At 72.6% G+C, this 47,481-nt stretch carries 42 protein-coding genes (1 of these 42 running past the window's edge); 16 read left to right on the forward strand and 26 right to left on the reverse strand.

Going from position 1 to position 47,481, the window contains the following annotated elements; genetic code table 11:
• The 5 genes from E1291_RS01255 to E1291_RS01275 form a co-directional block, all read right to left on the reverse strand.
• Window positions 1–583, reverse strand: the 5' portion of a protein-coding gene (locus E1291_RS01255; RefSeq protein WP_131735639.1) for an RDD family protein. It extends 173 nt beyond the left edge of the window; the window shows 583 of its 756 coding nt (coding positions 1–583); its start codon is at window positions 581–583; its stop codon lies off the left edge, out of view.
• A gap of 90 nt (window positions 584–673) precedes the next feature.
• Window positions 674–1,114, reverse strand: coding sequence for a DUF2752 domain-containing protein (locus E1291_RS01260; protein WP_131735640.1), 441 nt, complete (start codon window positions 1,112–1,114; stop codon window positions 674–676).
• A 553-nt stretch (window positions 1,115–1,667) separates the two neighbouring features.
• Window positions 1,668–2,453: a PP2C family protein-serine/threonine phosphatase gene (locus tag E1291_RS01265; RefSeq protein ID WP_131735641.1), complete on the reverse strand. Its 786-nt coding sequence runs from the start codon at window positions 2,451–2,453 to the stop codon at window positions 1,668–1,670.
• A 36-nt stretch (window positions 2,454–2,489) separates the two neighbouring features.
• Window positions 2,490–3,158 carry a response regulator gene (locus tag E1291_RS01270; protein WP_131735642.1) on the reverse strand — a complete coding sequence of 223 codons (669 nt, stop codon included), beginning with the start codon at window positions 3,156–3,158 and terminating at the stop codon, window positions 2,490–2,492.
• 10 nt (window positions 3,159–3,168) lie between these two features.
• Complete coding sequence (locus tag E1291_RS01275; protein ID WP_131735643.1) at window positions 3,169–4,305, reverse strand: GAF domain-containing sensor histidine kinase; 1,137 nt, start codon at window positions 4,303–4,305, stop codon at window positions 3,169–3,171.
• 248 nt (window positions 4,306–4,553) lie between these two features.
• On the opposite strand from E1291_RS01275, the gene E1291_RS01280 reads away from it, so the two are divergent.
• The 5 genes from E1291_RS01280 to E1291_RS01300 all read left to right on the forward strand — a co-directional run bounded on the left by E1291_RS01280 (window position 4,554) and on the right by E1291_RS01300 (window position 11,342).
• Entirely contained in the window at window positions 4,554–5,234 is a 681-nt protein-coding gene (locus tag E1291_RS01280) for an SDR family NAD(P)-dependent oxidoreductase (RefSeq protein WP_131735644.1), read from the forward strand.
• Window positions 5,231–6,622, forward strand: a complete 1,392-nt coding sequence (locus E1291_RS01285) for an MFS transporter (RefSeq protein ID WP_131735645.1) — start codon at window positions 5,231–5,233, stop codon at window positions 6,620–6,622. Before E1291_RS01280 ends, E1291_RS01285 begins: the two co-directional genes overlap by 4 nt.
• Window positions 6,619–7,644 (forward strand): S-adenosylmethionine:tRNA ribosyltransferase-isomerase, encoded by a 1,026-nt coding sequence (locus E1291_RS01290; RefSeq protein ID WP_131735646.1) that lies wholly within the window; start codon window positions 6,619–6,621, stop codon window positions 7,642–7,644. Before E1291_RS01285 ends, E1291_RS01290 begins: the two co-directional genes overlap by 4 nt.
• A 103-nt stretch (window positions 7,645–7,747) precedes the next feature.
• Window positions 7,748–8,950, forward strand: a complete 1,203-nt coding sequence (gene serB, locus E1291_RS01295) for a phosphoserine phosphatase SerB (RefSeq protein ID WP_131735647.1) — start codon at window positions 7,748–7,750, stop codon at window positions 8,948–8,950.
• A 112-nt stretch (window positions 8,951–9,062) separates the two neighbouring features.
• The gene (locus tag E1291_RS01300) at window positions 9,063–11,342 is read left to right on the forward strand and encodes an FUSC family protein (RefSeq protein ID WP_131735648.1); all 2,280 of its coding nucleotides are present in this window, start codon (window positions 9,063–9,065) and stop codon (window positions 11,340–11,342) included.
• A gap of 56 nt (window positions 11,343–11,398) precedes the next feature.
• Here E1291_RS01300 and E1291_RS01305 read toward each other — a convergent pair whose 3' ends face one another.
• The 9 genes from E1291_RS01305 to E1291_RS01345 all read right to left on the reverse strand — a co-directional run bounded on the left by E1291_RS01305 (window position 11,399) and on the right by E1291_RS01345 (window position 23,448).
• Complete coding sequence (locus E1291_RS01305) at window positions 11,399–11,866, reverse strand: SixA phosphatase family protein (RefSeq protein ID WP_207400491.1); 468 nt, start codon at window positions 11,864–11,866, stop codon at window positions 11,399–11,401.
• Between the two features lie 98 nt (window positions 11,867–11,964).
• Window positions 11,965–13,113, reverse strand: a complete 1,149-nt coding sequence (locus E1291_RS01310; RefSeq protein WP_131735649.1) for a hypothetical protein — start codon at window positions 13,111–13,113, stop codon at window positions 11,965–11,967.
• Window positions 13,114–13,302: 189 nt separating this feature from the next.
• Window positions 13,303–14,463: a hypothetical protein gene (locus E1291_RS01315; RefSeq protein ID WP_131735650.1), complete on the reverse strand. Its 1,161-nt coding sequence runs from the start codon at window positions 14,461–14,463 to the stop codon at window positions 13,303–13,305.
• A gap of 258 nt (window positions 14,464–14,721) precedes the next feature.
• Window positions 14,722–15,828 (reverse strand): hypothetical protein, encoded by a 1,107-nt coding sequence (locus E1291_RS01320; RefSeq protein WP_131735651.1) that lies wholly within the window; start codon window positions 15,826–15,828, stop codon window positions 14,722–14,724.
• Between the two features lie 193 nt (window positions 15,829–16,021).
• Window positions 16,022–17,191 (reverse strand): twin-arginine translocation signal domain-containing protein, encoded by a 1,170-nt coding sequence (locus E1291_RS01325; RefSeq protein ID WP_131735652.1) that lies wholly within the window; start codon window positions 17,189–17,191, stop codon window positions 16,022–16,024.
• A 478-nt stretch (window positions 17,192–17,669) separates the two neighbouring features.
• A complete protein-coding gene (locus E1291_RS01330) occupies window positions 17,670–20,102 on the reverse strand; it encodes a sodium-translocating pyrophosphatase (protein ID WP_242613870.1) in 2,433 nt (810 codons plus the stop codon).
• A 552-nt stretch (window positions 20,103–20,654) separates the two neighbouring features.
• Window positions 20,655–21,788, reverse strand: a complete 1,134-nt coding sequence (locus E1291_RS01335) for an aminotransferase class V-fold PLP-dependent enzyme (RefSeq protein ID WP_242613871.1) — start codon at window positions 21,786–21,788, stop codon at window positions 20,655–20,657.
• Window positions 21,779–22,189, reverse strand: coding sequence for a RidA family protein (locus E1291_RS01340; RefSeq protein WP_131735653.1), 411 nt, complete (start codon window positions 22,187–22,189; stop codon window positions 21,779–21,781). The genes E1291_RS01335 and E1291_RS01340 overlap by 10 nt, the downstream gene beginning before the upstream one ends.
• Window positions 22,186–23,448, reverse strand: a complete 1,263-nt coding sequence (locus E1291_RS01345; protein WP_207400495.1) for an aspartate aminotransferase family protein — start codon at window positions 23,446–23,448, stop codon at window positions 22,186–22,188. The genes E1291_RS01340 and E1291_RS01345 overlap by 4 nt, the downstream gene beginning before the upstream one ends.
• Window positions 23,449–23,680: 232 nt before the next feature.
• On the opposite strand from E1291_RS01345, the gene E1291_RS01350 reads away from it, so the two are divergent.
• From E1291_RS01350 to E1291_RS01390, 9 genes are all read left to right on the forward strand, one after another.
• Window positions 23,681–24,928: a M20 family metallopeptidase gene (locus E1291_RS01350; RefSeq protein WP_131735655.1), complete on the forward strand. Its 1,248-nt coding sequence runs from the start codon at window positions 23,681–23,683 to the stop codon at window positions 24,926–24,928.
• Complete coding sequence (locus E1291_RS01355; RefSeq protein WP_131735656.1) at window positions 24,925–25,755, forward strand: IclR family transcriptional regulator; 831 nt, start codon at window positions 24,925–24,927, stop codon at window positions 25,753–25,755. The genes E1291_RS01350 and E1291_RS01355 overlap by 4 nt, the downstream gene beginning before the upstream one ends.
• Window positions 25,756–25,942: 187 nt before the next feature.
• Entirely contained in the window at window positions 25,943–26,860 is a 918-nt protein-coding gene (locus E1291_RS01360) for a thiamine pyrophosphate-dependent dehydrogenase E1 component subunit alpha (protein WP_242613872.1), read from the forward strand.
• Entirely contained in the window at window positions 26,853–27,833 is a 981-nt protein-coding gene (locus tag E1291_RS01365) for an alpha-ketoacid dehydrogenase subunit beta (RefSeq protein ID WP_131735658.1), read from the forward strand. The genes E1291_RS01360 and E1291_RS01365 overlap by 8 nt, the downstream gene beginning before the upstream one ends.
• An 11-nt stretch (window positions 27,834–27,844) precedes the next feature.
• Window positions 27,845–28,666, forward strand: a complete 822-nt coding sequence (locus E1291_RS01370; protein ID WP_131735659.1) for an acetoacetate decarboxylase family protein — start codon at window positions 27,845–27,847, stop codon at window positions 28,664–28,666.
• Between the two features lie 18 nt (window positions 28,667–28,684).
• Complete coding sequence (locus tag E1291_RS01375; RefSeq protein WP_131735660.1) at window positions 28,685–30,034, forward strand: MFS transporter; 1,350 nt, start codon at window positions 28,685–28,687, stop codon at window positions 30,032–30,034.
• The gene (locus E1291_RS01380) at window positions 30,031–31,560 is read left to right on the forward strand and encodes a purine-cytosine permease family protein (RefSeq protein ID WP_131735661.1); all 1,530 of its coding nucleotides are present in this window, start codon (window positions 30,031–30,033) and stop codon (window positions 31,558–31,560) included. Before E1291_RS01375 ends, E1291_RS01380 begins: the two co-directional genes overlap by 4 nt.
• The gene (locus E1291_RS01385; protein WP_131735662.1) at window positions 31,557–32,084 is read left to right on the forward strand and encodes a nuclear transport factor 2 family protein; all 528 of its coding nucleotides are present in this window, start codon (window positions 31,557–31,559) and stop codon (window positions 32,082–32,084) included. The genes E1291_RS01380 and E1291_RS01385 overlap by 4 nt, the downstream gene beginning before the upstream one ends.
• Entirely contained in the window at window positions 32,081–33,601 is a 1,521-nt protein-coding gene (locus E1291_RS01390) for an amidase family protein (RefSeq protein ID WP_131735663.1), read from the forward strand. The genes E1291_RS01385 and E1291_RS01390 overlap by 4 nt, the downstream gene beginning before the upstream one ends.
• Window positions 33,602–33,748: 147 nt before the next feature.
• Here the strand turns inward: E1291_RS01390 and E1291_RS01395 are convergent, their stop codons facing one another.
• Window positions 33,749–34,189 carry an ATP-binding protein gene (locus E1291_RS01395; protein ID WP_131735664.1) on the reverse strand — a complete coding sequence of 147 codons (441 nt, stop codon included), beginning with the start codon at window positions 34,187–34,189 and terminating at the stop codon, window positions 33,749–33,751.
• A gap of 16 nt (window positions 34,190–34,205) precedes the next feature.
• Window positions 34,206–34,559 (reverse strand): STAS domain-containing protein, encoded by a 354-nt coding sequence (locus E1291_RS01400; RefSeq protein ID WP_021597910.1) that lies wholly within the window; start codon window positions 34,557–34,559, stop codon window positions 34,206–34,208.
• 295 nt (window positions 34,560–34,854) lie between these two features.
• Here E1291_RS01400 and E1291_RS01405 point away from each other — a divergent pair, with 295 nt between their 5' ends.
• Complete coding sequence (locus E1291_RS01405) at window positions 34,855–37,107, forward strand: DEAD/DEAH box helicase (protein ID WP_242613873.1); 2,253 nt, start codon at window positions 34,855–34,857, stop codon at window positions 37,105–37,107.
• Window positions 37,108–37,341: 234 nt separating this feature from the next.
• Here the strand turns inward: E1291_RS01405 and E1291_RS01410 are convergent, their stop codons facing one another.
• From E1291_RS01410 to E1291_RS01440, 6 genes are all read right to left on the reverse strand, one after another.
• On the reverse strand, window positions 37,342–37,710 hold the full coding sequence (locus E1291_RS01410; protein ID WP_131735666.1) for a hypothetical protein: 369 nt from the start codon (window positions 37,708–37,710) through the stop codon (window positions 37,342–37,344).
• Between the two features lie 130 nt (window positions 37,711–37,840).
• Window positions 37,841–39,073, reverse strand: coding sequence for a hypothetical protein (locus E1291_RS01415; protein ID WP_131735667.1), 1,233 nt, complete (start codon window positions 39,071–39,073; stop codon window positions 37,841–37,843).
• A gap of 145 nt (window positions 39,074–39,218) precedes the next feature.
• A complete protein-coding gene (locus E1291_RS44970; protein ID WP_165494909.1) occupies window positions 39,219–39,614 on the reverse strand; it encodes an Rv3654c family TadE-like protein in 396 nt (131 codons plus the stop codon).
• Between the two features lie 602 nt (window positions 39,615–40,216).
• Window positions 40,217–40,555 carry a TadE family type IV pilus minor pilin gene (locus E1291_RS01430; protein WP_131735668.1) on the reverse strand — a complete coding sequence of 113 codons (339 nt, stop codon included), beginning with the start codon at window positions 40,553–40,555 and terminating at the stop codon, window positions 40,217–40,219.
• 26 nt (window positions 40,556–40,581) lie between these two features.
• The gene (locus E1291_RS01435; RefSeq protein WP_131735669.1) at window positions 40,582–40,776 is read right to left on the reverse strand and encodes a DUF4244 domain-containing protein; all 195 of its coding nucleotides are present in this window, start codon (window positions 40,774–40,776) and stop codon (window positions 40,582–40,584) included.
• A 412-nt stretch (window positions 40,777–41,188) separates the two neighbouring features.
• The gene (locus E1291_RS01440) at window positions 41,189–42,064 is read right to left on the reverse strand and encodes an alpha/beta fold hydrolase (RefSeq protein WP_131735670.1); all 876 of its coding nucleotides are present in this window, start codon (window positions 42,062–42,064) and stop codon (window positions 41,189–41,191) included.
• Window positions 42,065–42,117: 53 nt separating this feature from the next.
• Between E1291_RS01440 and E1291_RS01445 the strand changes: the two genes are divergently transcribed.
• Window positions 42,118–42,570, forward strand: coding sequence for a MarR family winged helix-turn-helix transcriptional regulator (locus tag E1291_RS01445; RefSeq protein WP_165494910.1), 453 nt, complete (start codon window positions 42,118–42,120; stop codon window positions 42,568–42,570).
• Window positions 42,571–43,642: 1,072 nt separating this feature from the next.
• Here E1291_RS01445 and E1291_RS01450 read toward each other — a convergent pair.
• The 4 genes from E1291_RS01450 to ssd form a co-directional block, all read right to left on the reverse strand.
• Window positions 43,643–44,341: a type II secretion system F family protein gene (locus E1291_RS01450; protein ID WP_131735672.1), complete on the reverse strand. Its 699-nt coding sequence runs from the start codon at window positions 44,339–44,341 to the stop codon at window positions 43,643–43,645.
• 521 nt (window positions 44,342–44,862) lie between these two features.
• Window positions 44,863–45,591, reverse strand: coding sequence for a type II secretion system F family protein (locus E1291_RS01455; RefSeq protein WP_131735673.1), 729 nt, complete (start codon window positions 45,589–45,591; stop codon window positions 44,863–44,865).
• A complete protein-coding gene (locus E1291_RS01460) occupies window positions 45,588–46,736 on the reverse strand; it encodes a TadA family conjugal transfer-associated ATPase (RefSeq protein ID WP_131735674.1) in 1,149 nt (382 codons plus the stop codon). Before E1291_RS01460 ends, E1291_RS01455 begins: the two co-directional genes overlap by 4 nt.
• Window positions 46,733–47,481 (reverse strand): septum site-determining protein Ssd (gene ssd, locus E1291_RS01465; RefSeq protein ID WP_131735675.1); only part of this gene is annotated, 749 nt, incomplete at its 5' end. The genes ssd and E1291_RS01460, both read right to left, overlap by 4 nt.

The following is a 47,481-nucleotide window of genomic DNA, read 5'->3' on the forward strand; positions in this document are numbered from 1 at the left end:
CCCGGATCCCCATCTGGCGCTTGCCGATGGTCTGGCCCGTGGTGCCCTCCTGGTAGATAAGCCAGAGGAAACCACCGACGTAGAGCACGAGGGCGACCAGCAGGAACAGCAGCCCGAGGACGGCCGCGCCGCCGCCGCCGCTCATGAGCAGGGTGGCGATGAAGTAGAGCACGCCCGCCGGCACGCCGACGATCAGGCCGTCGATGATGGTGGCACCCGCACGCGACCCCCACTCGGCCAGCTGGCCGGTCGAGCCGTAGTGGTGGTGGTGCACTTCCTGGTAGCCGGGCTGCCCGGCGGGGGCGGGCTGCTGCCCGTAGCCCGGCTGCGCGGGGGGCTGCTGCCCGTACCCGGGCTGCGCCGGGGGCTGACCGTAACCCGGCTGCGCGGGAGGCTGCTGCCCGTACCCGGGCTGCGCCGGGGGCTGACCGTAACCCGGGTGCGCCGGGGGCTGCTGCCCGTAGCCTGGCTGCTGCGCAGGAGGCTGACCATAGCCGGGCTGAGCGGGGGGCTGCTGCCCGTACCCGGGTTGCTGCTGCCCGTAGCCCGGCTGCTGGTTGTACGGGTCGTAGGGGTTACCCACACTTGCTCCTTATTGGTTGACCCTTTGGTTATGTGACGCCCGCCGGACCCGGAGGGCTCCGCAGATCTGACCGACGCAGGGACTTGCGGCTCAGACCCGCAGAACACCGAACCGGAAGAGCTGCCACAGCTCCGACCCCACCAGGGCGGTACCGAGCACCCAGGCACGGGACTTCGGCTGGAGTGCCCACCACCGTCCTCCCGGCCCCAGTGGCGCGACGGCGAAGCCGATCACACCGGCGACGACCACCGGGTTCGCCAGCACCGCGCGGACCGGATGGCCCGAGCCGCACTCGATGAACACGGTGGTCCCCCCGCACAGGGGACACGGGACGCCGGTGAGCGTCCGGAAGGGGCAGAGCACGCCGGGGTCGCCGGCACGGTGGACGCATGCCACGCCGACGGCCGCCACGGCCATCGCCGCGGCCCGCAGCATCAGGCCCGCGGGGCCGTGCCGCGCCGCGGTGAGGGTCCGGCTGACGACCCGGCCCAGCGCACCTTCCGATGCGCCGGGGGCCGCCGCCCCGGGCATTCCCCCCAACGAATCCTCCGCCTCGATCCCATTTGATGCAGAGTGACCCGTATACGGGTGCACCCGGAGGTAGGTCAAGTCCGATCAACCGTTCGCGGCCGGACCGTTACCCAGAGCGTGAGCGAGACCACCTCGTGGGTAAGAGTAGGACAAACCACCACTACACGAGCACAGTTTCCTCTTCAATCACCACAGACCCCACACTCACTCGTGGTCCATCACGTACCTGGCGATCGGCCTGGAAGCGGGCGCGGTGAGCGGGAGAGGCGCTGGAGATGTGGGCTGGTCGCGCGGCACGGGCGCGGGAATTCACGCGCTGCGGCTGGGGCCTGGCGGGGGGCGCACAGCGGGGGGCGCGGCACAGCGGGGAGACGCGCAGCGGGGCACGGCGCGGGCACGACGGTGGGCGCTGCGCCCGGTGACCCGGTGCGGGAGGAACCGCGCGAACCGGGACTATGCGGGCCGGTTGCGTGCGCGCGGCAGTGCGGGCGGTCGTGCGACCTGACCCGGCGCCGGGGCGGGGTGGAAGCCGCCGGTGGGGTGGGCCGGGACGTCAGGACTGGCCGGCGGCGCCCACGGTGCGGGGCGGGTCGGACTCGGTGAGGTGCTCGGCCTCGACGACGTCGGCGACGACCGCGGTGATGTTGTCCGGGCCGCCGTTGTCGCGGGCCAGCTCGATCAGCCGGTCGACGGCGCGCTGCGGTTCGGCCTCCGCGGACAGCACCTCGTAGATCTTCTGGGCGTCGACCGGCCCACTGAGACCGTCCGAGCACAGGAGGTAACGGTCGCCGAGCCGGGCCTCGCGCAGGCGCAGGTCGGGTTCTCGGTCGTCCCGGCCGTCCAGGACCCGGTACAGGACGTGCGAGAGGCGCGACGTCTCGGCCGGGTCGGCGGTCTGGCCCGCCTGCTCGGCCTCCGCCTTGAGCAGCTCGTCCATGGTGTGGTCCTGGGTCATCTGGAAGAGCTCGCCGTCGCGCAGCAGATAACCGCGCGAGTCGCCGATGTGGGCGAGCGCGACGGACTGCCCGGACCACAGCATCGCGGTGAGCGTCGTGCCCATGCGGCTCAGGTCGGGGCGCTCCTCGCGGACGATGCGCAACTTCTCGTTGGCCTCGGCCACCGCGCGGCCCAGGATCTCGACAAGGTCGTCACTGGGGGCACCGGTGTCCAGCGAGCGCAGCGAGCCGATGACGGTCGAGCTCGCGACCTCGCCGCCGGCATAGCCGCCCATGCCGTCCGCGACCGCGATCAACCGCGCACCGGCGTAGCCCGAGTCCTCGTTGTTCTCTCGGTTGCACCCGATGTCACTGCCTGCTGCGTACCTGATTGCTACGTTCATACCAATTTCGATGACGATCCTGTCAGAGGAGCGGATTCAATCACGGACGGCCTCCCCGTTGGTCCCGACACCATGCCGGACCGCGTAGAGGGCCGCCTGTGTCCGATCCTGGACTCCCAGTTTCATGAGCAGATTACTGACGTGCGTCTTGACCGTCTTCTCGGAGACGACGAGCGCGCGGGCGATCTCCCGGTTCGACCGTCCCCGCGCGATGTGCACGAGCACCTCCCGTTCCCGTTCGGTCAGCGCGGCCAGGCCGCGGTCGTCGGCGGACGCCGGCTCCGCCCGCACCATCGCCTCGGCCGCGTCGGGCGCGAACAGGACGTGCCCGTCGTGGACGGCTCGGATCGCCTGGACGAGGGCCTGCGGGTCGACGTCCTTGTAGAGGTACCCGGCGGCACCCGCCTGTACTGCCGGGAGCACGTGCGCGCGTTCCGTGACGCTGGTGAGTATCAGGACGCGCGCCGCGACCCCGCGTGCCCGCAGCTCCGTCAGCGCGGCCAAGCCGTCGGCGCCCGGCATCTTGAGGTCCATCAGCACGATATCGGGCTTCAGGGATTCGGCCAGCGTCACGGCCGACGTGCCGTCGGCGGCCTCGCCGACGACGTCGATGTCGTCCTGGATGCCGAGGAACGTGCGCAGGCCCTGCCGCACGACGGGGTGGTCGTCGGCGATCAGGACCCGGATGGGGTCGCGGGTGGTCATCGGCGCCCCCTCACAGCGGTATCTCCAGCCGGACGGTCGTGCCGCGGCCGGGCGCGGCGTCGATGGCGAGGTTCCCGCCGATCGAGCGGGCCCGCTCGCGCATGGAGGCCAGGCCGAGGCCGCCCTGCGCGTCGGCGCCGGCGTCGAAGCCGGTGCCGTCGTCGGCCACCTCCAGGACGACCCGGCCGTCGTCGGCGGCCAGCCGGACGTCCACGGCGCGGGCCCCGGCGTGTCGCAGCGCGTTGTAGAGCGCCTCCTGGGCGATGCGGTAGGCGACGGCCTCGTGCTCCTCCGGCAGGACGTCCGCGCCCGCGGCGGTGAAGCGGACGGCGGTGTCGTGGGCCCGGTCGAGGACCTCGACGTGCTTGCGCAGCGAGGCGACCAGGCCGTCGGCGAGGTCGGCGGGCCGCAGCTCGAAGATCACGGCGCGGAGCTCGGCGAGGGCGTCGGCGGCCAGCCGCTCCACCTGCTCCAGCTCGGTGACGGTACGGACCGGGTCGCGCTCGGCCAGGGCGGAGGCGGTGCGGGCGGTCAGCCGCAGCGAGAACAGCTTCTGCGCGACCGCGTCGTGCAGCTCCCGGGCGAGCCGGTTGCGCTCGGCGATGACGGTCAGCTCGCGGTTGTGCTCGTACAGGCGCGCGTTGGTGAGGGCGAGCGCGGCGTGCGCGGCGAAGAGGGTCAGCAGCTCCTCGTCGTCGGCCGTGAACCCCCCGGGGGCGCCCTTGTTGGCGAGGAAGATGATGCCGAGGACCTCGTCGCCGTCGAGGATGCGGACGCCGAGGAAGTCCTTGAGGACGGGGTGGGCGACGGGCCAGCCCTCGAACTCCGGCGCGCGGCGGATGTCGCGCAGCCGCTTGGGCGTGTCGCCGTGGAGCATCGCGGCGAGCATGCCGTGCTGGCGGGGCAGCGGGCCGATCCGGTCCCACTCGTCGTCGGAGACGCCCTCGACGACGAACTCGGCGAAGGAGCCCTCGTCGTCGGGCAGGCCGAGCGCGGCGTACCGGGCGTCCAGGAGCTGCGCGGCGGCGCGCACGATCACCTGGAGCACCTCGTGGACCGACAGGTGGCGGGTCACGGCGAGCACGGCGGAGCTGACGGCGTGCAGGGTCGCGCCCTGGCCGCCGACGTGCCCGTCCTCGATGCCCATTTCCGATCCCTCGCGTCCGCCCCGGGCCCCTCCCGGTGCCCGCATGTGAAGACCGTACTCTCTGGCCAGGTCATCCCGAATCAGCCCGCGGGCTTATGTACGGGACGCGCCACGGCCGTCACCTACTCCCCGGGTGCCATGTCCGCCCGCGGGCGGTTCGCCGGACCCTGGTCCTACGACCATCGGACGACCGGTCCGGGGGCCGCCGCCCGATGCCGCGCGGCGTGCGCCTTCCTAGCCTCGGGAGCATGAAGACCGCACTGATCACCGGGGCGTCCCGGGGACTCGGCCGGGCCCTGGCCCGCGCGCTCGCCGGGGACGGCTGGACCCTCATCGTCGACGCGCGCGACGCCGCCGTCCTGCGGGCGGCCGCCGCGGAGATCGGCGGCGCCGTCACCGCGATCGCCGGGGACGTCGCCGACGCCGCGCACCGGGCGGCGCTGGCGCGCGCCGCGGCGGACGCCGGCGGGCTCGACCTGCTCGTCAACAACGCGAGCACGCTCGGCACGACCCCGCTGCCGCGGCTGGCCGACCAGCCCGTCGAGGACCTCGCGCGGACGTTCGCGACGAACGCGCTGGCACCGCTGGCGCTGGTCCAGGCCGTCCTGCCGGGGCTGCGCGAGCGCGGCGGCGCCGTGCTCAACATCAGCTCGGACGCGGCGGTCGAGGGCTACCCGGCGTGGGGCGGCTACGGGGCGAGCAAGGCGGCCCTGGAGCAGCTCTCCCGCGTCCTCGCCGAGGAGGAGCCGGACGTGGTGGTGTGGTGGGCCGACCCGGGGGAGATGCGCACCGACATGCTCCGCGCGGCGGGCGAGGACGCCGACGCCGCGCCGCCGCCGGAGGAGGCCGCCGCCGCGCTGCGCCGGCTGATCATCGAGCGGCCGCCGAGCGGCCGGTACCGGGCCGCCGACCTGGCGGCCCGGCGATGACCACCGCCCTCGAACCCGACGACCTCGTTCCGGCCGCGCCCCGGGTGGGCGTGCTCGGCGCCGGGTACCGGACCGCGACGCTCGGCATCGTCATGGTCGTGACGCTGCTGGCGTTCGAGGCCATGGCGGTCGGGACCGTCATGCCGGTCGTGGCCGACGACCTGGACGGCCTGTCCCTGTACGCGTGGGGTTTCAGCGCCACGCTGATCACGAGCGTGCTGTCGACCGTGCTGGCCGGCGGATGGGTGGACCGGTCGGGACCGTCCCGGCCGCTCATGGTCGGCCTGGTGACGTTCGTCGGCGGGCTCGCGGCCGCCGGGCTGGCGCCGACGATGTGGCTGTTCGTGCTCGGCCGGGCGGTGCAGGGCCTCGGGATGGGCGTGGCGATGGTCGCGACCTACGTGCTGATCGCGCGCGTCTACCCGGACGAGCTGCGGTCGCGAGTGTTCGCGGCGCTGTCGGCGGCGTGGGTGGTGCCGTCGCTGATCGGCCCCGCCGTCGGCGGCGCCGTCGCCGAGCACGCGGGCTGGCGATGGGTGTTCCTCGGGTTGATCCCCCTGGTCGTCCCGTCGGCGCTGCTGCTGGTCCCGGTGCTGCGCGGCCTCACGTCGGTCGACGCCGCTCCCGCGTCGGGCAAGGCCCGCCACGTCGCGGCGGTGACCGTCTCGGCGGGCGCCGGGGTGCTGCTGTACGGGCTCGGGGAACTGGGCTGGGTGCTCGTCCCGGCCGCGGCCATCGGGCTGGCGGGGCTGGCGTTCGGGCTGCCCCGGCTGCTGCCCGCCGGAGCGCTGCGGCTCCGCCGCGGCCTGCCGAGCGTCGTCGTCGCCCGGGGGCTGCTGGCCGGCGCCTTCTTCGGCACGGACGTCTTCATCCCGCTCGCGCTGACCTCCCTGCGCGGGTTCAGCGCCACCGAGGCGGGCGTCGTGCTGACCGTCGGGGGACTCGGCTGGTCCGCGGCGTCCCAGATCCAGGGCCGGTCTGAGCGCTCGCGTGAGTTCTTCGTGCTCCTCGGTGCCGTTCTGGTCACCACCGGGATCGTCGGCGCCATGGTCGCGCTCCAGGTGTCGGGCTGGGCGGCCGCGCCCGCCTGGATCATCGGCGGCGCGGGGATGGGCTTCGCGAACAGCAGCCTCAGCGTCCTGACGCTCGGCCTGTCCCCCGAGGGCGAGCAGGGCGTCAACTCCTCCGCGCTCCAGATCGCCGACACCCTCGGCTCGTCCGTGGTGGTGGGGCTGGCGGGCGCGTTCGTCACCGGGTCCGGCTCCGGCCGGCTCGGCACCGGGCTGGCCGTCGCGGGGGCGCTGCTCGCCGCGGTCGCCGCCCTCGGAGTCATCGCCGCCCTCCGGCTCCGGCCCGCGGGCGTCCCACGGCCGGAGGCCGCGCCATGACCGGAACGCTCGACTTCGTCCTGCCCTCCGCGCTGGAGGCCCACGAGCCGCCGGAGGCGCGCGGCCGTCCCCGCGACGGCGTCCGGCTGCTGGTCGGGCGGCGCGGGTCCGGCGAGGTCTCGCACCACGTGTTCGGCGAGCTGCCCGGCCTGCTGGCGGCCGGGGACCTGCTGGTCGTCAACACCTCCGCCACGCTGCCCGCCGCCGTCCGGCTGGACCGGATCGGCGTGCACTTCTCGACCCCCGTCCCCGGCGAGGACGGCCGGAGCTGGCTGGTCGAGCTGCGCAGCCTCGACGGGAAGACCAGCCGCCCGTACCGGGGAGGGTCGCCCGGCGAGTGGATCCCGATGCCCGGGGGAGCCACGCTCACGCTCGTCCAGCGGCGCACCGAGCGGCTCTGGCGCGCGCGCCTGAGCACCGACGTCGTCCCGTACCTGCGGCGGTACGGGACGCCCATCCGCTACGGGTACGTCCGCCGGGACTGGCCCACCTCCACCTACCAGACCGCGTTCGCCCACGACCGGACGACGGGCAGCGCGGAGATGCCGAGCGCCGCCCGTCCCTTCACCCCCGAGCTCGTGACCCGGCTCGTCTCGCGGGGCGTCCTCATCGCTCCGATCACCTTGCACACGGGTGTGGCGTCCCCAGAGGCGCACGAGCCCCCATACGCCGAGCGTTACGAGGTCCCCGCGGAGACCGCCGCACTCGTGGAACACGTCCGCGCGCGCTCTGGACGGGTGATCGCCGTGGGAACGACGGCCGTCCGCGCCCTGGAAACGGCCGTAGACGCCAGTGGACGCGTCCAGGCGGCCGAGGGGTGGACCGAGCACATTGTCACGCCCCAGGGCGGCGTAAGGGCCGTGGACGGCCTTCTGACGGGCCTCCATGAGCCCAAGTCGTCCCATTTGATGATGTTGACCGCTATCGCGGGACATGACCTTCTGGCGTCCACATATCGGGCCGCCCTGAAGGAGGGCTACTTGTGGCATGAGTTCGGGGACGCGAACCTCCTCCTTCCGTGACCTGCCCCGGGACAATGTTCACCCGCAGGTCAGATGACCGACGTCTTGCATGGTGGACGTCACAGGCGATCCTCGCGCCCCGGCCGGTACCGTGGTGAAAAGCATGGACGGCTCAGCAGAGCGAACGCTGCTCATCACCCTCACCGGCCGCGACCGCCCTGGCGTGACGTCGCGCCTGTTCGGCACGCTCGCCGAGTTCCCGCTCACCGTCGCCGACGTGGAGCAGGTCGTGATCCGCGGCCGGCTCGTGCTCGGGGTCCTGGTCGCCTACACCGAGGGCGCCGACATCGGGCGGGTCTGGAACGCGACCGAGAAGGTCGCGACGGACCTCGACATGGACATCGAGCTGTCGACCGGGCGCAACAAGCGGGTACCGAAGCGCAGCGGGCGGCTCCACGTCACCGTCACCGGCGCCCCGCTGATGCCCGCCGCGATGGCCGGCATCGCCGCCCGGATCGCGGCCAACGGCGCGAACATCGACCGCATCGAGCGGCTCGCGGGCAACCCCGTCACCTGCATCGAGATGGACGTCTCCGGCGCCGAGCCCGAGCGGCTGCGCGCCGGGCTGGCCGCCGAGGCCGCCGAGCAGCAGGTGGACGTCGCCGTCCAGCACGGCGGGCTGCACCGGCGCGCCAAGCGGCTGATCGTCATGGACGTCGACTCCACCCTGATCCAGGGCGAGGTCATCGAGCTGCTCGCCCGGCACGCGGGCTGCCTCGACGAGGTCGCCAAGGTCACCGAGGCGGCGATGCGCGGCGAGCTGGACTTCGAGGGCTCGCTGCGCGAACGCGTCGCGCTGCTCGCCGGGCTCGACGCCGCCGCCATCGACGAGGTCCGCGGCGAGCTGCGGCTGGCCGCCGGCGCCCGCACGCTGGTGCGCACCCTCAAGCGGCTCGACTACAAGTTCGCGATCGTCAGCGGCGGCTTCACGCAGGTCACCGAGGCCCTCGTGGACGACCTCGGCATCGACTACTCCGCCGCCAACACCCTGGAGATCCAGGACGGCAAGCTCACCGGCCGCGTCACCGGCCCGGTCATCGACCGCGCGGGCAAGGCCGCGGCGCTGGAGCGGTTCGCCCGCGAGGCGGGGATCCCGGTCAGCCAGACGGTCGCCATCGGCGACGGCGCCAACGACCTCGACATGCTCCAGGCCGCGGGCCTCGGCATCGCCTACAACGCCAAGCCCGTCGTCCGGCAGGCCGCCGACACCGCCGTCAACGTCCCCTACCTGGACACGATCCTCTTCCTGCTCGGCATCTCCCGTGAAGAGGTCGAGGCCGCCGACGCCGCCGACGCCTCCCTCTAGACCACCCGCGCGGGCCGCGCGGCCCGCCATGACGGGCGGGCTCGCGGGGTAGAGGTGATCATGACGGCCGTGCGGGACCCTCCCGGGCCGGCCGGGGAAGGGCGGAGGAGCGGTGCTCAAGCGTGCGCGCGAGGCGTACGCCCATACCAACGGGCAGACGGCGCCGTTCTACGGGCTCGCCGCCGCGCTCGCCATGACCGCGCCGCTGCTGGCCGGGGCCGTCGCCGGGCACCCCACCGCCGGCGCGATGATCGCCCTCGGCGCCTACCTGGTCGCCCTGCGCGCGCCCGAGGGCCCCTACGGCGCGCGGGCCCGCGACCTCGCCGCCGGCGTGCTGCTCGTCGCGGTCGGCTCCGCGGCCGGCGGGACGCTCAGCGGGCACGCCTGGCTCGCGGTCGCCGCCGTCCCGCCGCTGATCGCGCTCGGCGTCGCGGTGCCCCGGATCGGGGCGACCGCCGGGCTCGCGGTGCTGCTCAGCGCGGTCCGCCCGCCGTCCGGCGACGTCCTGCACACCGGTCTGCTGGAACTGGCCGGTGGGCTGCTCACCGCCGCGCTGCTCCTCGCGCCCTGGCCCGCCCGGCGGCTGCGTCCGCTGCGCGCGGCGCTGAGCGAGGCCGCCACCGCGGTCGCCGAGACGCTCGACGCCGTCGCGCAGGACGTCGGCGCCCCCGACGCCGCCCCCCTCGACGACGTCGAGCTGACCGACCCGGGCCTGCGCGCCGTCACCCGCAAACCCGACTGGGAGCGGTGCCGGCGCGCCGCGTCCGAGGCCCTCACCGCCGCCCGGACCACCTTCGGCCTGTACCGCACCGGACGGGGCCGCACCGACCCGACGCGGCCCGAACGGCTCATCGACGCCCTCTCGCGCGTCCTGCACGAGACGGTGACCTTGCAGGCCGTCCTGGAGGCCGCGCGCAACTACCCACCGGACCGCGAATGGGAGCTGGAGACCCGGACCGCGATCTCCGCGCTCGCCGCCCGGCTGCGGCTGCTCGCCGGCGCGGTCGCGACCTCCGGCGAGGCGCCGCTCGGCGGCGAGGAGTCCGCCGCGATCCGCCGGCTCGGCCGCGCCGCCGACCAGATCAGGCGCGCCGGGCTCGCCGGCGACGAGGACCTGGTGGCGGTCGCGCTGATCGCCCAGGTGCGGCGCTCGGCCGACCGCATCGCCGGGGAGGTCGCCTCCGCCCGGCGCATCGTCGCGGGCGGCGTCGGCGTCCGGATCGGCCCGCCCCGCATGCCGGACGCGCCGCACCCGGTGCCCGCCCTCGGCCGGCTCGGGCACGCCGTCCGGACCCGCTCGCCCCTGTTCCGGCAGGTGACCCGGGTCTACGTGACGGCCGCGGTGGCGATGGCGCTGTCCGCCGCGCTGCACCTGCACCACGGCCACTGGATGACGATCACGGCGATGCTCAGCCTCCGCGCCACCTACGGCGAGACCCTCGACCGCCTCGTCCAGCGCGTCGGCGGCACCGCGGCCGGATCGGTGATCGCCGCGCTGCTGCTGACCCTCGCCCCCGACCAGCCCACCACCGCGCTGATCGTGTTCTGCTTCGCGCTGGCCGGGTTCACCCTGCGATCGGTGAACTTCGCCTACTGGGCGCTGTTCGGAACCCCGCTCGCGATGATGCTGCTGGACTTCTCGACCCCGTCCGACTGGCGCGCGGCGGGCGAGCGGATCGCCCTGACCCTCGCCGGGACGCTCCTGTCCTTCCTCGCGATCCGGCTGCTGTGGCCCACGGGCCACCGCGAGCGGCTGCCCGTCCAGCTCGGGCGGCTCCTGCGCACGCACGCCGACCTCGTCCGGGCCACCGCCGACGTCGTCGGCGGCGAGCGCGCCCGGCTCCCGCAGGACACGGTCGTCGCCGCCGAGCGGGCCGCCGAGGCCGTCGCCGAGACCCGGCTGCGGCTGGAGCACGACCGGCTGCCCGACACCGCCCTCATCACCCGGCTGCAGACGGTCGTCCGCGCCGCGCACCGCGTCCGCGACCACCTGATCGCGGTCGCCCGGATGTCCCACGAGAAGGCCGTCGACACCGGCCCCGTCCCCGAGATCCTGGACCGGCTCGCCGACCGGCTGGAGGAGGGCGCCGCCGACATCGAGGACCCGCCCGGGGACCGCGCCCCGGACGTCCCGTCCGCGGCCGCCGAGCTGGACGAGGAGCTCGCCGACCTCGACGCGCACCTGTCCGCCCTCACCCGCCGCCGCCGCGCCGAGATCAAGTCGGGCGTCGACCGGGACGAGTTCACCCCGCTCCGGCACGCGCTCCTGCAGATCTCCGGTACCCGCTACGCCATCAGGTCGCTACGCCGCGACACCGGCCGCGTCATCGACGGAGCCGTACTCATTGCAAGCCCGGCCCAAGGGGGCTCGCCTGGCGGCTCGTCCCCTTGACCGTGCTTGTGCGAGCGCGAATCGCCTGACGGCTGAGGAGCGCTGGTGACAGGGTCCTAGCCCTTGGGGGTGTGAACTGTGGTCAGGGTGCCTGCGCCGGGTCTCGCGTCCGCCCATGCACCTGGGAGCTCGATGACGGCCAGTGCGCACGTCGGGAACGCCTCCGGCGCCTCCCCGGTCAGGTCGTGGACGAGCTGGTGCACCGCCGGGTTGTGGCCGACGAGCAGGACCCTGCCCGCCTCATCCGGCGCCTCGGCGACCAGGGCCAGCAGGTCCTCAGGGTCGTTGTCGTAGATGCGGGCCTCGAACCGCACCTCGGCGTCCAGGGCCAGCCCGTCGAGCGTCTCCCGCGTCCGCGCGGCGGTGGAGCACAGCACCAGGCCCGGGACGAGGTCGTTCGCGCGCAGCCACTCCCCCGTCGCCGCGGCGTCGCGCCGCCCCCGGTCGTTGAGCGTGCGGTCGATGTCGGGAATCCCCGCCCCGGCGACGGCCTTGGCATGACGGAGCACGATGAGCGTCGGCATGCGGCCCACCCTAGGGCCCTGACCACCTTCAGTCAGGCACCCACGACCTCCTGACCTCCCTGCACCTCTGAAGTCACGTCGTAGGACGGCGGGCCCGGCTAGTTGAGGCGCTCCATGAAGGGCTGGAGGTCGAACTGGTGGGGTGACTGGCTGCTCCTGGAGACGACCAAGCCGGTCGCCAGGATCGTCTGCGTCTCCGGGATCCGTACGAGTCCACTGACGTTCGGTTCCACGATGTCGTAGGGGCCTTTCCGAACAGGTCCCTGGTGGAACGTCCATGTGCCTTCGCGGAAATGCACGTACCGGGTGAAGTCGCGGCCGTACCCCCCGAGCCACACGCCGCCCTGACCGTCCTCGGCCAGAGCAGGGGTGGGGAAGTTGACCTGTGGGACGAAGAACTCCTCCCAGGTCTCACCGCCCGTCCAGCGCAACAGGGTGTGGTTCTGGACGACGTCCGGGTTGCTTCGGTAGGCCCACGCGAGCTTCTTCGACACGGGCAGGACCGTCGTGATGCCTTGGGGCGTGCCAGAGGCCACCGGGGGGATCTGCACCCTTCTCCAGCGGCGCCCGTCCCAGTGGAGGGTCAGCGGCGCTCCGGCGGGCGTGGACCCGTCGGCGACCCGCTGGGTACCGGCCACCCAGACATCCTGGTCCGAGCGGACACCGACTCGGGTGGCGACCGCTCCCTGAGGCAATGGCACCGCTACGGGGACCCAGGCGTCCTCCTCCCAGTCGAAGACGGCGGACTTGCTGGAGAGGCCATCCGCGATGACCAGCCAGGCCGTACCGTCCCGTCCCGCCGACAGTGAGCGGGGGAAGAGCTCCTTGGCGGAGCCCGGGTAAACCTCGGGCGGCTCGGCGGCCCGCCAATCAGAACCGTCATAGAAGAAGGTCGCCTGAGGGGCGCCATAGGTCGTCAGCCACATCTCCTCCAGGTCGGCGATCGTCAGAGAGGAGTCACGGGTGGCGTAGGCGGTGCTGGGCAATCCGTCGAGGGGCCAATTGCCGTCGCGCCAGCGCAGCAGGGCGCCCCAAGGGTGGCCGTTCGCCGTCGCCGGCGCCCACCCATCGTGCGGTCCGATGAAGGCCGGCGTGCCGACCCAGGTCACGCCCAGGCCAAAGGACGGGGTCACGTCCTGCCATTCAGGGACGGGATCAGCGTTCGCGGGGTTGGAGAGGAACGATGGCAGAGACGCGGCGACGCCTGCGGCGAGGACGGTACGGCGGCTGAGGGGCGAGCTCGTCATCCGGACTCCTGACATCGGACGGGGGACGGTCGTCGCCACCTTCCCCGTCGCCCCTCGGCCGCCTCAAGGGCCAGAGTCAGGACGGCCGGATGCGGAAACCCGGCCGTCGCCACCACCTCCACGAACACGACGAACCTGCACCGAACAGAGGAAAACGGGCGCACCTATACGGCCCGGTTTCCAGAGCTGCTAGTGGAGCCGCTCCAGGAACGACTTGTAGCTGTGGCCCGAGGGCGCCGAGGCGTCCTGGTAGGAACTCGACCCGACGGCCAGGACCGTCCGCGTGCCGGGGATGCGCGTCAACCCGGAGACGCTCACCTTCTCCGCACCCACCCGCGCCGGGCCCTGCACGAGCGTCCACGTACCGTCCAGGAAATGGAGGTACGTCGAGGCGGAGGGACCGTACGCCCCCACCCACGCACCTCCCCGGCCATCATCGGCCAAAGGCGGATCGGGGATGTTGATGGTGTCGCTCGGTGGGAGGCGGAAGTCCTCCCATGATGGGCCGCCCGTCCAGCGCAGCAACGTCTGGTGCTGGCCGACGGCCGCGTTGCTCCGAAAGGCCCAGGCGAGGTTCTTCGAGACCGATACGACCGACCTGATGACCTGCGCTGAGTTGCCTTCCACCGGAGGGATTGCCACGTCCGTCCACGAGTGCCCGTCCCAGTGGAGAGTGAACGGCCGGCTCCCCCCGGAAGAAGTTCTGCCGGCCACCCAGATGTCACGGCGCGAGCGTACGGCCAGGCGAGTGACGACGGACCATTGGTTGGGCAACGGCACCTTCGTGGACACCCAGGCGGTTCCGTCCCAGTGCAGGACGAGGGTCTTGTCGTTGTTGGTGTCCGCGAGGGCCACCCAGGCGGTCCCGTCCCGTCCGGCCGACAGTGACTCGGGATTGAGCGCCACCGGGATGTTCGCGAGGCCCCTGGCGTCCGCCGGGGGCGTCTCCGGGAACGCGGTCCGCCGCCACTCCTCCCCGTCGTAGACGTAGCCGCCGCCCAAGCCCAAGGCCCACATGTGGCGGCGGCTGGAGACCTCCGGCGTCGTCCAGAGCTGGACGAACTCCGGCAAGACCTCAGGGATCCATCTGCGCCCGTTGAAGCGCAGCAGGACTCGGTTCGGCCGCCCCTTGATCGCCCCAAGCGCCCAGCCCTCATGCGGGCCGAGGAAGAAGGGCTTACCGATTCCGGTGACGTCCGGCCCCAGGGACGCGGTCACGTCGCGCCAGGGAGAGGACGGGGCGGGCGCGGCGTTCGCGGGGACGGACAGAAGCGGCGGCAGGGACGCGGCGACACCGGTGGCGGCGCCTGTGACGAGGACGGTACGGCGGCTCGGAAGGGAAGTCGTCATCCGGACTCCAAACCATGGACGGGACGGCCGCAGCCACCATCCCCACCACCCCTCCCCCGTCTCAAGCCCCGGAGGCGCGGCGGCCACAACCGGAAACCCGGCCAACCGCCGCCACCTCACGGAACACCACGAAGCCATGCCCCGAGCAGGGAAAAGGGCGCGCCGATTCGGCGGCTCCCGGACCCGGCGTCAGTGGAGCCGTTCCACGAACGGCTTGTAGCCGTATCGGGTGGGTGTGGGGGCGCCCCAGTAGCCGCTTCACCCGGTCGCCAGGATCGTCCGCGTGCCCGGGACCCGCACCAGCCCGGACACGTTCACCTCCTCGACGCCCGTCCGCGCCGGGCCCTGCACGAGATTCCACCCACCGTCGCGGAAATGGACGTACTGCGTGGAGTCGCGCCCCCATCCGCCAAGCCAAACGCCGCCCCGGCCGTCTTCCCCCAGCGCGGGGCTAGGAAAGTTGACGTCCTTCGGGACCAGGAACTCCTCCCACGCTTTGCCGCCCGTCCAACGCAGCAGCGTCTGGTTCTGGCCCACGTGCGAGTTGCTCCGGTAGGCCCACACAAAGTCCTTCGAGACCGGCACGACCGACCTGATGACCTGGACTGCGCCACCCTCCACCGGAGGGATCACCACGTCCGTCCACGAGTGCCCATCCCAGTGGAGCGTGAACGGCTGCTGGCTGTGGGACGGGGCCGGACGAAAGTAGCCCGCCACCCAGATATCACGGCGCGAGCGGACGGCGACGCGAGTGGCGACGGGGGAAGGGGAGGGCAGCGGTATCTCTGCGGGCACCCAGGCTGTCCCGTTCCAGTGCATGACGGCCGTCTTGTCGTTGATGACGTCGGCGAGAGCCACCCAGGCGGTCCCGTCCCGTCCCGCCGACAGCGAATGGGGAGTGAGCCACACAGGGAACGCAGCGGCCTGCCCGGCGACCCCCGGGGGCGTCAGCGGGAGGTCGGCCGCCCGCCACTCCGCTCCGTCGTAGAAGTAGCTGGACCGCTCTCCGTACAAGGTGACGTACCAGATCTTGCGGTGGCTGGAGACCGCCAAGGCGCCACCGTTGGCGCGCACGACCTCTGGCAGCACCCATGGCGTCCATCTGCGCCCGTTCCACCGCAGGATGCCGCGATTGGCGTGCTCTGCGACGGTCACGGGCAACCAGCCCTCGTGCGGGCCGAGGAAGACGGGCGTGCCGACTGCGGCGATGTCAGGCCCCAGAGACGCGGTCACATCGCGCCATTGGGTGGACGGGGTGGGTGCCGCGTTCGCGGGGACGGACAGGATCGGCGGCAGGGAGGCGGCGACACCGGTGGCGGCGCCTGCGGCGAGGACGGTACGGCGGCTGACAGGGGAAGTCGTCATCCGGACTCCAGAACCAGGGACGGGACGGCCGCAGCCACCATCCCCACCGAGCCTCCGCCGCCTCAAGCCTCGGAGAGGCGGCGGCCGGAACCGGAAACCCGGTCGACCGCCGCCACCTCACGGAACACCACGGAGCCGCACCCCGACCAGGGAAACGGGCGTACCGATTCGGGCGGCTCACCCGGGACCGGGGTCAGTGGAGCCGTTCCACGAACGGCTTGCTGCCATAGCCATCGGGTGTGGGGGCGCCCCGGTAGGTCAACGACCCGGTCGCAAAGATCGTCCGGGTGCCCGGGACGCGCGCCAGCCCGGTGACGAACGCCAGCTCGACGTCGGCTCGCGCCGGCCCCTTCATGAGCTTCCAAGCGCCGTCCCGGAAATGCGCGTACTGGGTGGAACCGCGCCCCGCATCCCCGAGCCACACTCCGCCTTGGCCGTCCTCCACCAGCGCAGGGCCAGTGAAGTTGATGGCCTCCGGGAGGAGGAACTCCTCCCACGACTTGCCGCCCCTCCAGCGCAGCAATGTCTGGTGCTGGCCGACGGCCGCGTTGCTCCGGAAGGCCCACGCGAGGTTCTTCGAGACCGGGACGACGGACCTGATGACCTGGACTGCGCCTCCCTCCACCGGAGGGATCACCACGTCCGTCCATGAGTGCCCGTCCCAGTGGAGCGTGAACGGCTGGTCGTGCCCGGCTGGGTGAAAGTGGCCGGCCACCCAGATGTCACGATGCGAGCGAACGGCGACGCGGGTGGCGATGGGGTACGGGAGTGGCAACGGCACCTTGGCGACCACCCAGGCGCTTCCGTCCCAGTGCATGACGGCCGTCATGTCGTGGTAGGCATCCGCCAGGGCGACCCAAGCGGTCCCGTCCCGTCCGGCCGACAGTGACTCGGGACTGAACCACACCGGGATGGCAGCGACCTTTTCAGCGGCTACCGGAGGTGTCAGGGGGAGTTCGGCCGCCCGCCACTCCGTCCCGTCGTAGAAGTAGCTGGTGTTGTGCCCGCCGAGGGTGATGTACCAGATCTTGCGGCGGCTGGAGACCGCCAGGGCACCACCGTTGGACTGGATGACCTCCGGCAGGGCCCAAGGCGTCCATCTGCGTCCGTTCCACCGCAGCATGACGAATTTCGCGTGCTCTGGGACGGTCACGGGCAACCAGCCCTCGTGCGGGCCGAGGAAGACGGGCGTGCCGACTGCGGCGAAGTCCGCTCCCAGGGACGCGGTCACGTCGCGCCATCCAGAGGACGGGGCGGGCGCGGCGTTCGCGGGAGTGGACAGAAGCGGCGACAGCGATGCGGCGACGCCGGTGGCGCCGGTGGCGGTGAGGACGGTACGGCGGCTGACAGGGGAAGTCGTCATCCGGACTCCAGAACCATGGACGGGACGGCCGCAGCCACCATCGCCATCGGGCCGCCGCCACCTCAAGGGTCGGAGGTGGCCGCGGCCGGAACCGGAACATCGTGAAACGCGGCCACCAGCCGGATCGTCCGGATGTCGTGCGGGCGCCCAGTAACGGGCACGCCGATACGGGCGGCGCCTACGGGGCGACGAGCGCCGCCAAGGCCCAGAGGACCAGCATGATCCCGAGCATTCCGCCGAGCACGAGCGCGAAGCCCTTGGGCCCGGACATCGCCGGCTTGCCTTCGCCCGCCATCGCGCGCGCCGCCTTCCTGTGCGCCGGCGGCCGGCACGCGCCCGACCTCGGGGGAGGGGGCCCGGTGCCGCCGGGGGGTGAATCCGTCCTCGTACAGCGTACGGCCGGTCCCGCGCGCCCCCGACACCACCCGGGCATGCCAAGGGGCCGGCGGCGCGTGCGCCACCGGCCCCCCGGCGCCGGTCAGGCCTTGTTCGCGGCCGATCCCTCGCCGGCCGGTTCGGTGGAGACCGCGCGCTGCTCGGGGACGCCGCGCTCGACGCTCCCGCCGCCCGCGACGCCGCCGTTGACGGCGCCGGACGCGCCGGAGCCCGCGGCCGGGGGCTCGCCGATCGGGTCGGCGCGCCGCTTGGACACCACGATGGCCCCTACCACGATGGCGACGGACACCGCGGTCACGCCGATCCGCAGCGGAATGTTGCCCGCGTAGGTGACGACCGCGTCCGCGATGAGCAGCGCGACGAGGTTCATCACCTTGATCAGCGGGTTGATCGCCGGGCCGGCGGTGTCCTTGAACGGGTCGCCGACCGTGTCGCCGATCACCGTCGCCTCGTGCGCCTCGCTGCCCTTGCCGCCGAGATGTCCCTCCTCGACGAGCTTCTTGGCGTTGTCCCAGGCGCCGCCGGAGTTGGACAGGAACACCGCCATCAGCACGCCCGCGGCGATGGCGCCGCCGAGGAACGCGCCGAGCGGCGCGTACCCGAGCGCGAAGCCCACCGCGATCGGCGTCATGATCGCCAGCAGGCCGGGGGTGGCGAGCTCGCGCTGGGCGTCCCGGGTACAGATGTCCACGACCCGGTCGTAGTCGGGCTTCTCGGTGTAGTTCATGATCCCGGGCTTGGTGCGGAACTGCTCGCGCACCTCCACCACGACCCGGCCCGCGGCCCGGCCGACCGCCATGATCGCCAGGCCGGAGAACAGGAACACCACGGCCGCGCCGATGATCAGCCCGATCAGCACGTTCGGGTTGTCGATCGACAGGCTGAAGACCTTGAAGTCGCCGAGCGCGTCCCGCGCGTCCTTGGACGCGCCGGCCAGCGCCGACACCACCGTCGTGCGGAACGAGCCGAACAGCGCCGTCGCCGCCAGCACCGCCGTCGCGATCGCGATGCCCTTGGTGATCGCCTTGGTGGTGTTGCCGACCGCGTCCAGCCGCTCCAGCACCGCCGCGGCCTCGCCCTTGACGTCGCCGGACATCTCGGCGATGCCCTGGGCGTTGTCGGACACGGGCCCGAAGGTGTCCATCGAGACGATCACGCCGACGGTGGTGAGCAGCCCGGTGCCGGCCATCGCGACCGCGAACAGCGCGACGGTCGTGTTGCCGAAGCCGAGCAGGAACGCCCCGTACACCGCCGCGGCGATCACCAGCGCGGTGTAGACGGCGGACTCCAGTCCGAGCGAGATCCCGGACAGGATGACGGTCGCCGGGCCCGTCCGGGCGCTGCCGGTGACCTCCTGGACGGGCTTGCGGGTGGTCTCGGTGAAGTACCCGGTGAGCAGCTGGATGGCGCTGGCCAGGACGATCCCGATCACCACCGCGCCGAGCGCGACCCAGCGCGGGTCGGCGTCCAGGTTCTTGATGTCGGCGTCGGTGACGCCGGACAGATCGGCGAACGAGGACGGCAGGTAGGCGAACGCCGCGATCGCGACCAGCACGGCCGAGATGGTCGCCGAGATGAAGAAGCCGCGGTTGATCGCCGACATGCCGGACCGGTCGGAGGCGCGCGGCGCCACCGCGAAGATGCCGATCACCGCGGTGATCACGCCGATCATCGGCACGATCAGCGGGAACACCAGGCCCTCGGTGCCGAACGCCGCGGTGCCGAGGATCAGCGCCGCGACGAGCATCACCGCGTAGGACTCGAAGAGGTCGGCGGCCATGCCGGCGCAGTCGCCCACGTTGTCGCCGACGTTGTCGGCGATCGTCGCGGCGTTGCGGGGGTCGTCCTCGGGGATGCCCTGCTCGACCTTGCCGACCAGGTCGGCGCCGACGTCGGCGGCCTTGGTGAAGATCCCGCCGCCGACCCGCATGAACATGGCGAGCAGCGCGGCGCCGAACCCGAAGCCCTCCAGCACCTTGGGCGCGTCGCCCTTGTAGGCGAGCACCACCACCGCGGCGCCGAACAGGCCCAGCCCGACGGTGAACATGCCGGCGACGCCGCCCGTCCGGAAGGCGATCCGCATGGCCTTGCGCTCGCCGCCCTCCTCCCGGGCGGCCGCGGCGACCCGCACGTTCCCCCGGACGGCCAGCCACATGCCGGTGAACCCGGTGACCGCGGAGAAGATCGCCCCGATGACGAAGAAGACGGACCGCCCGATCCGTTCGGACGTCGAATCGGCGGGCAGGAACAGCAGCACCAGCGGTATCAGCACGACGAAGACGCCGACCGTGCGGAACTGGCGTTTCAGGTAGGCGCTCGCCCCCACCTGGACCGCCCGCGCGATCTCCTGCATCTTCTCGGTGCCCTGGCCCGCGGCCAGTACCTCGCGTACCAGACCCGCGGCGACGGCCAGTGCCAGCAGAGCGATCACGGCGACGACGACGACCAGGGTGAGGTCGCCGCCGCCGAGATCTACCTCTGCGCTGGCCGGGCTCGACAGGGAAAGCCCAGACATCCGTCCTCCTCGACAGGGGCGTTGCGCTTTCGACCGGCAAAGTCGATCTTTACCGCGTTACCCCGCGAGTGATGATTTCGAACGCATCGCACGGAGGCGCGGGTGCCGGGAGTCTACGCACGCCGCATCCGAATGAGAAGGGCGCGACCTCCTTAATGAGGCTGTCATGGAAATGCAATGCACGTTACGCCGGACTTTGACCTTTAAGTGCCCTCGATCGAGGTCATCGCAGGTCAAGGCCGGTCAGCATCCTCTTACCTCGTGGATACCTTGACAGCCCGGATCCGTGCGGACCCGGGTGCCGGTGCACGATCGTCCGCTATTTAAGCTAAGCATTAATCTGCAATATGTCTAGACCACAATCAGTCAAAAATGTGATCTACGAGTAGAAGATCTCAGATGCCCTCTCTCACCTAGGACACCGCCCCACCCCAAACACCCACCATCCCAGGAACCTCGGCGCGTCACCCCACAAACACCGGCAACGAACGCATGCGCCCCGACCTGCCGCACACCGCCGCGACACCCCCACCCGCGGCGTGTCCGGTCGGCCTAGCCGCGCAGGACGTCGAGGACCGTGGAGATGTCCGACTCGTCGTTGAAGTAGTGGATCCCGAAGCGCACCCGGTCGCCGAGCGCCGTCGCGCGGACGCCCCGCCGGCGCAGCCGCTCGGCGATCCGCTCCGCCCCGTCCACGGCGAGGACGACGATGTGCGAGGGCGGGCCGTCGTGCACCCGCCGCAGGCCGAGCGCCGCGGCGCCCTCGGTGAGCCGGGCGGCGAGGCCGAGGACGTGCCGCTCGACGGCGGCGGCGTCCAGCCGCCCGAGCAGGCCCAGCGCGGCGCACGCGCCGACCCAGGAGAACCAGGCGGGGGACGCGTCGCACCGCGCCGCGTCCTCGGCCAGGTTCAGCGGGCCGCCGAAGTAGCCGTGCGGGAGCGGTCCGGACTTCCAGCTCGGAGCGAGCGGGGTCAGCGGCGCGTCCCCGTCCAGCCGGTCCGGGCGGGTGACGAGCCAGGCCGCGCCGCGCGGGCAGAGCATCCACTTGTAGCCGTGGACGGCCATGTAGTCGGGCCGGACGGCGTCCATGGAGAAGCGCAGGGCACCGAACGACTGCGTCAGGTTGACGAACAGCCGCGCCCCCACCCGGTCGGTCGCCTCGCGCAAGGCGGCCAGGTCCAGGCGGGTGCCCTCGCGGCTGGTCACCTCGCTGACCGCGAGCAGGCCCGTGCGGTCGTCCAGCGCGGCGATCAGGTCCTCGGCTCGGGTGGCCCCGTCCCTGGCCGGGACGGTCACGACCTCGTGCGCGGCCAGCCAGGGATAGAGGTTGCTGCGGAAGTCCTCCGCGGGCACCACCACGCGGGTCCGGGGAAGGGACCGCGCGACCGTCGCCGCGGCCTCGGCCAGGGACCCGACGGTGGACACCGTCGCGGCCGGCACCCCGGCCAGGTCCGCGAACAGGCCGCGGGCGCGCGCGGCGGCGCCGTCCCACTCCGTCCAGTCGAAGTCCCCCGACGACCAGGCGTCCAGCACCTCCCGCAGCGCCGACACCACCGGCGCCGCGCCCGGCGGGGAACCCGGCGTGTCCAGCCAGACCCGGGTGCGCAGCGCGGGGAACTGCGCGCGGAACTCGGCGGCGCCCATCGGCGCGCCGGGGCCCGCCGGGACCGCGCGGCTCACCGGCACGGCACGGCCACCGTTCCCTCGATCTCGACGACGAGCTCCGGCGCGGCGAGCGCGGCGACCACCGCCAGCGAGTGCGCGGGCCAGTCGCCGTCCGGGTACCAGCGGGCGAAGAACTCCCCGCGGGCCTCCCGGCACCCCGCGACGTGCTCGGTGCCCGACACCATCGTGAAGAGCCGCACCAGGTTCTCGGGCCCCACGCCGAGCGACTCCAGCAGCCGCTCGAAGTTGTCGAACACGGTGCGGGTCTGCGCGTACGCGTCCGGGCCGGCGAGCGTGCCGTCCGGCAGGACGCCGACCTGCCCGGACACGAACACCAGGTCGTGGCCGGACGGGACGCGGGCCAGATGGCGGTACTGGCCGACGGCCGGAGCGGCCTCCGGCGGGTCCCAGCGGCGGATCATCGCGCGACCTCCTTCTCGGCGGCGGCCAGCGCCTCGCGCAGCACGCCGAGCGCCTCGTCGGTCTCCTCGGCGGTCACCGTCATCGGCGGGACGATCCGCAGGACGTTGCCGTACAGGCCGCAGCGGCCGATGAGCAGGCCCCGCTCGCGCGCCTCCTCCATGACCCGCACCGCCGCGCCGGGCGCCGGCTCCCGGGTGCCCGGCACCACCAGTTCGACGCCGATCATCAGCCCCATCCCGCGCACCTCGCCGATGAGCGGCCGGTCCGCGGCGATGGCCCGCAGCCCGCCGGCCAGCCGCCGGCCGATCTCGTCGGCGTTGCGCTGCAGGTCGTGGTCGCGGATGTAGTCGAGGGTGGCGATCCCCGCCGCGGTCGCGAGCGGGTTGCCCCCGGCCGTGGAGATCGAGTTCGCGGTCAGGCAGTCCATCAGCTCCGGTCCGGCGACCACGCCGCCGATCGCCACGCCGTTGCCGAGCCCCTTGGCGAAGGTGATCGCGTCCGGCGTCACGTCGAAGGCGTGCATGGCGAAGAACGCGCGGCCGGTGCGCCCCCAGCCGGACTGCACCTCATCCGAGACGAGCGGGATGCCGTACTCGTCCAGGACCTCCTTCATCGCGGTGAAGAAGCCGGGCGGCGGCGTCGCGAAGCCGCCCGCGCCCTGCACCGGCTCGGCGAGCATGCACGCCACGTCCCCGGCCGTCGAGGTCTCGATGATCGTGCGGAGCTCGTCGGCGCACGCGGCGGTGAACGCCGCGTCGTCCAGCCCGCCGAACGGGCTGCGGTAGCGGTAGCCGTTGTGCACGTAGGTGACGTTGAGCGGGCTCAGCGAGGTCGCCGACCAGCCCCGGATCCCGGTGGCGGCGACCGTCCCGAACGAGCGGCCGTGGTAGGCGCCGCGCATGGCCAGCACCTGGTTCGAGCCGCGCCGCTGCGTGGCGAGCAGGAGCGCCGTCTCCACCGCCTCGGTGCCCGAGTTGACGAAGAAGACCTTCGCGTCCGGGATCCGGGAGTGCCGCGCGATGCGCTCGGCCAGCTCGATCTGCGAGCGGATCAGGTAGAGCGTCGAGGAGTGCAGGAGGCGGCCCGCCTGCTCCCGGATGGCCTCGGTGATCTCCTGGACGTCGTGCCCGACCATCGTCGCGAGCAGCCCGCCGAAGAAGTCGAGATACTCCCGGCCCTCGCCGTCCACCACCCGGCGGCCGGTGCCGCGCACCAGCTCGATGGGTTCGTCGTAGTACAGGCCCAGCCAGGACGGCATGACCTTCCGGTGCCGTTCCAGCAGCTCCGCATGTGCCACGTTCTTCCTCCTTCACGAGCGTCACGCGCACGCTAGGCAGCGGCAACGTGCCTGTTCACGCCGTGGACGGCTAAATTTCAGATAGTAGAAAAAGGGCTTCAGATCACTGTCCGGAACCCGGGGCCCGGCGCAGAGTGTGCCCACGCCGGGCCGAGACACCGGCGACGAGTACGGCCATGAGCAGGAGGTTCGCATGCCGGAGCGACCAGGCGACAGGCGGCTGCTGGCCCGGATCGGGGAGCGGTCCGAGGCGATGCTGGACCTGCTCGCGCAGAGCGTCCGGCGCCCCAGCGAGAGCGGCTGGGAGGACCGGGTCACCGGCCTGTACGGTGACTGGCTCGCCGACCGCGGCTGGCCGGTGACGCGCGGGACCCTCGCCGAGGCGGACCCGGGCGGGGACGAGCCGAGGGCGGCCGAGCGCGAGAACCTCGTCGCCTGGTTCCCCCGCGACCGCGGCCTCCCCCGCGTCGTGATCAACGGGCACGTGGACGTGGTGCCCGCCGGGGACGAGGCCGCCTGGACCCGCCCGCCCTACTCCGGCGCCCGCGAGGGCGGCCGGGTGCACGGGCGCGGCTCCGTCGACACCAAGGGCGGCATCGCGGCGGCCCTGTTCGCGCTCGCCGCGCTGGAGGACACCGGCACCGACCTGCCGTTCGACGTCGCCGTGCAGCTCGTGACGGCCGAGGAGACCTCCGGGGCCGGCACCCGGGCCGCCGCGCCGTTCGTGCCGGACCCGGCCGCGGCGATCGTCCTGGAGCCGACCGGCGGCGCGATCGTGCCGGTCAGCACCGGCCTGCTGTTCTTCACCGTCGAGGTCACCGGGGTCGCCGCGCACACGTCGGCGCCGTGGCGCGGGGTGGACGCCTTCGAGCGGCTCGTCTGGGTCCGGGACGCGCTGGCCGAGTTCGCCCGCAAGCGCGGCGAAACCTACCGGCACCCGCTGTTCACCGACGTCCCCACGGCGATCCCGTTCGCCGTCGGGACGGTCCGGGCGGGGACCTGGCGGGCGGCCGTGCCCGATCACGCCACGATGTCCGGCCGCATCGGGGTCGCGCCCGGCGAGTCGCTGGAGGACGTCCGCCGCGAGGTCGGGCGCGTCCTGGCGGAGGTCGCGGCGGCCGACGACTGGCTGCGCCGGCATCCGCCCACCATCCGGTGGGATCACGAGGGCCTGCCCGGCTGGGAGACGCCCGTGACGCACGGCCTCGTCCAGGCGCTGCGGTCGGCGCAGGTCGCGCGGGGCGGCCGGGAGGCGATGACCGGCTTCACCGCCGGATCGGACGCCGCGTACTTCGGCGCCCGCGGCGTGCCCACGGCGGTCTTCGGGCCCGGGGACGTGGCGCAGGCGCACGCCCCCGACGAGTCCGTCGCGGAACAGGACGTGATCAACGCCGCCGAGGTGCTGGCGCTGACCCTGACCCGTCTGGAGGTGACGGGATGACCGGCGAAGACAGGATCGACGAGAAGCGGGCGGGAGACGGCGCGACGATCCTGCACACGCTGGAGCGCGGGCTCCAGGTGCTGGAGGCCGTCGCGGCCGCGGACGGCACGGCCACCGCGAAGGTGCTCGGCCGCCGGCTCGGCATCAAGATCGGTACCTGCTACCACCTGCTGCGGACGATGGTGGCGAGCGGACATCTCGTCCGGCTGCCCGGAGGGCGCTACGACGTGGGCCCGCGCGCCGCCTCGCTCGGCCGGCTCCTGCAGAGCCGATCCGGGCCGTCGCCGGAGCTGGCGGTGATCCTCACGCGCCTGCACAACAAGACCCGCGAGACGTCCTACATCTCCGGCTGGTACCACGGCACGCTGATCCTCCAGCAATACCTGTCCGGCCTCCACACCCTGAGCGTCGGCAACCTTGAGGTGGGGTACGCGGCCCAGATGCACGCCCGCGCCTCATGCAAGGCGGTGCTGGCCTTCCTGCCGGAGGAACAGGTCGCCGCCATGTTCAAGGGCGTGCCGCTGGACGCGGTCACACCGAAGACCATCACCGACTTCGACGAGCTCACCGTCGAGCTCGCCCGCGTACGGCGGCAGGGCTACGCCGTGGACGACGAGGAGTTCAGTCCCGGCGTGTGCTGCGTGTCCGCCCCGTACTTCGGCGCCGAGGGCTGCGCCCCGGCGGGCGCGTTCACCGTGTCCGTGCCGACCACCCGGTTCGCCGAGCGGCGGGCCTGGCTGACGACGGAGGTCCGGGAGGCCGCGGCGATGGCGTCCGGCCTCATGCGCACCGGCCGGCTGGCCGTGACCGCACCGCGCGGCGCCTAGCGCCCCGGCCCGGCACGCCGGCCCGGCGGGCCGGCCCCCATATCGCGCGCCGCCCCTGGACGCGGTTCCGCACGGGAGGGCGGAGGCGCCGCTGAGCGCCGCCACGACGCCCGAATCGATCACACCGGAGAGGAGCGTGGGTATCCCCATGCCTGAAACAGCCGTATCACTCGCTCATCTTGAGGCGATGCAACGGATTCGATACTTCGAGGAGGAGGTCACCCGGCTGCGCGCCGCGGGCGACGTCGTCGGCTCCGTGCACCTGTGCGACGGGCAGGAGGCCGTCTACGTCGGCGCCTGCGCCGCGCTCGACCTGACCCGCGACGCGGTCTTCCCCACCTACCGCGGCCACGGCTGGACGCTGGCGTGCGGGGCGCCCCCGCACGCGCTGTTCGCCGAACTGCTCGGCCGCGCCACCGGCGTGAACGGCGGCCGCGGCGGCTCCGCCTACCTCACCGCGCCGCAGTACGGGATGTACGGCGAGAACTCGATCGTGGGCGCGGGCGCGCCGATCGCGACGGGCGCCGCGCTGGCCGCGACGTTCGACGGCTCCGGGCGGGTCGCGCTCGCCGCGTTCGGTGACGGCGCCATGAACCAGGGCGCCGTCCACGAGGCGATGAACTTCGCCGCCGTCCGTTCCCTGCCGGTCGTGTTCCTCATCGAGAACAACAGCTACTCGGAGCTGACGCCCATCGCCGACATGGTGCGCGTGGACCGGCTCTACAAGCGGGCCTCCGCCTATGGGATCCCCGGTGCCCGCATCGACGGCAACGACCCGTCGATCGTGCAGGACGCCGTGGCCGAGGCGGCGCGCCGCGCGCGCGCCGGAGAAGGACCCGTCGTGCTGGAGGCCATGACCCAGCGCATCGTCGGCCACTACATCGGCGACGTCCAGCACTACCGGCCGGCAGGCGACCTGGAGCGCGCCCAGGCCGCCGAGCCGATCGGCCGTCTGGTGGCCGCGCTGACCGAGCAGGGCGTTCCCGCGTCCGAACTCGACGCCCTCAGTGAGCGGGTGCGGGACGAGATCGCACAGGCCTCCGCGCGCGCTCTGGCCGACCCGCTCGCAGACCCCTCGACCGTCCTGGAGCACCTCTATGCCTGACAAGAACCTCTCCTACGCCGAAGCCGTCAACGCGGCATTGGCCCGTGCCCTGGAAGAGCGGCCGGAGACGCTGCTGTTCGGTGAGGACGTCGCGCTCCCCGGCGGCGTGTTCGGGGTGACGAAAAACTTGCGGAAACGATTCGGAGAACGCGTTTTCGACACCCCGATCTCCGAGTCGGCGATCCTCGGCGGCGCCGTCGGCGCCGCGATGACCGGCCGCCGCCCGATCGCGGAGATCATGTGGGCGGACTTCTCCCTCGTCGCCCTGGACCAGCTCGTCAACCAGGCCGCCAACGTCCGCTACGTGTCCGGCGGCGCGCTCACCGCGCCGATCACCGTCCGCACCCAGCAGGGCGGCGCGCCGGGCGCGTGCGCCCAGCACGCGCAGAGCCTGGAGGCGTTCTTCGCGCACGTCCCCGGCCTGCGGGTCTGCATGCCGGCCACCCGCCAGGACGCCTACGACCTGCTGCTGTCGGCCATCTGGTGCGACGACCCCGTCGTCGTGATCGAGAACCGTACCCTCTACCACGCGGGCAAGGACACGGTGACGCTCGACGGGGCCGTCCAGCCCATCGGAGGCGCCGCCGTCCGCCGCCCCGGCACCGACATCACCGTCGTCACCTGGGGCGCGATGCAGCACCGGGTGCTCGAGGCCGCCGACCGGCTCGCCGCCGAGGGCATCGACACCGAGGTGATCGACGCCCGCTGGATCCGCCCCTTCGACCTCGACGCCGTCCTCGGCAGCGTCCGCCGGACGGGCCGTCTCGCCGTGGTGCACGAGGCGCACACCATCGGCGGCGTCGGCGGCGAGGTCGTCGCCGCCGTCGCCGAGTCCGGCACGCCGCTGCTCCGGCCGCCCGTCCGCATCGGCGCGCCGCCCGCGCGGATGCCCGCCGCGCCCGTGCTCGCCGACGCCGTGATCCCCACCGCCGACGTGATCGCCGAGACGATCGCCAAGGCCGTCCGATCCTGAGAGAGGACGCCATGACCGCCGTTCCACCCCCCGCCGGTCCGCGTCCCGCCGTCTCGATGCCCGCGTTCGCGCCCCTGTACGGCGTGGGCACCGAGTCGACGGCGCTGCGCTGGCTCACCGTCGAGTACCGCACCGACCCCGAGGTGATCGCCGGGCTGCTGCCCGCGCCGCTGGAGCCCTCGGGCGACCCCCTGGTCGCGATCTGGGTCGCCGAGTTCCTCGGCGCGGGCTTCCACCTGCCGGACGGCACCGTCGAACGCCGCCCGCCCTACTTCCAGGGCGGCGTCAGCGTGCGGTGCAGGAGAGGCGACGAAACAGGCGCCTACCCGCTGACCTTCTTCATCGAGGGGCTCAACCACGGCACCCTCGGCCGCGAACTGTTCGGGCTGCCCAAGAAGCAGGCCCGCGAGGTCGCGCTCACCGAGGACGCCTCGGGCGTCCGCGGCCGGATCGTCACCGCCGGCGGCATCGAGGTGATCGACGTCCACGCCCGCCCGGCGGACGACCCCGCCGGTCCCCCGGGCCCCGCCGACCCGATCCCGTCCTGGTTCGGTGCCCACTTCACGCTCAAGCTGATCCCCAGCGCCGAGGGCGACGGCTACGACGTGAGCCGGCTCGTCCGCGTCCCGTTCCGCTCCGGCGACGCGGCGGACGGGTGGCGCGGCACCGGCCGCGTCACCCTCCGCCCGTCCGCCGCCGACCCCCTCCACCTGCTCGCCTGCCGCGACGTGGTCGCCGCCCGCTTCGGCCGCGTGCGGCTCGACGTCGGCTTCGGCACCTACCTCGACCACGTCACCGAGATCCCCACCTTCGGCGTCCCCACCTGGTCCTGAAGCATCGGAGGTCCCGCCATGCACCCGGTCCCCACCCCGGACGGTCCCGCCCAGGACCGTCCTCGACCGCCGGTCGCCCCCGTCCGCCATCGCGGCGCCGTCACCGCCGCCGCGATCGGCAACTTCATCGAGTGGTACGACTTCGTCCTCTACGGCTACTTCGCCACGATCATCGCCCACGCGTACTTCCCCTCCGGCGACGAGGCGGCGGCGCTGCTGCTCACCTTCGCCGTGTTCGGCGTCAGCTTCTTCGTCCGGCCCGCGGGCGGCGTCCTGTTCGGTCACGTCGGCGACCGGCACGGCCGGCGGCTGGCGCTCTCCCTGATCATCATCCTCATCTCGCTCTCGACGGCGCTCATCGCGCTCGTGCCCTCCTACGAGACCATCGGCATCGCCGCGCCGCTGCTCATCCTGCTGCTGCGCTGCCTGCAGGGCCTGTCGGCGGGCGGCGAGTGGACGGGCGCCGCGTCCTACGTCGTCGAGCACGCCCCGCCCGGCCGGCGCGCGTTCTACGGGAGCTGGCAGACCGTCACCATCGTCCTCGGCATGATGGTCGCCGCGCTGACCTCGCTCATCCTCGGCGCGGTCCTCTCGGCCCCGGACCTCGACTCCTGGGGCTGGCGCCTCCCGTTCCTGCTCAGCGTCCCGCTCGGCCTGGCGGGGCTCTGGCTGCGGCTGCGGCTGTCGGAGTCGCCGGAGTTCAGCGAGGTCGTCAGCGCGGACCGGGTGGAGCGGGCGCCGCTGCGCGCCACCCTGCGCGCCGACCGGCGGTCGATCCTGCTGTGCGCCGCGCTGGTCTGCTCCCCCACGATGTGCACCTACGTCCTGCTCGTGTACGGGCCGACGTTCCTGATCGACGAGATGGACATGTCCGGCTCGCGGGCCCGCGCCGCCGGGTTCACCGCCATGGCCGTCCTCGCCGTGCTGATCGTCCCGCTCGCGCGGCTGTGCGACCGGGTCGGCCGGCGGCCGTTCCTCATCGGCGGCGCGGCCTGGGTGCTGCTGGCGGCCGTCCCCGGCTTCTACCTCCTGCACAGCGGGAACCTCGCCGTCGTCGCCCTCGGCCTCGTCGTGATCGTCGTCGGGGAGGCGCTGATGCTGGCGCCCCAGCCCGCCGTGTTCAGCGAGCTGTTCCCCACCTCCCGCCGCTACAGCGGCCTGTCCCTCGGCTACAACCTCGGCGTGATGATCTTCGGTGGGGCGGGGCCGTTCGCCGCCGCCGCGCTCATCGACGCCACCGGCTCGGCGTACGCGCCCGCGATGTACCTGTGCGCCGGCGCCCTCATCAGCCTGATCGCCGCCCTCCGCACCCCGGAGACGCTCCGCGCGTCCCTGCGCGGCGGCCCCGGGACGGAGGACGCGGCATGAGCGGCGCCGAATGGACCGAGAACCGTGAGGACCACGCGCTGCGCCCGGTCCCGCCGACCTACCAGCAGTGGAGCGTGTCCTCCCTGTTCGGGGTGATGTTCGGCATCACCACCGCGATGTTCTTCTTCTCCTGGGGCGGCACGCTCGTCCACGCCTACGGCACCCGCGACCTCGTCATCGGCCTCCTCCTCGCGACCGTGATCGTGGGCGCGCTCGCCTACCTGTGGACGGACGCGGCGTCCCGCACCGGCCTCGGCTCGGACCTGCTCACCCGCGGCGCAGGCTTCGGCTTCCTCGGCTCCACCGCCACCTCGCTGATCTTCGCCGTCAACTCGCTGCTGTTCTTCGCCTTCGAGGGCTCGATCATGGCCAACGCCGTCATGGCGCAGTGGCCGCACGTCCCGTCCTGGCTGGTCCACGCCGTCACCGGGGCCGTCTTCATCCCGCTGACCTGGTACGGGATGCGGCTGATGAGCATCCTCATGTGGGTCACGCTGCCGGTGTTCGCCGTCTTCATCACCTTGACGATCTGGCACGCGGCGCACACCTCGGCGGCGCCCGGCTTCTGGTCCTACGAACCGGCGCACCCGGCCGGCGGCGCCGCGGGACCGCCCGTCCTGCAACTGCTCGCCGCGGCGTTCGGAGTGGCGGGCACCATCCCCGTCGCCGCCGATTTCGGCCGGTTCATCCCTGCGCGGCGCCGCCGCGTCGGGTCGCTCGTCGTCGGCCCGGTGTTCACGGCCGCCACGTTCCTCGGTCCCACGCTGCTCGGTGCCTGGCTGTCGCTGCGCTTCGACGAGACCGACCCCGGCCACTACCTGCCCGCCGTCTTCGGGGTCTCCGGCGTGCTCTTCGTCATCACCACCCAGCTGCGGATCAACCTCAGCAACGTCTACTCCGGATCGCTCCAGTTCGCGGGCCTGTTCTGCCGCATCTTCGGGGTGACGCCCGGCCGGCACTGGTTCGTCGTCCTGACGGCCGGGCTCGGCACCGCGCTCATGTTCGGCGACCTGTACGGCCGGCTCAACGCCGTCCTCACCGTCGGCGGCGTGTTCATCACCGCCTGGATCGCCTGCGTCGTCGCCGACATGACGATCAACAAGCGGCTGCTGCGCCTGTCGCCGCCCGGGTTCGAGTACCGCCGATCGCGGCTGCGCGCCCTCAACCCCGTGGGCCTCGGCGCGATCGCCGGCGCGCTCGCGGTGTCCACGCCCCTGGCGTTCGGGGCGGCCGGGCCCCTCGGCAAGACGATCGCGTCCTTCGTCGCCGCCGCCGCGGCGTTCGTCCTGGCGCCCGCGATCGCCCTCGCCACCCGGGGCCGCCACTACACCGTCCCGTCCACCGCCGGGGACGTCACATCGGACGCGACGGCGACGTGCACGGTCTGCGGGGAGGAGCACGCGGCGGCCGACGTCGTCACCTGCCCGTTCCACCGCGGCCCCGTCTGCTCCGTGTGCTGCGCCGCCGAACGCAAGTGCAAGTCCCTGTGCAAGACCGCCCCGGTACTGGAAAGGAATCCCGCATGAACGAACTTCTGGCCCGGGTACAGCGCCTTGAGGACATCGAGCAGATCCGCCGGCTGAAGTACGACTACGCGCGGGCGTGCGACCTCGGCGCCGACCCCGACGCCCTGATCGCCCTCTTCGCGCCCGAAGGCGAGGTGACCTGGCGCAGCAACGTGTTCGGCGAGCACCGCGGCCACGACGCGATCCACCGCTGGTTCGGCGGCGTGGCCGGCATGATGCCCTGGGCGGCGCACTTCATGGACAACGCCGTGATCGACGTCGCCGCCGGCGGCCGCGCCGCGACCGGCCGCTGGGACCTGCTGGAGTTCGCCACGATGGTCCCGCTCGACGGCGCCGGCGACCCCGAGGCCGTCGTCATGTCCGGCTGGTACTCCGACGAGTTCCGCAAGATCGGCGACCGCTGGTACTTCTCCGTGATCGACATCGAGATGCGGCAGATGTCGGCGCTCGACGCGGGCTGGGTCCGGCAGCCGAACCGCGGCGGCGACCCCGGCGCCGTCTCCGCCGGGCGGGCGCTGCGGTGAGCGAGCCCTTCGGGACGCGCGACCTCCACCGGCGGGCCGGGCTCCTCGGCCTGCCGGTGGGCGCCGCCGAGGAGTCCGCGGTGCTGGAGCTCGTGACGGACATCCTCGACGTCGTCGGCGGGCTCGACGCCCCCTCTGATCCAGCCGCCGCTCAGCCGGGATGGCCGGTCCGCGACCCCACCCCCGAGGACGACCCGCTCAACGCCGTCACGCTGTGGACTGACGTCGAACCCACCACGGACGGCCCTCTCAACGGCATGCGCGTCGCGGTCAAGGACTCCGTCGCCGTCGCGGGCCTGCCCCTGTCGGCGGGTTCGGCGCTGCTCACCGGGTTCGTGCCGTCCACCGACGCCGCGGCCGTCGCCCGGCTGCGCGCCGCGGGCGCCCGCGTCGTCGCGGTCGCCCGGATGGACGAGTTCGGTCTGAGCGCCGGCGGCGACGCCGGGCTCGGCGGCCCCGTCCGCAACCCGTTCGACACCACCCGCACGGCGGGCGGCTCGTCCGCCGGATGCGCCGCCGCGCTGCACTATCCGGGCGTGGACGTGGCCATCGGCGCCGACCAGGGCGGCTCGATCCGCGTCCCCGCGTCCTGGTGCGGCGTCCTCGGGCTGAAGCCGACCCACGGGTTGGTCCCCTGCACCGGCACCGTCGGCATCGACCACACCGTGGACCACGTCGGGCCGCTGGCCAGGACCGTCGAGGACCTGGCCGCCGTCCTCCAGGTGATCGCCGGACGCGACCCGGACGATCCCCGCCAACCGCGGACCCCGCCCCCGTCCGACTACCTCGCCGCCGTCGGCTCCGCCCCGTCCGGCCTGGCGGGCGTCCGCCTCGGCGTCGTCCGGCAGGGCCTGGACGGCGCGACGCCACCGGTGGCGGACGCCCTGCGGCGGACCGTCCGGAACCTCCGCGACCTCGGCGCCGCCGTCACCGAGGTCGACCTCCCCGAGCACGCCGAGGCCGGCCCCCTCGCCTTCGGCACCACCGTGGAGGGCATGGCCGCGCTCTTCGAAGCAGGCGGCAACGGGTACCAGTGGTCCGGACGGTACTGGCCGGAGCTCGCGGCCCGAATCCACGCGGCGTGGCCCGACCAGGCCGCGAACCTCGGCCCGGCGGCCAAGGCGGTGCTGATCGCGGGTTCCCACCTGCGCGCCGCCCACCGCGGCGAACGGTACGCCACCGCGCAGAACGGCAGACCCCGCCTCGTCGCCGCCTACGAACGCGCTCTGGACGGCCTCGACGCGCTGGTCCTGCCCACCACCCCCGGGCTGCCGCACCCGGTGGACGAGCCGTCCGACACCGAGCGCGTGCGGCGCGGCTGGGCGGTCCTGGCCAACACCGTCCCGACCGACCTCACCGGCCACCCCGCGCTGTCGCTGCCGCTCGCCGAGGCGGACGGCCTGCCCGTCGGCGTCATGCTCGTCGGCCGGCCGTTCACCGAGGCGCGCCTCCTGCGCATAGCCGCCACCTGCGAACAAGCGGGACAGTTCTCAGCCACCCGTCCTAGGGGCACCTGAACCGCGAAGAGAACGACGCCGGAGAAGCTCGAAAAGGCCCCGACCGTCGCCGGAAGCAGCCGAAACCCGGCGACCAGAGAAAGGGATTGAACGGCGAAGGCCCCGCCTAGGCGGGGCCTTCGTGTGCGTCTGGGAAGAAATGCGCGGTCAGATGGTCGCCTCGGCCTCGGCCGGCCAGCTCATCCGGATCTGGACCCCCTTGGGCGTGGCCGAGATGTCCACGTCATCGGCGAGCCCGGCGATGACGGCCAGCCCCAGCTCGGCGGTCCCCTCACCCAGCCCGTACTCGAACTCGCCCGCGTCCTCGACCGACGGGAGGCCGCCCGCCTCGTCGTCACCGGGAACGGTGTCGCTCACGATGACCTCGAAGCGTCCGTCCGCTCCGGTCAGCTCGAGCCGGACGGGCTCGTCCGGGCAGAACTGGCGATGCGCCTCCACCGCACGCGAGCACGCCTCGCCGACCGCGAGCCTGACCTCGTCCAGCAACGCCTCGGCCACACCGCAGCGGCGTGCCACGGCGGTCACGATCAGGCGGGCGGTCCGGACGTGGACGGGCAGCGCACTGAAGGACAGTTCAACGGTCGCCATCTCAGCTACAGGCCGCCTACTTGGCGCCCTTGCGCTTCTCCTCGGCCTCGGCGATCGAGTCGTGAATGCCGAAGACCTTGGTCAACCCCGTGATCCGGAAGATCTTGAGGATGCGCTCCTGGGTGCACACCAGCTCCAGCGAGCCGTCGTGGGCGCGCACCCGCTTGAGCCCGCCGACCAGGACGCCGAGCCCCGTCGAGTCGAGGAACTCCACCTTCTCCATGTCCACGAGCAGGTGGAACTTGCCCTTGTTGACCAGGTCGATGAGCTTCTCGCGAAGCTTCGGCGCCGTGTAGACGTCGATCTCGCCCTCCACGTTGATGACGGTGAGGCCATCGTCGGTGGTGTAGTCGTTCACCTTCAGGTCCACAGATCCTCCAGCGCCGTGCAGCACAATCTGATCTCGCTTTTCCCGTCCCCCCTGTGCGGCGGACGGGTGGCGAGACTTCGCCGTGATTCAACCACGCTCCGGCGTCGTGTACGCACGTTATCGCCCACTCGGGCGAAAGTTCGCGCCATCCCGTCTGACCTGCTGATCTCGCGGTCAGGGCAGGGGGGACGGGCCCACCGGCGCCGGGGCGTTCCCGTTGTTTTGCCCAGGCTGGCAAACTGAAAACCTGATGGCCGCCCAAAGATCTTCACCCCCGCTGGACCGGCTCCTCGCCATGCCCTCGCGACGCGACCGCATCACCCATGTCGAACGTGTTCCCGCACGTGAGGGCCGTCATGCGGAATGGCCCCGATGGTCACCGCCGACCCTGCTGGAACGGCTGGCCGCCGCCGGCGTCCACGCCCCCTGGGAACACCAGGCCGCCGCCGCCGAGCACGCCCACGCCGGCCGGTCTGTGATCATCGCCACAGGCACCGCGTCCGGGAAGTCCCTGGCCTACCTGCTGCCCTCCGTGGCCGCGATCTACGCCGACGAGTCCCACGAGGGCACGACGCTCTACCTGTCGCCCACCAAGGCCCTCGCCGCCGACCAGCTCCGCTCCCTGCGCTCACTGCACCTCACCCGCGTGCGCGCCGTGGCCTACGACGGCGACACTCCGCGCGACGACCGCGCCTGGGCCCGCCGGCACGCCAACTACGTGCTGACCAACCCCGACATGCTGCACCGCTCCATCCTCCCCGGGCACGCCCGCTGGTCCTCGTTCCTGCGCCGGCTCCGCTACGTCGTCGTCGACGAGGCGCACGGCTATCGCGGCGTCTTCGGCTCCCACGTCGCGCACATCCTGCGCCGCCTGCGCCGTATCTGTGCCCGCTACCACGCGTCCCCCACCTTCGTCCTCGCCTCCGCCACCACGTCCGACCCCGCGCGCACCGCGTCCCGCCTCACCGGCCTGGACGTCGTCGCGGTCGACGACGACGCCTCACCCCGCGGCCCCGCCACCTTCGCCCTCTGGGAACCGCCCCTCACCGAACTGCGCGGCGAGCGCGGCGCCCCCGTCCGCCGCACCGCCACCGCCGAGGCCGCCGACCTGCTCGCCGACCTCGTCGTGGAGGGCGTCCAGACCCTCGCGTTCGTCCGCTCCCGGCGCGGCGCCGAATCGGTCGCGCTCGGCGCCAAGCGCGCCCTCCACGAGGTCGACCCCGCCCTCACGACCCGGGTCGCCGCCTACCGCGCCGGCTACCTCCCCGAGGAGCGCCGCGCCCTCGAAGCCGACCTCCGCTCCCGCGCCCTCGTGGGCCTGGCCAGCACCAACGCCCTCGAACTGGGCGTGGACGTCTCGGGCCTCGACGCCGTCCTCGTCTGCGGCTGGCCCGGCACCCGCGCGTCCCTCTGGCAGCAGGCCGGCCGCGCCGGACGGTCCGGCCAGGCCGCGCTGTCGGTCCTCGTCGCCCGCGACGACCCGCTGGACACCTTCCTCGTCCACCACCCCGAGGCGATCTTCGGAACGCCCGTCGAGGCGACCGTCCTCGACCCCGACAACCCCTACGTCCTCGAACCCCACCTGTGCGCCGCCGCGTCCGAACTGCCCCTCACCGAGGACGACCTCGCCCTCTTCGGCCCGTCCACCACGAGCCTGCTGCCCGACCTCGTCCGCCGCGGCCTGCTGCGCCGCCGCCCCGCGGGCTGGTACTGGACGCGCCGCGACAGGGCCGCCGACCTGGCCGACATCCGCGGCGCCGGTGACGCCCCCGTCCAGGTGGTGGAAGCGGCGACCGGACGTCTCCTCGGCACCGTCGACGAGGCGTCCTCGCACACCACCGTCCACGAAGGCGCCGTCTACCTCCACCAGGGCGACTCCTTCATCGTCCAGACCTTCGACCTGGACGATTCCGTCGCCCTCGTCGAACCGGCGGACCCCGACTACTCGACCACCGCCCGCGACGTCACCGACATCACCATCGCCGAACGGCTCCGCTCCACCTCCTGGGGCGAGGCCACCCTCTGCTACGGCACGGTCGACGTCACCCGCCAGGTCGTCGCCTACCAGATGCGCCGCACGCAGACCGGCGAGATGCTCGGCGAGAAGCCCCTGGACCTCCCGCCCCGCACCCTGCGCACCCGGGCCGTCTGGTGGACGCTCACCGAATCCCAGACCGAACGCCTCGGCGACCTCGACCTCGCCGGCTCCGCCCACGCCGCCGAGCACGCCTCGATCGGCCTGCTCCCCCTCTTCGCCACCTGCGACCGGTGGGACATCGGCGGCGTCTCCACCGCCCTCCACCCCGACACCGGGCTCCTCACGGTCTTCGTGTACGACGGCCACGAGGGCGGCGCCGGCTTCGCCGAACGCGGCTACGCCGACGCCCCGTCCTGGCTCCGCGCGACCCGCGACGCGATCGCCTCATGCGAATGCGAATCCGGCTGCCCGTCCTGCATCCAGTCACCGAAGTGCGGCAACGGCAACGACCCCTTGGACAAACAAGGCGCCCTGACCCTCCTAGCCGAACTCCTGGCAGAAGCCCCCTAGAACCAACCCCAACCCGATGAAGCTCGCCTCACCAGGTTGGTCGCGCTCTCGCGCGCCCAATGCACCAGCTCACCGGAAGCCGTGCGCCCCGTGGAACGCCCAGAAGTCGAGCGGCCAGCCAAGGCATCTGAACCAGAACCACGAACTCAGATCGTGTTGCAACCTGGGCCGAGATTGCAGTCAACCAGCAAGCCGCCAGGCGAGCCCGTAGGCCGGTATGGCAGTCGCCGCGGCCTAGTTCGGGGCCATCCGCTGGACGGGAATGGAAGTCTCGTCCAGACCACGCCGGGCTTGGGCCAGCGCCTGCTGTAGCTTCCGCCGTTCCATCTCCAGCGTTTGCAGGGACTCCTCGTGCTCTTCCCGCAGGTCCCTCAGCTCGCGACGCAGGCCGATCGCGTGCCTGACCCCGAGGACCGCGACCGCGGCGCCCGCCATGAACACGATGGCGACGACGGCACCCGCCATGAAGACGTGCCACTGCTCGGTGACCCCCGGCACCTCGTGCCCGAACACGGTGAGGCTCGTCGCCCCCGTGTTGTCGACCACGACCGCCGCGGCCACCACCACCGCGGCGAGCACGAGGACCAACCCCAAGAAGACCATGCGGAGGCACCCTTCTTTGGCCGACGATCCGGGGGATTCGACTGGCAAGGCAGCCTAGACCGTGCACAAAACGGTCGCCAGCCCCGCTAACAGAAGAGCCCCGAAGTACGCGGCTCTGAGCGGGCGAGGGTCACGTGCGACGTGCGCGACCCTTCGTGCCGGTGGGTTCGGCAACGTCGGCGGGCTTCTTCTCGGCGGGCGGGCGCCGTCGTCCGCCCGGCCGGGACCGCACACCCTCGTGCCGGACGGCCACCGCTTGCACGGGCCCTGTCTTGGCGAGGGCTTCGGCGCGCGCGATCCGCTCGCGTGCCGCGCGGACTCGTGTGCGTCCGGTGCCACCACGGGCGATCCGCGCGGCCATGCCGAGGCTGCTCGTCCCGGCCTGGTGCACGCGCATGCGACGCGTCCAGGTACCGAGGTGAGCCGCGGCCACCAGCAGCACGAGTGCGATGGCGACGCTCCTCCCCCATTGCAGCCGGTCCGTGCCGGCGACCTTCTGAGCCTTGGGCGCGTCGGCGATCTGCGGGGTCGGGTAGGTGAAACCTGGCGTCGCGCCATCGGGCTGAACGGACGGCAATGTCACCGGCGACTCGTTGTTGAACGGGGTCAGCGGCGCACTGGAGTTCGACCGCGTGGCGCCCGACGACAGCGACGGCGCCGAACCGTGAGGAACGGTCCCCGTCTTCCCGCTGCTGACGAACGCACCGGCTGTCGTCGCCCCCGAACTGATGGATCCACCCGTGCCCGTCGAGCGCTTCGCCCGCACGCCCACGGAGACAGAGCCGCTCGACCGCGTCAGCGACAAGGTCGCGGTGCAGTTCGCGCCCGAACACATGGACCCCACCGAACCGGACGCCGAGCCGGCACCGGCCCCGGACAGCGTGTAGCCGGTCAGGTCCTGCTCCCCGCCGCGCTTCCAGCGGACGACGAGCTTGCCGGACGACACCCGCGCGGACACACCGCTCGGCGCGGCAGGCGGGATCCGCACCGTGAAGGGGTGCACCTCACCGTAGGAAAGTCCGGTCTGCTTGCCCTTGAGGAAGACCCGGTACTGCCCGTTCCGGCTGATCGGAATGGAGCCCGACAGGTCGCCCCACAGGCTCTTCTCCGCGAGGAGCACACCGGACCTGCCCGGCCCGTCGTAGCGCAGCTGCATGGTGAGCGCGAGGTCGAAGTGGGCCCGAGCGGTCACTTGGGAACCGCTCGTGATGACCGTGCCCGCCGCCGGGGAGAGCACACCGGTCGTGGCGGCCCTCGCGGGCGATGCGCCGAGGATCGGGGCGCTCATCGCAAGGGGGGCCGCGAGCACGCCTGCACCGATCCTGCGAATGATGGCCACGACCTCATTCCCTTCGTCGAACAAGCCGCCGACAGCGCGGTCCCGCTGGTGCGGCCGACCTTTCCCAAGGATGACCGCAGGCTCAAGGCAGCGTAACGTACTAACGGGTAACTAAGGTCACAGCTCGGTGACAAAGAGTCCGCGGACCAACACGCTCCACCTCCGCACTTCATTGACATTCTGTGCAACGAACCGTCCCGCCCCAGGTCACGCCCACTGGACCCGCTCTGGCGCGAGACTCCACCCGGACGACACCGATCCCGAGTGGCACGTCCACCGGACGCCAGACCGAGACGTCCACGACCTCTCCGCGCACCACGCACCGCGAGACGCGCACTCCGGACGAGGCCGCGACACTCCGCACCCGAGCGCAGGCGACCCCGCCCCCATCCGGCACATGCTCCGCCCCGGCCAGTGCCGCAAGATCCGCCGCAGCGTCCACCCGATGCCGCACCCCCCGCACTCCCCCAACGGCCACCGCGGCCCCTCCCACCAGCCAGATGATGGCCAGGAACCCGACTACCCAGATCGTCCCGGCCCCCCGCTCCCGCTCACACCGCCCCACCGCGGCCTCCTCCCACCAACAACCCGAAGCGGCGCGCCCTCCTCCACCGCGTGCAATACCTCAGCGGCAGCGAGCCGCTCGCCAGCGCCGCCGCCGCGACCAAGCCGCTCCGCAGATCCCCACACGACTGCGGCAACGCCCACCAACCCGCGCAGCATCCTCAGGACCAGGCAACGACGAGGCCGTCACCCCCCTCAACGCCGACTGAGTCTCCCCAACCCCCGGCTCGGCCCCCCACCACCCGGCCCAGCCCCCTCAACACACCGGCCCAGCCTCCCCAACCCCCGGCCGAGTCTCCCCAACGCCTGGCTCGGTCTCCCCACCGCCCGACCCAGCCTCCTCAACACACCGGCCCAGCCTCCCCAACCCCCGGCTCGGCCCCCCACCACCCGACCCAGCCGCTCAACACACCGGCCCAGCCTCCCCAACCCCCGGCCCAGCCTCCCCAACACCCGGCCGAGTCTCCCCAACCCCCGGCTCGGCCCCCCACCACCCGGCCCAGCCGCTCAACACACCGGCCTAGCCTCCTTAACTCCCGGCTGAGTCTCCCCAACACCCGGCTCGGTCTTCCCACCGCCCGGCCCAGCCCCTCGACGATCGGCTTAGCCTCCCCCAACGCCCGGCTCGGTCTCTGCGACGGCGTGGGCATGGACGACCAACGGCGGCAACCCCGTGGCCTTTGGTGCCTTGACCGGCGTGGAAACGTCGACCTCCACAGTGGCTCCGTCACGACGCAGCCTCACCGACGCGCCCGCCGGAACCGCCTTCACGACCAGGGCACGCACGGCGGCAAGGGACTCGCCCCGCGCCGCCGCCCGCGCGCCCGTCCGCGCCGCGTCCGCACAGGCGAGCTGTGCGGAGGCGGCCAACACCCCCCACAGCGCGATCGCCGTGACCAGCACGAGGCTGGGCAGTGCCACGGCGATCTCCGCCGTGGCCATGCCCCGCTCACGCACGCCCCGAGCACTCACCCGGCGAGCTGAAGCGCCCGACGGATGATGCCTAAAAGGAGGGTCTTGACCTCCGAACTGGTAACGATCTTGAAGAGCAGCCCGGCGAACGCCGCCGCCGCGATGGTGCCGACCGCGTACTCGGCGGTGGACATGCCCTGGTCCCTGGCCTCGGTTCGCCATCGCCGCACCACAGCCCGTATCACCTGCATGAAGGCTCCTTCCCTCGCCCATGAACGCCTGTCTGCGTCCTGTCCAAGCATGTGGCGCCATCACTCTCAGCGATGCACGAACGACAACCTGTGGATAACTCCGGCTCGCTACCCGCTCCGACCTGGTTTGGGGGTCTTGTCCGCCGTGAGGAGGACGTCCGGGTGCATGCCTCGCAAAGCGGAGAAGGCCGAATGGCCGGGACGTTGACCACCGACAAACGCGGCGAGGTTCGTGACTGGGTGTCCCCGGCACCAGAACGCCCACAACCCAGGTGGGGGCGGGAGGGGTCCCCAGGTCGCCGACCTAGCGCGCCGTGCATGCCACCCCGAGGCCAGCACCAAGCCGTAAGGCACGGCGCGCGGTACCCGGCCAGGTGATCGGCTGGAGGCGTCATCCGAACGAACGGGAAGGTCAGGCCTCGTTAGCGACTTGGGGGCCGGCGGCGAAGCCGCGAATGAGTTCCCAGACGCCGATGGGGTCTTCTTCTTGAGCGAAATGACCCGCGTCGGGCACCAGCGCGGTCCTCAGATTGCGGACTCCCGCGTCGCGAAAACCCTGTGCGTAGCGGGTGATATCGCCGCCTTCGCCGTCCCCTCGCACATAGAGCAGCGGCGTGTCGACCGGTGCGGCCTCAGCGAGGGCGATGTTGTCTCGGACGTCTTGGGGGAACGCCCGGTAGAGATCGAACCCGGCGGCGAGCGCGGTGGCGCTGCCGTAGGCGGCGGCGTGGGCGGCCCGCGAACGCGAGGAGATCCTCTCCGGGTCCACCGAGAGCACGCGATAGAAGTAGTCGAAGTATTCGGCCTGATGCCCCTGGACAAGGGCCTCGGGCAGCGCCGCCACAGCGTGGAATCCGAAGTGCCAAATGTAGGGATTGGCCAGGACCTCGGTCCACGGGTCCACACCGGGGATCACCGTGTTCATGATGACCGCCCGGGCCAGGTCGCCATACTGCCGGAGATAGGCGTAGGTGACCATCCCGCCGGCATCGTGACCGATCAGCGTGAGATCGGTGAGCGCCAGGCGCTGGACCAGTCCATGGATCGCCTCCGCCAGCCGCAGCTTCGTTCCGCCGGTGACGGCTCCGACGGATTCGCCGATCCCGGGCAGGTCGATGGCGATGACCCGAGCGTCGGTGGCGGCGTCCATCACGCCTTCCCAGGTCCGCCATGACTCCGGCCAACCGTGGAGGAGCAGGTACGGCCTGCCCCGCGGATCCCCCGCTTCGACCACGTGCAGAGACAGGTCGCCGACCGGCAGGTGGGCGTGACGCCACTCACTAGACATGTTTTATGTCTATCAGAGGACATGAATCATGTCTATCTACTAGCATCGCGGGCATGGATGACGGTGGCGACGATCTCGCGTTCGAGCAGGGAACGGGCTTTCTCCTGGCGCGACTGGGGTCGCTGGCGTCACGGTCATGGACGGCCTTCCTGACCGGACACGATCTGACTCAGAGCCAGTACACGGTCCTTGTGGCCCTGAAGGAGCAGGGCCCGGTCGGCCAGCGACGCCTGGCCGGACTGGTCGCCGTGGACACCCGCAACATCGTGCCGGTCCTTGACGCCCTGGCTGCCAGGGGGCTCGTCGACCGGCGGATCGACGACACCGACCACCGCCGGCGCATCATCGCCCTCACCACCGCCGGACTCAACGTCATCGACGCCATCGCGGCAGCCGCCGATGCCGAACAGGATCGGTTCCTCGGCGCCCTGAGCCACCGTCAGCGAGAAAGCCTCAACCGCCTGCTCCGGCAGGTCTACGACTCCCACCTCCGCGCCCGCGACTAACCCCCCACCCTCGGTGACGTCGTCCGATGTCGCGGCCGGAAGCTGAACCTAGGCGACGAACGCACGTGAGTACTGGGATTACGTGGCCGGCCGTCGGTGGGGTGCCCACTGATGCTGGCATCGCTCCCTGTTCGCCGGCCCGACGGTTGTCACTGCACTCTGGGAGCGGTCCGTAGGCAGTCGAGCGGTCCGAGGGCAGTCGCTGATTGATGGCGAGATTGTTGGGCGAGCACGCTCGGCGACGCGGTCTGCACCTCGGCTTCGCATCGACGTCGTCACGTGGTCGTGCCGTCGCCACGGTGCAGGCCGGTGGTGGCGGGGCTGCTGAGCGAGCACGGTCAGCGGCTGGGCCTTACCTCGGCTTCGGGCCGGCCTCACCAACAGGGTTGTGCCACCGCTGCAGTGTGGACGAGCGGTGATGCGGCTGTCGGGCCGACCAGGGGCGTCGTCATCCGGGCGGGCGGATCGTCGAGGCGACCCGGCGATGACCGGGACCACCCCTTTGCGGCTGGCCTCGGCCCGGGAACGTGCCGTCGCCGCGGTGTGCACGGCGGTGCTGTCCGCGTGCTCGGGCTACGTCCAGCCCGACGACCAGCGCCATGCTCATCCGGGGGAAGGGGGCCGTCGAAGCGATTCCAGCAATGGCAGAGACGACCCCTTTTGGACTGGTCTCGGCACCGAGATCGTGCGTCGTCACAGTGTGCGCGGCGGTGATGTCCGCACTCCCGCGCTACGTCCGACCCCAACGACCAGCGCCATCCTCATCCGGGCAGGTGGATCGTCGAGGCGACCCCGACGATGACCGGGACCACCCCTCGCGGCTGGCCTCGGCACCGGGATCATGCCGCCGTCACAGTGCGGGCGCCGGTGATGTCCGCGCTCTCCGACCATGCGCAATTCGAAGACCAGGGGCGTCGTCATCCGGGCGGGCGGATCGTCGAGGCGACCCGGCGATGACCGGGACCACCCCTTTGCGGCTGGCCTCGGCCCGGGAACGTGCCGTCGCCGCGGTGTGCACGGCGGTGCTGTCCGCGTGCTCGGGCTACGTCCAGCCCGACGACCAGCGCCATGCTCATCCGGGGAGGAGGAGTGTCGAGGCGATGCCGGCGATGGCGGGGACGATCCCGAGCAGGACGAAGGCGGGGAGGAAGCACAGGCCCAGGGGGGCGAGTGCGCGTATGCCCGCGGATCTGGCCCTGGTCGCGGCGGCCGTCCGGGCGACACGTCGCTGGTCTCGGGCCAGGCGGCCCAGGGAAGGGGCCAGGGCCGCGCCCGTGGAGGCCGCCCGGACGGCGGTGCGCGCCAGCGGCGCGAGCGTCGGCTCTTTCGCCAGGGCCAGCCACGCCTCGGTCGGATCGGCGCCGAGCCGGATCTGGACGGCCACCGCGTGCAGTTCGTCACCTAAGGGGCCACCGACCGCCTCCGCTACCGCCTCGACGGCCCCGCGCCATGGCGCGCCTCCGCGCAGACAGGCGGCAAGGAGATCGATGGCCACCGGGAGGTCGGCCACCAGGCGCGCCCGGCGGCGTTGACGCTCCGCGCTGCCCAGGCGGGTGAACGAGTACCGGACGGCCAGGCCGGCGAGAAGGCCCATCACGCCGCCGACCGGTCCGCCCACCACCACGAAGCACAACAGGCCGGTCGCGGTCGATGCCGCTCGCCGCAGGATCACGTCCCTCCGCCCGGTCTCGGTGGCCTGCGGGCCGTGGCCGCTGCGCTTGCGGCTCGGGTTCTGGGTCCGCGTGCGCTTCTCAGGATCCGCCGAGGTCATCGGCCGGGCTGATCGCTCAGCGTGTTCCGGCGTCGGCCGAAGCCGCCTTGAGGTCGTGGGCTCTGGCAGCCGCCGGACGAGCCGTCGGGTCGCGGCGTTGACGCCGCGCGGGGAGAGAAAGCCTGCCACCGCCGCGCAGAGGATGGCCAGAAACACCGTTCTCCTCCGTTCGTCAACTCTCCGGCGGCGCGTGCATACAGCCGTTCGGTTCCGACTTCATACGGCGATGCGGCTCCGTCAGAGGCACTTGTTGTGCGTCTTGTGGGAATCTGGGTGGTTTGTTTGGGATGCGCGGTAAGGGGCTGCGATGTGCGAGAAATGGCCTGATGTGTGGGGGGAGCGAGTTGTTCTTGTGGGTGCCGGTCTTGCAGATGAAGGGGCGGGGGCCGGGGCTGCTATTGATGTGACCTTGGCGGTCTTCCGTCTGTTCGTGGGGGGCGATGGCGGTCTAGAGGCTGGCCGAGTGGATTGCCGAGAGGTGCGAGTGGCCGACGATGTGGGGTGGGCTTTTGGTGCTCGGGCTAGGGAGTGGGGCATTCGGCGGCTTGGGCCAGGCGGCGGGTCCACCAGAGTCCGGTGGCGTTGAGGGCCGTGCCGGTGATCAGGCAGGCCAGGCCGGGCAGCGAGCCGCAGAGGAAGGCCAATGGGTGAGCGCCCAGGGCCCCGGCCATGGCGATCCCCAGGATCGGGAGCGCGGCCAGGAGGCGAGCCGTGGCACGGGGACCGGCCAACTGGACGGTGATGTCCTGGCGTTGGGCCTCTTCGTCCCGGAGGGCGGCGGCCAGGCCGTCCAGCACGGTGGCGAGGGTGCCGCCGCGTTCCGAGCCGACGCGCCAGCAGGCGGACAGGAGGCGGAGACCCTCGGCGCCCGGGATCCGCGCGAGTCGCTCAAGGTGGTCGGGGACTTCCGGTGGGGAGTTCGCCATCGGGCCCGGGGCACCCGGTGTAAGGAGCGTCTCGGCGACGTGGGGGTCGAGGACGGCGGCGGTGACCGCGAACGCCTCGTCCGGGGTGCGGCCCGCGGCGAGCTCGGCGGCCATCCCGTCGCAGAGCTCGATGACCGCGGTGCGCCATCGTCGCGGGCGGCCACGGCGCTCCCGGACGGCCTCGATCCTGCTCCTGAGGGAGGCCACCGGCTCCGGTGGTGGCGTGAACAGGCGGTCGAGCCGTTGAGCGGCGGGCGACGAGGCGAGCAATGCCCACAGCGCGGCGGCGGAGAAAAGGGCGGCGAGACCCATGGAGCCGATCATGGTGACTCCAGGCGGGCCTTGAGGTCGGCGGCGCCGGAAGCCGCGACGGTCTGCCCCTCGGGGGTGAAGGAGACGGCGGGGACCACGCCGACGAAGCCGTCGGCCGCACGCCGCAGAAGGCAGATCTCGGCTACCCGGCGGCGGCCGCCGGACGGGTCGCGGACCAGGTGGACGACGATGTCCAGGGCGGCGGCGAGCTGGCTGTGCACCGCTTCGCGGCTGAGGCCCGCCGCACAGGCGAGCGCTTCGAGACGGGCCGGGACGTCCGCGGCCGTGTTGGCGTGAAGGGTGCCGCACCCGCCCTCGTGCCCGGTGTTCAGGGCCTGCAGGAGGACAACGACCTCGTGACTTCGGACCTCGCCGACGACGAGGCGGTCGGGGCGCATGCGGAGCGCTTGGCGGACCAGGTCGTTCAGGGTCACGCCACCGGCGCCCTCCATGTTCGGGGGGCGGGCCTCCAGCCGGACGACGTGCGGGTGGTCCGGTCTGAGCTCGGCGGAGTCCTCCACCAGGAGGAGGCGTTCGCCCGGATCGGCAAGGCCCAGCAGGCAGCTGAGCAGCGTCGTCTTGCCCGTCCCGGTCCCACCGGAGATCAAGAAGGCGGCTCGGGTCTCGATGAGGGCGGCGAGCAGGGCGGCGCCTTCGGCCGGGACGGTGCCGGAGCCGATCAGCTCGTCGAGGGTGAAGGCGCGGCGGCGCGGAAGCCGCAGGGAGAGGCAGGTGCCGTTCGGGGCGATCGGTGGGAGCACGGCGTGCAGCCGGACGCCTCCGGGGAGGCGCGCGTCGGCGTAGGGGGAGGCGTCGTCGAGGCGGCGGCCCGCCGCGGCGGTGAGGCGCTGGGCGAGGCGGCGCAGGGCGGTCTCGTCGGGGAAGCGGACGGCGGTGCGGACGAGGCCGCGGCCGGCGTCGACCCAGACCTCGTCCGGGCCGTTCACGAGGACGTCCGTGACGTCGGGCGAGCGTAACAGCGGTTCGAGGGGACCGGCTCCGACGAGGTCGGCGCGCAGTTCGTCGGCCAGGGTCAGGACCTCGCGGTCGCCGAGGAGGCGCTCCTCGGCGCGCAGCGCGGCGGCGACCCGGCCGGCGGTGGGTTCGTCGCCGGTGCCGGCGAGCCGGTCGCGGACGACGTCGGCGAGCCTGGTCACGCGGCCTCCCGGTACTCGTAGGGCTGGAGGGCGAGGTCGGCGAGGATCCGGTCGCAGAACTCGGCGAGGGGACCGCGGCGGCAGACCCGGGCGAGGTCGCCCTCGTCGACGGCGGTGGGGAGGCGCCGATCGCGTTCGAACACGCCGGTGACGGGGAGGTCGAGGGACCGCGCGACCGTCTCGGCCGTCAGCCCGCCGGGCGCGGGGCCCTGGACGACCAGGCGGAGGTCGGCGGTCTCCCGGCGCAGCGCGGCGGCCAGGCCGTCCGCGGCGACCGTCGCGCGGACCTCGGCGGGGACGAGCAGGAAGGTGACGTCGGCGGCGCGCAGGGCCGCCCGGCCCGTCTCGCCCGGATAGCGGGGGACGTCGACGACGACGAGGTCGAAGCCGCGGACGGCGGCGTCGAGCAGGGACAGGGACGCCTCCTGGGGGACGGGGACCGGCTCGCCCCGCCGCCAGGACAGCACCGACAGGTCGCCGCAGCGGGGAAGAGACTCGCGGAGGGTCGCGGGGCTCAGTCGGCCCTTGCGCTCGGCGAGGTCGTGCCAGCGGACGCCTTCGCGCTCCTCCAGGCCGAGCATCAGGTCGACGCCGCCGCCGAGCGGGTCGGCGTCGACGAGGAGGGTGCACAGGCCCGTCCGCGCGGCGCCGAGGCCGAGGGCCGCGGCGAGGACGCTGGCGCCGGCCCCGCCGCGGGCGCCGACGACGCAGATCGTCGCGCCGCGGGCGCCCTCGGGCTCGGTGG

Source organism: Actinomadura roseirufa (genome assembly GCF_900659635.1).
GTDB lineage: Bacteria > Actinomycetota > Actinomycetes > Streptosporangiales > Streptosporangiaceae > Spirillospora > Spirillospora roseirufa.

What these genes read in the sequence shown, in the direction of transcription:
- E1291_RS01260 (WP_131735640.1), bottom strand. Translation starts at nt 1,114, where the DNA reads ATGCCCGGGGCGGCGGCCCCCGGCGCATCGGAAGGTGCGCTGGGCCGG.
- E1291_RS01265 (WP_131735641.1), bottom strand. Translation starts at nt 2,453, where the DNA reads ATGAACGTAGCAATCAGGTACGCAGCAGGCAGTGACATCGGGTGCAAC.
- E1291_RS01270 (WP_131735642.1), bottom strand. Translation starts at nt 3,158, where the DNA reads ATGACCACCCGCGACCCCATCCGGGTCCTGATCGCCGACGACCACCCC.
- E1291_RS01275 (WP_131735643.1), bottom strand. Translation starts at nt 4,305, where the DNA reads ATGGGCATCGAGGACGGGCACGTCGGCGGCCAGGGCGCGACCCTGCAC.
- E1291_RS01280 (WP_131735644.1), top strand. Translation starts at nt 4,554, where the DNA reads ATGAAGACCGCACTGATCACCGGGGCGTCCCGGGGACTCGGCCGGGCC.
- E1291_RS01285 (WP_131735645.1), top strand. Translation starts at nt 5,231, where the DNA reads ATGACCACCGCCCTCGAACCCGACGACCTCGTTCCGGCCGCGCCCCGG.
- E1291_RS01290 (WP_131735646.1), top strand. Translation starts at nt 6,619, where the DNA reads ATGACCGGAACGCTCGACTTCGTCCTGCCCTCCGCGCTGGAGGCCCAC.
- serB (WP_131735647.1), top strand. Translation starts at nt 7,748, where the DNA reads ATGGACGGCTCAGCAGAGCGAACGCTGCTCATCACCCTCACCGGCCGC.
- E1291_RS01305 (WP_207400491.1), bottom strand. Translation starts at nt 11,866, where the DNA reads ATGCCGACGCTCATCGTGCTCCGTCATGCCAAGGCCGTCGCCGGGGCG.
- E1291_RS01310 (WP_131735649.1), bottom strand. Translation starts at nt 13,113, where the DNA reads ATGACGAGCTCGCCCCTCAGCCGCCGTACCGTCCTCGCCGCAGGCGTC.
- E1291_RS01315 (WP_131735650.1), bottom strand. Translation starts at nt 14,463, where the DNA reads ATGACGACTTCCCTTCCGAGCCGCCGTACCGTCCTCGTCACAGGCGCC.
- E1291_RS01320 (WP_131735651.1), bottom strand. Translation starts at nt 15,828, where the DNA reads ATGACGACTTCCCCTGTCAGCCGCCGTACCGTCCTCGCCGCAGGCGCC.
- E1291_RS01325 (WP_131735652.1), bottom strand. Translation starts at nt 17,191, where the DNA reads ATGACGACTTCCCCTGTCAGCCGCCGTACCGTCCTCACCGCCACCGGC.
- E1291_RS01330 (WP_242613870.1), bottom strand. Translation starts at nt 20,102, where the DNA reads ATGTCTGGGCTTTCCCTGTCGAGCCCGGCCAGCGCAGAGGTAGATCTC.
- E1291_RS01340 (WP_131735653.1), bottom strand. Translation starts at nt 22,189, where the DNA reads ATGATCCGCCGCTGGGACCCGCCGGAGGCCGCTCCGGCCGTCGGCCAG.
- E1291_RS01345 (WP_207400495.1), bottom strand. Translation starts at nt 23,448, where the DNA reads ATGCCGTCCTGGCTGGGCCTGTACTACGACGAACCCATCGAGCTGGTG.
- E1291_RS01350 (WP_131735655.1), top strand. Translation starts at nt 23,681, where the DNA reads ATGCCGGAGCGACCAGGCGACAGGCGGCTGCTGGCCCGGATCGGGGAG.
- E1291_RS01355 (WP_131735656.1), top strand. Translation starts at nt 24,925, where the DNA reads ATGACCGGCGAAGACAGGATCGACGAGAAGCGGGCGGGAGACGGCGCG.
- E1291_RS01360 (WP_242613872.1), top strand. Translation starts at nt 25,943, where the DNA reads ATGCAACGGATTCGATACTTCGAGGAGGAGGTCACCCGGCTGCGCGCC.
- E1291_RS01365 (WP_131735658.1), top strand. Translation starts at nt 26,853, where the DNA reads ATGCCTGACAAGAACCTCTCCTACGCCGAAGCCGTCAACGCGGCATTG.
- E1291_RS01370 (WP_131735659.1), top strand. Translation starts at nt 27,845, where the DNA reads ATGACCGCCGTTCCACCCCCCGCCGGTCCGCGTCCCGCCGTCTCGATG.
- E1291_RS01375 (WP_131735660.1), top strand. Translation starts at nt 28,685, where the DNA reads ATGCACCCGGTCCCCACCCCGGACGGTCCCGCCCAGGACCGTCCTCGA.
- E1291_RS01380 (WP_131735661.1), top strand. Translation starts at nt 30,031, where the DNA reads ATGAGCGGCGCCGAATGGACCGAGAACCGTGAGGACCACGCGCTGCGC.
- E1291_RS01385 (WP_131735662.1), top strand. Translation starts at nt 31,557, where the DNA reads ATGAACGAACTTCTGGCCCGGGTACAGCGCCTTGAGGACATCGAGCAG.
- E1291_RS01395 (WP_131735664.1), bottom strand. Translation starts at nt 34,189, where the DNA reads ATGGCGACCGTTGAACTGTCCTTCAGTGCGCTGCCCGTCCACGTCCGG.
- E1291_RS01405 (WP_242613873.1), top strand. Translation starts at nt 34,855, where the DNA reads ATGCCCTCGCGACGCGACCGCATCACCCATGTCGAACGTGTTCCCGCA.
- E1291_RS01410 (WP_131735666.1), bottom strand. Translation starts at nt 37,710, where the DNA reads ATGGTCTTCTTGGGGTTGGTCCTCGTGCTCGCCGCGGTGGTGGTGGCC.
- E1291_RS01430 (WP_131735668.1), bottom strand. Translation starts at nt 40,555, where the DNA reads ATGGCCACGGCGGAGATCGCCGTGGCACTGCCCAGCCTCGTGCTGGTC.
- E1291_RS01435 (WP_131735669.1), bottom strand. Translation starts at nt 40,776, where the DNA reads ATGCAGGTGATACGGGCTGTGGTGCGGCGATGGCGAACCGAGGCCAGG.
- E1291_RS01440 (WP_131735670.1), bottom strand. Translation starts at nt 42,064, where the DNA reads ATGTCTAGTGAGTGGCGTCACGCCCACCTGCCGGTCGGCGACCTGTCT.
- E1291_RS01445 (WP_165494910.1), top strand. Translation starts at nt 42,118, where the DNA reads ATGGATGACGGTGGCGACGATCTCGCGTTCGAGCAGGGAACGGGCTTT.
- E1291_RS01450 (WP_131735672.1), bottom strand. Translation starts at nt 44,341, where the DNA reads ATGACCTCGGCGGATCCTGAGAAGCGCACGCGGACCCAGAACCCGAGC.
- E1291_RS01455 (WP_131735673.1), bottom strand. Translation starts at nt 45,591, where the DNA reads ATGATCGGCTCCATGGGTCTCGCCGCCCTTTTCTCCGCCGCCGCGCTG.